The organism is Anaerocolumna aminovalerica (assembly GCF_900115365.1).
GTDB lineage: Bacteria > Bacillota > Clostridia > Lachnospirales > Lachnospiraceae > Anaerocolumna > Anaerocolumna aminovalerica.
On record NZ_FOWD01000032.1, the window covers coordinates 1 to 50,306 of the forward strand.

A 50,306-nucleotide genomic window follows, 5' to 3' on the forward strand; every position below is an offset into this window, starting at 1 on the left:
TAAAAACAGCCGAATCATCGGGTATTACCGAATTTGAGAAATGTGCATCTACATATCGAAATTGGTCAAAAGAGATATTGAATGCGTTTAAATATGGGCTCACAAATGGACCAACAGAAGGATTTAATAACAAAATAAAGGTGCTTAAACGTAACTCTTTTGGAATCAAAAATTTCAGAAGGTTCCGAACCAGAATTTTACATTGTACTAGATAATTTTAAAGAGACTGACACGGAGGTTTATTTCGTGTACCCAAAAACAGATAATTATAAGTAGAATATCAAAAAGGCTCTAATACCAGTTGTAAAGTGGGTTCCAAGGGAACCCACCCCAAAACTTGACAAAGAGCCAAAAGAAAAAACCCTTGAAAATCAAGGGTTTGATGCAAGCGCGAGACGGGATTCGAACCCGCGACCCTCGCCTTGGCAAGGCGATACTCCACCACTGAGCCACTCGCGCATATAAGATTTTGTTGTATGTGTTTTACAAGCACGTGTTATAATATACCATATACAATAGATTTTGTCAATAATAAAAATATAAATTATTTTAGAGAATTTTATCCTGAATAATTGAAGCGATAAGAGATAGAAGAGTAGTAATTCAATCACAACTTCAAACTAAATCTATGGAATATAAAACTCTAAATACTAGAGGATCAAAGTTTGTCTAAAATCAGCTGTCACAGTTTTGTAAACATTATTGTTTAAACCAAATCGTGACAGCCATCATTATTGTTTATATTATAAAAGGTATGCTATCAAAAAGCCTCAAAATATTGAATTATCAAAAAGTTATTCCACAGACCTTTCTTCCACAGACCTGGTCTTTATCCAACTCACTTCTTAACCTTCAAGCTTATATATTCTTTAATACTACACTAACAGGATAATGATCCGATAAATAAATTCCATTATCACAATCCTTCCATATCTCACGTTCACTGCATTCCAAACCGGAAGAAACTACTATATAATCTATCTTTTCAGGGGGTTCCATTCTTCCATAATCATGAAATGTCCCTTCCATCCCCGAAGTAAGATCTCTTAAAAAATCACTTTTTTCAATTAGCTGTATTTCAGGGGAGTCAGGATATCCGTTAAAATCTCCGGTTAATATCATCTCAATTTTTCCATACCCTGCCTGTTCTTTTTGTTCCACTGTTTTTTTCATGTGTTTTAGTATTTGATCCATACCAAGTACCCTTGCTTCACTTCCCTCATGGTCTAAGTGGGTATTTAAGAGATAATATACTTTTTCCGTCTCTAAGTCCTGGAAGAATAATTCAGTAACCGATCTTGGACACATACTTTGCTTTTCGTATCTGGTTCCGGGTACCTCAGGAGTTAAAGACAGCCAAAAAGTATTCATAGATATTAGCTGAAATTTATCTTTCTTAATGGCCACGGTGTTTTGTTCGCCCTTTAAGTCTTTTTCCCTGCCACAGCCCAGAATGTAATAATCCCTTAAATTCTCTTTAAGCCAGCTGGCTACATGGGGTAATACTTCCTGAAAACAGACTATGTCTGCATCTTCTTTATATAATTTCTTTAAAATGATATCTTTTCTATTTTGAAAATTATTATTACCATCTTGATTGTAATCACAACGGATATTAAATGTTACCACCTTCATAGGCTTTTCCTCACTTTTGAAATAAAAATAATTATTTAAACTTATAAAGATATAATCTATCAACTGAATTATCGAATGCTTATTTCTTTAAGTAAATATGAAATTCATTGTTTTTCTCCGCAGCTTTTAAGAAGACATCTTGTGAAATTTCAAATCCGCCATTTCGGTATTGATTTTTAATGTAATTACCAGGAAGTTCTTCGTTGCCTGATTTTATACAAATTGGCTGCTCCATATTATTATCTATATGATAGATAAAGGAGACAGTTTTTCCATAGCAGGTATACTGAAAGGAAACTCCATCTAAATCCTCTGCTATGACAGGATCTATATGTATAAATCTATGTTTAAAACGAATACCCAGTAAGTCGGCGATAATTCTTCGAATATAGATTCCAGGGCCGCTGGAATATAGTCTCCAACCACCTTTTACACATATGTCACCAGTTCTTAATTTATCAAAATTAGCCGCATATTCATAGCGGTCATAAAAACATCCTTCTGAGCTGCTATAGTATACATTACTTTGGCGTGTTAATGCATTTGGTACATACTTAGTAAGCAGGACAGGAGTAATGCGCATCAGTGCATCCCAGGCTTTTTCTGCCAATCCTAAAGTAGCAGAGGCTTCAATATAGCGAATATGCGCATGAACATATTGCAGACTGATTTCTCTGCCCACATTGGCTGCTTGTTCTGCTCTCAAAAAGATTTTGCTGATTCCTCCGTTATAGCTGGCAGGATGATCCATCAGGCGGACACCATCGGGACAAGATAAATGTTGGTGGATAATTTCCATATTGCGGGCTGCCAGCTCAGGTTCTGCCAATTGGGCAATAATACTTCTGGTTAATGGCAGTAAACGGTACTGAATGGATGTTTCTGTATCCCTGGGATGCAGCATATATTTCATATGCTCCTCAGACTCTCTGTAAAGAAAGCCGGCTATGACCCCATCTTTTATCAGATACCGATAGAAAGATTCTTTAATTTCCTTAGCCATGCGGGAAAGGTTCTTTGCAAAAGCTTCATCCCTATGGGAAACAGAATTACTCAACAGTTCCAGTGTTTGCATAGCAAGTGCCTGTGTCCAAGCACTCACCAGGTTTTCTCTTAACTTTATATTGGCAGGCTGTAAAGTGTCGTCCCAATCTCCGCCGGCATAGGAGATAAGAGCTGTACCGGGAAGATAACGATTCTTTATGGCATCTACAGCACGCTTTATATGAAGCAATATGGTTTCAGGCTTATTGGCAGGCAATGCATCCTGTGCAGTGCGGTAATCCACAACTTCTTCCAGAATAGACGAATCCCCGGTAGCCTGTATATAATCACTGATGGCTTTTAAGGGCCAAAATACTACATCACCATGGCAGTCATCCTGATGCATAGGATAAAGATCAAACATAAACCATTGAGGCCATTCAAAATTTTGATCAATCTGATGAGAGAATAAGGTTAATAATATGTTTCGCACAAGTTGATAGTGCTGGGTAGTTAAGAAAAATTCTATAGGGCCCTGGCACACATCACGAGTACCCCAAGCTGCACCACCAGATTGTTCAAGTCCGTGTGGGGAAGCAAAATGGATTAAAGCGTCATGTGCATACCAGTATATAATAGCATTTAATTTCTCTGCTGTAAGGGGGATACCATTTGGAGCACTTAACTTAAAATTGCCTGTTAAGCTGTCATAGTATTTATGATAAGCTTCCTTTTGAGCCGGATAATCATAGCTGTCCAGAAAAGGAATCTCATTTCTGCTATCATAGCCCTGTATTATAATATCAAAATTGGAGCTATCTGGTATCATAACAGACAAAAGAGAGGGATTTATAGTAGTATTCTCTTCAAAGAAGATACTATCATCTGTTATAGTACTATTTTTAGGAATTCTCATACGAAAATGAAGGTCAGGATAAAAAGAATTTGTAATAACATCTGAAGATGGATGAATCTGTATTATATTATCTTCTTTTTCTAACACAATGTCGTTTTCATATTCATTTGGCCCTACAGTAAGTTGGTGAGTAACAATAAAATCATATTTTCTATTATTTACAGATCTGACTTTTAGAACTATCTCCGGTCGGTTATACATGGCAAATGTAGTTATGATTAGAATATCCTCATCCAGCTGATAGTACCAGGTACTTCCTGATACATCCATTTCATAGGCAGCAGGTAATGTAAGCTGTCTGTAGAAATCACCGATTTTGACATAGATTCTTTGCCCGCTGTTTTTTTCTACGTTTAATAGCCCTCTATGGTTGGATAGCAGCTTATTATAAGTCGTGTTGCCCACTACCAGTTGACAGTTAAATAAACCATAGATATAGTTAGTGGAGCTGACCACCCCTTGAGGTACTTTTGTTAAATCAAAGTTTGTCATCAGAATATGTCCATGTGGACGTTCTGTTATCAATTCTTTTGATTGTAAAACCACATGACTATTTGTGGGGGTGAAAAAGGAAAGTAATGAATCACCTTCTTTTTCCTCCAGTATCCTATGAGGGAAATATTTGTTCAACTGTTCCATATTCCATTGTTCAGATGCATAAGGAGTTCCTGTTTTAGTAAGAGAGGGCACTTTAACAGGCTGGAAACTCTGGGGTTCACTGGATGTATAGGCTTTATGTAATTCCTGTAGGTATTCTATTTCTTTAATAGCTTCCGGATGATTGGATTTGCAGATACCGTAAAAGGAAAATTGTTTCGTACCGGATAAGGAAAATGTCTCCGTTTGAAGTGCGGTATGTGACAATTCATATTGTTTGTTTTTACTGGGAAGATTGCTAAGCAATGCTTCTGGAATATTGGTTTTCTTATAAGAAAGGCCAAAAAACTGTGTTCCATCAGTAGAATAAGCTGTGGAACGTATTCCAAGACTTCCTTGCTGCAAATAAGGATAGGTACCTTCCTGTTCCATATTTTGTCTGGAACAAATAACATATCCCCAATCCCCTTCAAAAATACTGTGTCCTAAATATTGTGCCGCATATAGTTCGTTTGTATTTACACTTCCCTTTGAGCCAATTCCGATATCCTGGGAATAGATAATATCAGCTTTGTTACATTCACCCTTTAAAGAGATATCCCAAAACCAGATGCCATATGGGGTTAAGCGAAAAGTAACAGTATAGCTGATCTGTTCCGCAATTCCTTCAAAAACAAGGGAAGAATTACTTGATTTTAAACTACTTTTGGATGCTGATCCAATTAATGGATAAAAATTAAGTGAATCGTCTTTGTATATTCGAAGGTATATATTATTGGTCGAACCATCTAATGTATTACCTCGAAAAGCATTAATCAGAATGGATTCATGAATCCATTCAAAACTGTCTCCTCCGGGTAAAAAAGTAAAATTGCTGTTACCGTTTTTCAAGGCTATAGGAGCAGACAAAGTTTTTAGTATCATATAGTTACCTCCTTCATAAAAATGAGTGGAAACATTTCCAATTACAAAGAAGTATACAAGAACATAAATTATATGTCAAGAAAAATTAGTAATTATGATGCAGAAATGCATCTGACAAAAAATATTAAAAAGAATAGGAGATATCAGTCAATAGCTTGTCTTGGTTAATATGCATAAAAAAAAATAATTTATATAAATATAATTAACATATTGACAAAAAAACATGAATAGATTATTATAAACATATCAAAACTAAAGGAAACGTTTCCAATTGTATTTCATTAATTTTTATTTTCCTAGTTTTGATAATAAAAAGAATGGAGGAACGGAATTGAAAGTAAAGCAGGGTTTCCGTGTATTTGGAAAAGAAATACGTAGGAATTGGGTTATGTTCCTTATGCTTTTACCGGCAATCGTATATTTTATTATATTTTCTTATATCACGATGCCAGGGGCATATGTCGCCTTCGTCAACTACAATCCCACAAAAGGAATTTTTGGAAGTGATTTCGTAGGTTTCAAAAATTTCGAATTTTTAATAAAGAATGGTGATCTTTGGAGAATAACAAAAAATACATTATTATACAATGTGGTGTTTTTAATTTTAAGCCATTCTTTTCAAATTGTATTGGCTATTATGTTATCTGAAATAACCGGTAAATATTTTAAAAAGGTATCTCAATCGGTAATTTTACTCCCACATTTTATTTCTTACGTTGTAGTTGGAGTTTTTGCGTATAACTTTTTTAATTATGATAACGGATTTATAAATTCCATCTTGGTAAATATGGGTATGGAGAGATTTCCTTTTTACACTAATCCTGGGATATGGAAATACATAATTGTCTTCTTTTACATGTGGAAGACTACCGGATATGGAATGATTGTATATTTGGCAGCAATTACAGGTATTAACAGTGAGATTTATGAAGCTGCCTATATAGATGGGGCCAGTCGTTTTCAAAGAATTCGTTACGTAACGGTTCCGCTTCTTAAACAGACCTTTGTTTTATTAGTATTATTTGGTCTGGGAGGCATCTTGAGAGGATCTTTTGATTTGTTTTATAATCTGATCGGTACCAATTCACTCCTTTATCATCAGACGGATATTATTGATACTTATGTTTATCGTAGTTTAATTGGTTCCTTTAACTTTTCATCCAGTGCAGCTGTAGGTCTGTATCAGTCTGTGTTTGGTTTGATTCTGGTTCTGACTATTAATATGATAGTTCGTAAGTTAGAACCGGAAAGTGCATTGTTTTAATAAAAGGAGGCAGAAGATGAAAAAAAGTCATCAAAATGGTAATTCCATCAAAATGAGCAAAGGTAATCGGACTTTGAATATTATTTGCTATGTGGTTGTGGGAATTTTCGCTATAACTTGCCTTTTCCCATTCGCATTAATGATTTCTTCTTCCTTTATGAAAGAAAAAGAAATTGTTGCAGAAGGGTACAAGTTATTCCCTAAAGAGTTAAGTATTGCAGCTTACAGATATTTACTGGATAATCCTACAAAGCTTATTAATGCTTATAAAGTTACTATAACAACTACTGTGGTAGGTACAGTTCTTGGTTTAGTTGCCATGTCTATGGCAGGATATGTACTTAATCGTAAGGATTTTAAATATCGAAATTTCTTTTCCTTTTTTATATACTTCACTACCTTATTTAGTGGCGGTTTAGTACCTACTTATATTTTAAATGTAAGGTATCTTCATTTAAAGGACAGTTTATGGGCAATGATACTTCCGGGGCTGATTAGTGCCTGGTCCATATTCTTAATGAGAAACTTTATGAAGTCTATACCGGATGAATTGTATGAATCCGCCATGATGGACGGTGCAGGTGCTTTCACCATATACAGGAAAGTCTTTATGCCGTTAGCAATTCCTTCATTAGCTACTGTAGGACTATTCCTTGCTTTAGGATACTGGAATCAATGGTATAGTGCCAGCTTATATATTGATACACCATCCAAGTATCCGTTACAGTATTATCTCCAGAAGATGATTAATCAAACAAATATTGAAGCTTTAACAAGTCAGGGGCATTTTATTGATGCTGAAACTTTACCAACCCAGTCGGTGAAGATGGCAACAGCAGTATTAACTACGGGACCGATTATTTTATTATATCCATTTGTACAGAAGTATTTTGTGACCGGACTTACTATGGGTTCCGTAAAAGGGTGAGCAAGCAGCGAAAGTGAATTGCTAATATCCGCATAAACTAGAAATTATAGGCTTTACTTTTGAGAGGAAGGCTTATAAAATAAAAGGAGGAAAAAGTATGAAATTAAAAAAAGTTATGTCTGGTATTTTATGCCTTGTTATGGCCATCACGTTATTAGCGGGATGTGGAAAAAAGGCAAACACCAATGAAACAGGAAATCAGACTGAGAAAACTGAGAACAAGTCTGAGGGGGATGTGGATTTATCCGAGCATGTAACACTAGTTATGTATCTTTATGGTTCAGCAGGGGTGGCTAATGATGATATTTTGGCAGAAATTAATCGTAAGCTGACAGAAGATATTAATACATCCATTGAAGTCAAGTACATTGACTGGGGTGATATCGGTACAAAGTATCCATTAATCTGGGCATCCAATGAAGCTTTTGATATGGCATATGCATCAATTAACACAGCCGTACCATTCTACACATTAGCAAAGCAGGGTTCCTTATATGATATTACAGATATTGTTGATAAGTATACTCCTACATTGAAGGATACAGTTCCTGAATCAAGTTGGGCTGCAACTTCATCAGAAGGTAAAATTTACGGAGTACCTACCCTTGGTTCAGGTTATACCAGTACGGGATTTGTTTACAATAAGGAGAATTGTAAAAAATGGGGAATCAGTGAAGTTACAGATTTAGAATCCATGATTGCATATTGTGATGCTTCCGTAGCTCACGGCATCTATCCTTTCAATGGTAATGCTGATATCTTTAGGGATTTTTATAAAATGCTAATAGAAACTACTGGAAACTGGGTTCCTGCTCCTGGTATATCAACAGAAGAAATGCATTTAGTAACCCGTGATTACAAGAACTATAAAGATATTATTCACCCGGCATTCACTGATGAATTCGCACAGTTTGTAACAATGATGGATGAATGGGAAGCAAAGGGTTATTGGCCTAAGGATATTCTATCCTCTTCAACCGGTGATAAAGAAATGTATAAGAATGGGCAATCTTCTTCTTATATAACACATATGGGAGACTGGACAGGAAACTATACTAATATTCATGGTAAATTACAAGATCAGGATATTGATGCATGGTATTTTGCAGAAGATCATAATAAAATAATGAAAAGTTCACCGGCACAGGATATTACAGTTGTAAATGCTAATTCAAAATATCCGGAAAGATGTGTTATGGCAATTGAAAAATTCTTAACAGATAAATCTTACTACAATTTATGGCAGTCTGGTATTGAAGGACGCCAATACGAAATTGTAGACGGTTATCTTGAAAAACCTGCAAGTTTTGATGAAAGCGTAGATGCAGGAGGTTTTTCAGCATGGGCATTCAGCAACGCTGAATTTAAGATTCCATTAAGAACAGAACATCCAAGCCGTTACGAAAAAATGGAAGAGTGGAGTAAGACATATCTTAGTGATCCTTACACCGGATTCAGCTTTGATCCTTCCAAAGTAAGTACAGAACTTTCAGCTATTTCTAACGTAAACTCAACGCTTGGTATTCAGCTTATGTTAGGTAAAACTGATAATGTAGAAGCTGCAATAGAAGAATACAGAAATCAATTAAAGAGAGCAGGTATTGATGCAGTTATAGAAGAAGTAAATAATCAATTAGCATCCTTTACACAGGTTGTAAAATAGACAATAAAAGAGCTGTTGCACAACAATGATTGGCATTCTGGGTACATATATGAATCAAGAATGCCAGTTTTTGCAGCAGCCTCTTTTAAATAAAATAAATATCATTTAAGATGAAAATTTATCTTGATAAATTATTTATTCTGATAAAGTTTTTGTCGATACTGGAGGTACATGATGGCAAATATCAATATTAAGGATATAGCAAGATTATCGGGTGTAGGTATTGCGACAGTTTCTCGTGTAATAAATCAGACAGGTTCAGTTAGTGATAAAACAAAAAAGAAAGTAATGGATGTAATTAATGAATACAATTACATTCCTAATAACAATGCCCGGAATCTAAAATTGACTCAATCTGAAAATATTGCACTGATTGTCAAGTACATGTCCAATCCATTTTTTATTAAGATGATGGATGTAATCGAAATCGAAATGGCATCCAGAGGATATCCCCTTCTGATTCAAAACGTAGATGAAACATCCGATGAACTTGACACCGCAATCAGTGAATCTATGCACAGTAATTTATGCGGAGTAATTATTATGGGAGGTTCATTCTCCTCTTATACGGAAGCAAAGTTTAAACAGCTTGGAATTCCATGCGTTCTTCTTACAGTAAGTTCTGAAGGAAATGTTGACCCATCCCTTTACTCCAGTGTGATTATTGATGATGAAATAGAAGCCTATAAAGCAACTAAATATTTGATTGAAATGGGACATAAAAATATAGGGTTTTTATATAAGGATGTAGCCGGTTTAGTTACACCGAATATATTACGGTATCAAGGATATAAAAGAGCATTAGAAGAAAGTGGAATACCCGTAGATGATAACTTGATCTCTACCGGAATTCCTGTAAATGGTTCAGGCTTTCGTGCAGGATTCCTGACTATGAAGCAGTTAATGCAAAGAAATCCTTCCATGACTGCTGTTTTTGCCTTTTCCGACGTATTGGCAATTGGAGCTGCAAAGGCCGCATTAGCTGGGGGAAAGAAGATTCCGGATGATATATCCATTATAGGATTCGACGGAATAGAAATGACTGAGTTCTATAATCCGGCTTTGGATACTGTGTACCAGCCTGCAACTGAAATGGCTTTATCTGCAGTATCATTGTTGCACGGAATGATGAACGGAGAGAGATCACAGCACATGGTGTATGACTCTGTAATTTTAAAAAGAGGTTCCGTTAAAAAAATACTTGGATAGAATAACACATTACAGTACTGTGTATGACAGAAAGGAACGTGCAATGGAGCAACACAAATTAAAAGAATTAGTTAAAAACATGAGCCTTACAGAGAAAATAAATCAGCTCTTACAGGTGACCAGCGGATTTTTTATAGATGAAACAGTGCTTACCGGGCCAATCAGGGAAAATGGAATAACGGAGGAAAGTATTTCACAGGCAGGCTCGGTAATCGGTTTATTAGGTGCAAAAAAATATAAAGAAATACAGGATGCTTACATAGAAAAACATCCTCATAAAATTCCACTGTTAATTATGATGGATATTATCAATGGATTCCGAACCATATTCCCTATTCCTTTAGCACAAGGAGCTACCTTTGAGCCGGAATTATCAAAAAAATGCGCAGAGGTAGCAGCCAAGGAATCTGCTGTTTCCGGAGTCCATGTTACTTTTGCACCAATGGTTGATTTAGTCAGGGATGCCAGATGGGGAAGAGTAATGGAATCTACTGGTGAGGATACAAAGTTGAACAGTGACTTTGCAACTGCAATGGTGGAGGGATTTCAAGGAGATAATGTAGGACAGGAATTCAAAATCGCAGCTTGCGTAAAACATTTTGCCGCATACGGTGCTCCCACCGGAGGAAGAGAGTACAACACGGTAGAACTTTCAGAGAATACCCTTAGAGGCTATTATCTTCCGGCTTACGAAGGGGCTATAAAAGCTGGAGTAGAAATGGTAATGACATCATTTAATACGTTAAATGGAATTCCCTCTACCGGCAACAGATGGCTTAATCGAGATATACTGCGGGATGAGATGGGGTTTAATGGAGTACTGATATCTGACTGGGCAGCTATAGAAGAATTGCAATATCATGGATATGCAAAAGATCGAAAAGAAGCAGCAGGAGTGGCTATGAATGCCGGTGTAGATATTGACATGATGACAGGAATATATAGTAAAAACCTTGCCTCTCTTATAGAAGAGGGTACAGTAAAGGAAGAGCTGTTAGATGAGGCGGTTCTTCGGATCCTTAACTTAAAAAATAAATTAGGCTTATTTGAAAATCCATATAAAGATGCAGATGAGATAAAAGAAAAAGAAATTATACTATGTGATGAACATAGACAAGTTTCTTTGGAAGCAGCGGAAAAGTCCTTTGTTCTATTAAAGAATAATGGAATTCTTCCTATAAAAAAGGAAGATAAGGTAGCATTCATTGGCCCCTTTGTTCATGAAAAGGAAATATACGGTACATGGTCAATGCTTGGAAGACCGGAAGATACGGTATCCATAGCAGATGGGGCAGAGAAATATAGAATGGATTATGAGATGACTTTTGCCAAAGGATGTAACATTCTTGGAGAGGAAGATAGAAACTTAATTCCGGAGCACCATTATAAGAAGATTATACAGGAAGACCAGGATAGAATGCTAAAAGAGGCAGTAGAAGCAGCAAAGAATGCAGATAAGGTAATATTAACATTAGGAGAACACCGCTGTATGTCTGGTGAAGCTGCCAGCCGGGCGGAATTAACTTTACCGAAAGCTCAGGAAAAATTGCTCCATGCTATATATGAAGTGAATCCTAATATTGGGGTAATTCTTTTCACTGGCAGACCTTTGGATTTACGGGAAGTATCAGAAAAATCCAAAGCAATATTAAATGTATGGATGCCTGGAACAGAGGGAGGCAATGCTATTCTTAATGTTCTTACCGGAAAGGTTAGCCCCAGCGGAAAGCTGCCTATGAGTTTTCCATACTGTGTAGGTCAGGTACCGGTTCATTATAATGAGTATTTTACCGGCAGGCCTTATAATCCAGGAACCGGAGAAAAAGAATATAAATCTAATTATAGAGATATTCCCAATGCCCCTCTTTATCCCTTTGGATATGGGCTTAGTTATGCAAAGTTTCAATATTCTGACCTTAAGTTAAGTAAGGATATCATGAATGAAGAAGAGACTCTTGAGGCATATGTTACTATAAAAAATGAAGGAGAATATGAGGGAACAGAGACAGTTCAGCTCTATATCAGAGATTGTGCAGGTAGTGTAGTCCGTCCGAGAAAAGAACTGAAAGGTTATCAGAAGGTGGATTTGCAACCTGGTGAAGCGAAAAGAGTAACTTTTCAGATTACGGAAGAAATGTTACGATTCTGTAAGGCGGATTTAACCTTTGGCAGTGAAAAAGGTGAATTCCATGTGTTTGTTGGCACTGACAGCAGTACAGAAGAATATGTTACATTTGAATTAATATAGGGGATATAATTATAGATAAAATAAAACTACTTGCGGCAATAACAGCTTATCAGTAGATGCTTAATATTTCAGAAAAAAACCTATGCTATACTTTTGTAATAGCATAGGTTTTTTGCTGTGTTGTTTCAAATCTAGAAATAGGGAATTGTTTTGGATTTTAATAGCATACAATTTCTTTAATAAAGAATTCCTTGCCGCTTAGTACCTCAATATTTCTGCCATTGCATATTGGACATCTGCCTTCATATTCCAAGAATTTAAATACTTTATTACAGCTTTTGCATAAACCATTGGCAGGCAGAATCTCGATATTCAATTCTGAGCCGTCCAGAATCGTTCCTTCTACAGCGACAGGGTAGAGGGATTTCATATACTTTGGTATCATGGAAGAGAGTTCTCCGATTTGTAATACTAAGGTTACAATGCTTTCAACTTCATTTTCTGCTGCATACCGTTCAACACTTTTCACCACTTCCATAAGAACCCCTATTTCGTGCATATAACTCTCCTCCATTTATATTTTCATGTTTTATTTTAATATGTATATCATTGTAAGAACTAATAAGATGATAAGAGTCCTAAGATTATTATAGGAATATATAAATATATTTTATATACCTCATGGTTAATAAGTTAATCTATTTTATTTATTCCTTAAAAGATTCTTAGCTTTTTTCATAATTATTTTACCTTTTCTCTTCAGGATATGCTTTACAACTATCGGTTTTAGATCCTCAAAAGCCACTCCTTCTCCGTCGTATTTGCGAATCAGTGAAATTGCATCAAACTTACATCTCATGGTACAAGCACCGCATCCAACACATAGGTATTCATCCACCACTGTTGCACCACAGCTTAGACAGCGTTCCGTTTCTTTTTTCACTTGTTCATCTGTAAAGGTTGAACGAGGATCTTTAAATGTACTTTTTGATGAAACACCGGCAATATGGCCGGCACTTTGTCTTGGCTGGCGGTCATAATCACCCAAATTCAGATTCTCTTTATCGAAAGCGTGGTATTCTCGTCTGTCTCGGCCGATAATCATACTTTGACCGGGCTGTACATAGCGGTGTATGGAGATGGCTCCTTGTTTTCCTGCTGCAATTGCATCAATAGCGAATCTGGGACCTGTTAAAACATCTCCTCCTGTAAACACATCCGGTTCTCCGGTTTGATAGGTAAAAGGATCTGCCTTGATGGTTCTGTTGGGGTTAAGTTCTATTCCGGATCCCTCAATCAAGCTTCCCAAATCAATGGATTGACCCACTGATAGTAATACATGGTCAGCCTTAACGGTAATAACATCTGATTCATCATAGATGGGGTTGAATTTACCATTTTCATCATATATGGAAATACATTTCATAAATTCAACACCTGCAGTACGTCCATTCTCTATAAGAATACGCTTTGGTCCTCTGGAATTGTTAATAATAATACCTTCTGCCAAAGCTTCTTCGATTTCTTCTGCCAAAGCCGGCATGTCTTCACGGCTTTCCAGACAGAACATATTAACTTCAGATGCTCCGGTTCTTACAGCAGTTCTTGCAACATCAATTGCAACGTTTCCTCCTCCGATTACCACAGTCTTTCCGTTAACAGTTAAATCATTACCAAGGTTTATATTACGTAAGAATTCAACACCGGTAATTACACCTTCACTGTCTTCACCTTCGATTCCAAGTTTTCTTCCTGCCTGTGCTCCGATTGCAAGATAGAAAGCTTTATATCCCTGTGCTCTTAAGTCTTTTAGGCTGATATCCTTACCCACTTCTACCTGGGTTTTAAACTGGACGCCTAATGCCCGTAATACCTCAATTTCTGAATTTACCACATTTTTTTCCAATCTGAACGAGGGGATGCCTAAAGTCAGCATGCCTCCAAGTACTTTTTGTTTTTCAAATACCGTAACCTGATAACCATCAATTGCCAGGTAGTAAGCGCATGAGAGTCCGGCAGGGCCGGCACCGATTACAGCTATCTTTTTACCATATTCATGTCTTTTCTCTGGAACATAACGGTTTTTCATGTTTAAATCCTGTTCAGCAATGAATTTTTTAATTTCATCAATGGCAATAGGAGAATCAATATCACCTCTGGTACAGGCAGATTCACATTTTCTTGGACAGATACGGCCACAGACTGCAGGAAAGGGATTTTCGTGTTTAATCAATTCCAGAGCTTCGGTATATCTTCCCTGAGAAGCCAGCTTTATATAACCCTGAATGGAAATATGAGCAGGACATTCTGTCTTGCAGGGGCTGGTACCGCTTTCAACAACATTTAATCGGTTGGTACGGTAATCCGGATTCCATTTGTCCGGACCCCATTCCGTATCTCTGGGAGTTTCTGTTTTCTTTACGGGGAGAGGTTTCACTGCACATAGTTTTTGACCAAGCTGAAGAGCGTTAACCGGACAGGTTTCCACACATTCTCCACAGGCAACACATTTTTCCTTATTTACATGGGAAACATAGTTGGAACGCACCATATCTACATTTTTGAACATGGAAGCAGTTCTTAAAGACAGACAGGAGCAGCCACAGCAATTACATATGGCATGGGTTTTACCAGAACCGTCAAGATTGGGAATCTGATGCATTAAGCCATTTTCTTCTGCTCTTTTTATAATTTCAAATGCTTCTTCTTTGGTAATCTGACGTCCTCTTCTGGTACGGATATAGTATTCTGCAGCATGCCCCATCTGAATGCACATATCTTCTTTAAGATGGCCGCAGCCTTCCCCCATAGCTTCCCTTGCTGTACGGCAAGAGCAGTCAGATACCGAGAAGATATGGTTGTCATTCAGATATTTTGATACTTCTTCATAGGTAGCTCTTCTGGTTTCCCCGTCTATTGCCTGTTCTATAGGGATAACTCGCATTAAGCCTACACCAACAGGAAATGCTCCGGTTGTCTTAGGCCCCCGGACTCTTCCATATGCCTCAAAAGCTTCTGCAATCTGTGGGTATTTCTTAACATTCTCCTTGTTGTTAACCATCATTTCCATAATACCCGGTACCCAGGTGTCATACCAGTAGTTATCAACTCCGTTGATTTGATTGACAAAGCAAACACCGGCCTTTGCCAGTTCCCACAGAAGCTTTTCTGTTTTTTTTACCGGTTTGCCGCACAGAGGTGCAAGCTCAGCAGCGGTAGATTTTTTACGTATTTCCATGCATAGGGCAACTTCCGCCATTTCCTCAGTTACTACCGGTTCCAGAATCAAGTACTCCGGGTCTGTTTCTGTAATACCGGATTTAGAACCCATTTTCTTTCTGCTGATATGATTTGCAAGTTCCAATACCTTCCTATTTACCATTGAATACCTCCCTTTCAACTATGTAATATTACTTTCCGTTCCATCTTTTTACTTCCATACTCAGCCAGTCAGCAAATTCTCCAATACCTTCTCCGGTTTTTGCTGAGATTGTTATAATTTTAACATTTGGATTCAAATTTTTTACACGTTCTATACATTTATCTAAGTCAAATTCGAAATACTCCAGTACATCTATTTTGTTGATTAACAGCACATCTGTAATCTGAAACATCAAAGGATATTTCAATGGTTTGTCGTCCCCTTCCGGAACACTGAGAATCATGGCATTCTTAGAGGAACCGGTATCGAATTCTGCAGGGCATACCAGGTTTCCCACATTTTCCAGAATGACAAGATCCATATCTTTTGTATTCAGACCTTCCAATCCTTGCTTTGTCATATCTGCATCAAGGTGGCACATGCCTCCGGTATGAAGCTGGATTACCTTAACTCCGGTATCTGAGATGGTATGAGCATCCACATCAGAATCAATATCTGCCTCCATAACACCTATCTTCATTTCATCTTTCAGCAGGTTAATTGTTTTAACAAGAGTAGTAGTCTTACCTGATCCTGGTGACGACATCAGATTTAACAGGAAAGTATTTTGGTTTTTTAATTCTTCCCTCAGAAGATCCGCTTGCCGATTGTTATCTTCAAAAACACTTTCTTTAATTTCAAGAATTTTAAATGGTTTCATATGTTTCTCCTCTCAAGTATGCTAGTTGTATCTGGTCATACCAGATTATATCCTTTACTACTATTATCTACCTAATATGAAGTAAGTCAATATAGCTGTATTTATTCAGCGTTTTAGATAATATATCATCTTGTATTTAAGCAAATAATACAATATAACTGGGCTGTGGTATCTGGTCAGACCAATATCAGAAAGGAGACGTTACATGGAGTTTACAAAATTATCTGCCCCATCCATAAAAGAATTATTTGTCCGGGAACTGGAAGGAATGATATTATCCGGAAAATTAGCTATAGGTGAGAAACTGCCTCCGGAAAGAGAGATAGCTAATTCCATGCAGATTAGCAGAGGCGTGGTAAATAGCGGTGTCCTGGAATTATCCAGAAAAGGCTTCTTAACCATAAAGCCCCGAGTTGGAACCTTTGTTGCGGATTATCGCCGAAACGGAACAATGGAAACTTTAATATCCATTCTTCATTATAACGGAGGGGTATTACGCTCAAGTGAGATTCGTTCCATTCTGGAAATTCGTCTTGCATTAAGTGAGCTGACATTAAAGCTTTCAATTCCGAAACTTACTCAAAAGGAAATGGAAACCCTGCGCAAATTTACCGATGGAATTGCAAAAGCCTCTACAAACAGAGAAGCCAGTGAGAATGCCTTTTGTTTCCACCATGAGCTGGCTGTATTATCAGGGAACATGTTGACTCCTTTAATCTATTATTCTTTTAAAGATGCTGTTATTATTTTATGGGAAAGATTTTGTAATCTTCATGGACGGGAAAAATTATATCATAATACCCATATTCTTTGTCAGCTAATAGAAAAACGTGATGTGGAAGGTGCTATACAATGGTCGGAGGAGAAAGTGAAGGAGTGTATTATTGGAAAAGACCAGATCTATTATTGAGTAAAGCTTAACTAAGAAATCACTGACAAATGGTGGTAAAGGATTAGCAGGAACAGATACAGCTATTGGGTTAATAATTACGGATCAGTACATTAAAATATGATTGAATAATTGCCTGCCATATAGTATAATTTACAATTGATTGCCTTTATATGAAAATAGTAAAAACTTCATATTTTCATACTATTTGCACTTCTAAATTAGTATACATAAGGAGAAAAAAATGGAAACAAAAACGATAGCAATTGTACTTTTTGCGCTTACTTACTTATCTTTATTGGTATTTCCTAAAATAAGAGCTTATATAGCCTTAGTATCTGCAGCAATCTTTGTGATTTTAGGAATATTGCCTTTAAATCAGGTGTTGGAAACGGTAGACTGGAACGTAATCTTAATGATTGCAGGTACTATGGGGGTTGTAACTTTATTTATTGAATCTAAAATGCCATCCTTATTGGCAGACTTTATTATTGAAAAAACCCCGAATGTAAAATGGGCAATTGTTTCATTAGCGTTATTTGCAGGATTTATATCTGCTTTTGTTGATAATGTTGCAACTGTATTAATGGTTGCTCCGGTAGCTTTAACTATAGCAAAGAAGCTTAAGATATCTCCGGTACCAAGTGTTATAGCCATTGCAATATCCTCTAATCTTCAAGGTGCCGCTACTTTAGTGGGAGATACTACTTCCATTTTACTTGGTGGCCATGCAGACATGAATTTCTTGGATTTCTTTTTCTTTAGAGGAAAACCAGGCTTATTCTGGATTGTTGAAATTGGAGCATTGGTATCTACTTTTGTTTTATTATTTTTATTCAGAAAAGAAAAGCAACCTGTTAAAACAATGGAAAGAACAGTTGTTACAGATTATTTTCCTACGGTGCTATTAGTAGGGATTGTTGTTCTGTTAATTATTGCGTCCTTTATACCAATGGAATATAAACCTGCGACTATTAATGGTTTAATCTGTGTAGGCCTTATGCTAATTGGTGTTATTCGTAAGTTTATTATAGAAAAAGATACAAAAGTATTTGGAGATGTGTTAAAAGAAATTGACTATACAACCATACTTTTATTAGCAGGTTTGTTTATCGTTATTGGTGGTATTAAAGAAGCAGGTGTTATTGAAGACATTAGCGAACTTTTTATAAAAGCAAGTAAAGATAATGTTTTTGTTATATTTACTTTAATTGTATGGGCTTCCGTAATAATTTCAGCCTTTATCGATAATATTCCATATGTTGCAACCATGTTACCGGTAACACAAGGAATTGCAGCGGCATTAAATATCGATCCTTATATTTTATACTTTGGCTTATTGATTGGAGCTACACTTGGCGGTAATATTACCCCTATTGGAGCATCCGCCAACATAACAGGTATTGGTATATTACGAAAAGAAGGTTATGAAGTTAGTGCGAAACAATTTATGAAAATAAGTGTACCGTTTACACTGGCGGCTGTTGCAACAGGATATATTCTCACCTGGTTAATCTGGAAATAGTTTTAACTGATATAATAGATTAAGTAACATCATAAAAAATTATGCATAAGTTAACTTAGATAGATCCCAGGGGGAAATATATGCTAAGTTATGAAATTCAGGTAGAAGAGATAGAAGTAAAAGGTATTCTGTACTATAAGGATACGGTTATGCTTAATTATACGATTCGTTATCCTCAATTTATATCTGACATGTTTCGTTTGTTTATAAAAGATATAAACTTGTATTACCGGATACGCGCATTACTCTTTGAGAAAGAACAAATACAAGAATTATATAATCTGGCAAAAGAACAGTATGAAGATTCCTTAAAGAATAATTTTCCCTTTCATCCCTATGAAGTAGTGATGGAATTTACTATAACATATAACCAAAACTGCTTCCTTAGTTTGTATTCGGAAACCTATCAATACACCGGCGGTGCTCATGGAATGACCACAAGAGTATCGGAAACATGGGATTTGGAACATAGAAGAAAATCAAAGCTAAGTGATTTTATTTCAGTAAGAGATTTACGGGAATTCCTGATCAGGAATATTCTGAATCAAATTGAAGAGGAAATACGAAAAGGAAATAGCTTTGTGTATTTTGAGGATTACAAAAAACTTGTGGAAGAAAACCTGAATATGGATAATTTTTATTTAAGCAATGAGGGATTGGTTATTTATTTTGGATTATATGAAATTGCACCTTATGCAAGCGGAATTCGTACTTTTACCATTCCTTATACAGCAGAGGGTATAATTCCACCTTGCTGTGAGAAATAATTTAAATTTAAAGGGTTATATTTTTAGCTGAATAATACTAACCTCCGAGACTTAGAGAAAAATTGGAAAATGCATATAAGGGCTTTTCCAGTTTTTCAAGACCATATGGAGATTAGCTTAAGTCTAAAAATAATAACCCTTTTTCTTAAATATATTATGTATAATCAGAGTAGAAATTGAAAATGGCATAGTAAAAAGTGAAGGTTCTAATCCTCCCTTACGTTGTTTATGGGTATATTTTTTGGTTGAACTACCTTCGTTGTAATAATAAAGGAATTATCCATATTTGGTATTGTTCGGATAGTTTATTGGTTACGAAAACTGCATGATAACAAGTGGTCATTGACCATTCCTATGGATTGCATGAATGCATAAATTGTAGTAGATCCTACAAACTTAAACCCTTCTTTTTTTAATTGCTTGCTGATTGTTTCTGACAAAGGTGTACTTGCAGGAACATCTTCAATCTTTTCCCATCTATTAATGATAGGTTCATAATCCACGTAGCTCCATAGAAATGCATCCAAGGAACCATACTTTTCACATAATTTAAAGTACATTTTTGCATTATGAACTACAGCGTTTACTTTGAGGCGGTTTTTAATTATACCATCATTCAATAATAAGACTTCTATCTTTTCTTCGTCATAGTTCACTAGTTTTTCAGGAATAAAATCATCAAAAGCCTTACATAACGTATCCATTTTAGTAAGAATGGTAGACCAGCTTAATCCTGCTTGTTTTCCTTCTAAAATGAGCATTTTAAATAACTCGTTGTCATCATGGACAACTTTTCCCCACTGAGTATCATGGTATTGTTTTTCCAGTTCACTCTTATTTGCCCAATCACATCTAATAATCTCCATATAATTTACAACCTCGTATTTAATATTTTTAAGTAGAATTAATGCTTTTACAATTTCTTATATTATACAATAAAATACTCTATCGGAAAAGCAGTTTGTATTCTATACAAAGATTGCATTATCTGAACCTTGAAGGAGAATAAAAGATACCCATATTTACTTAAATACATTCCGGATTAGATAAAAAACCTTTAAACCTGTTGGAAGAATCAGTTGTATTCATTAGGTAGTTCGGTTATAATAATTTTAATAAGAACAACTATGGGATTGTAAGATGATCTTATGATAGAGGAGGATACCGTATGGAAAAATATAAAATAATGGTAAAAGGGATTGTTCAGTATGAGGACAAGTATTTAATAATTAAAAAATGGTATGACGATAGAATTGGGAATCCTTTTCAATGGGAATTTATTGACGGTAAAATTGAGTTTGGTGAAATACCTGATAAAGGGGTAGTTCGTCTTATTTTTGAAAATACAGGATTATCCGTTCAAATTAATAAAATACTATATACATGGTCTTTTATGGTGGGAGATACTTGTAACATTGGCATAAGCTATTTATGTATGTCCGGTTCTGATGTAGTAGTTCTTTCTGAAGATTTAAATGATTACAAGTGGGTTACAAAAAATGAATTCAATAATTACATAGAAAACAAAGCAATTCTGGAGGATATTGAAAGAGCAGAATTATAAAAGTGATTTCTTAAATAATGAAGTATATATTCTGAGCTGATTTTAATGGTAAAATTAGCTCAGAATTTCTGAATAATGCTTTCTGGCTTTTATGATTTAAACAGAAGCTGTGTTTTCGGATAAAAATGAAAGGATGGTTCCATTTTGTCAATTTTAATTAAAAATGGGTATGTTTTAGACCCGTCAACAGGGTTAGAAGGTAAAAGGGATATATTCATAAAGGAAGGTGTCATAAAGGAAGTAGCCGCTGATATCAATGAAGAGGCAGAACGGGTAATTGATGCAGAAGGTATGTATGTAATGCCGGGATTTATTGATTTGCATGTACATTTAAGAGAGCCTGGATATGAGTACAAGGAAACTATAGCAACCGGTGCCATGGCGGCGGCAAGGGGTGGTTTTACTACTATATGCCCTATGCCTAATACTAATCCAACTATTGATAATGACCAAATGATTGAATATTTGCTTTTAAAAGCAAAGAAAGAAGCCGGTGTAAATATTCTTCCAATCGGCGCAATCACAAAAGGCCAGCAGGGACATGAGCTGGCAGATATAGAAAGCATGGCAAAAGCCGGTGCGGTTGCATTAAGTGAAGATGGCAAATCCGTTATGAATACAGCTCTTTACTTGGAGAGTATGAAACAAGCCAAGGCTGCCGGCATACCAATATTTGCCCACTGTGAGGACAAGGATCTGGTTCAGGGTGGAGTTATGAATGAAGGTGCAAAATCCAGGGAATTAAAGTTACCGGGTATTAGTAATGCTGTAGAAGATGTAATTGCCGCAAGAGATATTATTATGGCAAAGGAAACAGGAGTACAATTACATCTGTGTCATTGTTCCACAAAGGATAGTATTACTTTTATTAAACTGGCAAAAGAAGGGGGACTACCGGTTACCGGAGAAGTATGCCCTCATCATTTTACCTTATCCGATGAAGATATACCGGGGGATGACAGCAATTACAAAATGAATCCTCCTTTAAGAAGTAAAGAAGATGTACAAGCATTAAAAGAAGCTTTAAGAGATAATATTATAGATGTAATAGCAACAGATCACGCTCCTCATAGTGAAGCAGAAAAAGAAAAATCAATGGCAGAATCACCTTTTGGTATTGTAGGATTAGAAACGGCTTTTTCATTAACCATGAGGGAACTTGTGAATACGGGATATTTAACTCCAATGGAAATGGTAGAAAAATTAAGTACCAATCCTGCAAAAATATTGGGAATTGATAAAGGAAGTCTGGCAGCAGGTAAAATTGCAGATATCACCATTGCCGATCCCAAAGAAGAATATGCTATTAATGTAAATGAATTTGCTTCAAAAGGAAAAAACTCTCCTTTCCATGATAGAAAAGTAGTTGGAAAAGTAAAAACTACAATTGTTGCAGGTAAGATTGTTTATAAGGAATAAATAGAATATGCAGATTGTAGATTTCATAATGTTTAATTATTGTTAATGATTTATTTTATAAATGTATGTATGGAGGAATTATGATCGATAAGTTAATAAGAAAAATAGAAGAAAATAAAGCACCCATTGTAGTGGGATTAGATCCTATGTTATCCTATATACCGGATCATGTAAAGGAAGCTGCCTATAAAGAAAAAGGAGAAACTTTAGCAGGAGCAGCAGAAGCAATTTGGCAGTTTAATAAGGCTATTGTAGATTCCACTTATGATTTAATACCTGCTGTAAAACCGCAGATTGCTATGTATGAGCAGTTTGGTATTGAAGGTTTAATAGCTTTTAAAAAGACCGTCGATTACTGTAAAGAAAAGGGGCTAGTAGTAATTGGTGATATCAAAAGAGGTGATATTGGCTCCACATCAGCAGCATACGCAATGGGACACTTAGGTAAGGTGCAGGTAGGAAATAATTCCTTTTATGGATTTGATGAGGATTTTGTAACAGTGAATCCATATCTAGGTTCTGATGGTGTTGTGCCATTTATAGATGTATGTAAAGAAGAGAAGAAGGGACTATTCATTCTTGTTAAGACCTCCAATCCTTCCAGCGGAGAATTCCAGGATCAATTGATAGATGGAAAACCTCTATATGAACTAGTTGGAGAGAAAGTAGCACAGTGGGGTGAACTCCATATGGGAAGTGAGTATAGCTATATTGGTGCTGTTGTTGGTGCAACGTATCCAGAAATGGGTAAAATATTAAGAAAAATCATGCCAAAGACCTATATCTTAGTTCCTGGTTATGGTGCCCAGGGCGGTAAAGCAGAAGATTTGGTACACTATTTTAATAAAGATGGGTTAGGCGCAATTGTAAATTCCTCCAGAGGTATTATAGCAGCATATAAACAAGAAGCTTATGCGAAATTTGGTCAAACGGCCTACCCAGACGCTTCCAGACAGGCTGTAATAGATATGCGGGAAGACATTATGAGTGCACTTGTAAATGCAGGAAAATAATCATATAAAAGAAGAGAATGTAAATTATTTTGTAAACCTCCCTTGGATTAATGAAGAATACCTGGGTATAAATTAATTAATTAAGTTATATGTATAATTGCACTCGATAAGAGAAGCTGTCACTGAAAGTTGGCAGCTTCTGTCTCTTGGTAACCTAGTAAAAATGTTCCTGAGTTATCCTACCTTGATTATCCCAATTAAAAAAGCCGTCTCACAACCTAGCTGAAGTTCCCACTTTTGTTATGTAACGACTTTTTTCAATTTCAATCCAATGTATACAGGTCATGTACTTTATAAGTTACGACCTCAGAAACCCTTAAATTATAAGGCTTAATCCATTGTAAATCATTAGATATGTGTCGAATTTTATGCCCTTTTATTTTAAATTACTTTTTTTCAAAATTCAATACTGCACCATCCTGATCTATGGACAATACATTACCATCTTTAGTGAAGACCATTGTCTCGCCACCCTCACTAATGGTTACTTCATCTCCATCTACTTTGAAGGTACCTTCTGAAGTATCGCCGTCTGCTGTAACAGTAACTTTACCATCTGTTTTAAATTCAATAACAAATTCACCCATTCCAATTTCTTCAGCGGATAATTCTATACCTAAAGATTCTGCGCTTGCCAAAACCCATGAAGTATTATCGATATCTGTCTTTTTCTTGCTTCCACAACCAACTAAAAGTAAACTAAATAATAAAACTATAAATAATACAGATAGAACTCTTTTCTTCATCATTTCTCTCCCTTATTTTTAATTATTCGACACTAATTTATTTTATATTAATTACCATATCTTTCTATAGGTATTATTTCTCATATACATTATAACGGTAATATGCATCTCGGTAAAATTCCTGATCTGAAGGTCCAAGTTTTATTTCTTATGTTTTTGAACACGTAATGATAACCAACTTGTCTTTGATACCTATATACAGAATTTTCTCCACCCAGTTAATAAAAATGCTGCTACAGTTTTGTTATTCTTCGTCTTTAAGTTCAGAATCATAAAACTGCAACAGCATTTTATATAATTTATAAAATTTAGCCCATATATAAATGTTAGTTCATATATAAATGTTATTCCATATATAAATTTAATTCATGTCTAATTATAAACTGTGAACGGCCTCTTTTAATTGTTCTAACGCTTTCACTAAAGTCTCACGCTGACAGGCAATATTAATTCTTTGGAATCCGCTGCCCTCAGGGCCGAACATGGTACCGGCATCTAGCCAAAGACGGGCTTTTTGTAAAATCAAGTCTTCCAATTCCTCTTCTGAAAGCTGCAAGGCATTAAAATCTACCCATAACAGATAAGTACCTTCTGGTTCCACAAGTTTTATTTGAGGAATGTTACTTTTAATATAATCTTTTGCATAATTTAAATTCTCTAGAAGATATTGCTTTAGCCCGGAGAGCCATTCTTCACCGTATTCATAAGCTGCCTGACAGGCTATGAGTCCCATGGCATTTAACTGGCTGTAACCGGTTTTTCTGATTTCTTCTTTAAATGAAGCCTTTAATGCCGGATTTCCTATTAAAATATTGGATGCCTGAAGTCCTGCCAGATTAAAAGTTTTACTTGGTGCGGTACAGGTAACGGTTCTGTCAAAAAATTCCGGCTTTATACTTGCAAAGACTGTGTGCACATGACCGGGATAGATAAAGTCAGCATGTATTTCGTCAGAAACCACAAGGACATTATGCTTTACACATATGTCTCCCAGTTTTACTAATTCTTCTTTTCTCCATACCCGTCCAACAGGGTTATGAGGATTACATAGAATAAATAATTTTACATTATGATCAATAATGTTCTTTTCAAAGTCATCATAATCTATGTGATAAGAGCCATTTTCATAAACCAGCGGACTATTTATTAATAAACGGTTATTGGAGGTAATGGATTCTGAGAAGGGATAATAAACAGGTCTTTGAATTAATACAGCATCTCCCTCTTTTGTAAATGCACGAATTGCCATGGCAATAGCAAATACAACACCCGGAGTCTTTACAAGCCAACTTCTTTCAATATTCCAATGATAGTGTGAGGAAAACCATTTTTTTAAAGTATCAAAATAAACTTCCTTTACTTCTGTATAGCCAAAGATACCATGGTTACCTGCTTTCACTAAGGCTTCTGTAACTTCTGGTACCGTTGGGAAATCCATATCTGCCACCCAAAGGGGTAGAACATCATCAGGTTTTCCTCGCTCCGGGGCAAAGTCATACTTTATTGAATTGGTATTCTTACGATCAACTAGTTTATTAAAATCAAATTTCATAACTTTCCTCCTTTGATAATGCCTGAGCTAAATCTGTAATTAAGTCATCTGCATTTTCAAGCCCCACAGATAATCTTAATAATTTTTCATTGATACCTCTCGCCAACCGATCTTCTAAAGGTATATCCGCATGAGTCTGATATATGGGATAGGTAATTAAAGATTCCACACCACCTAAGCTTTCTGCAAATAAAATAAGATTCAGGCGTTCTAATAAATTCCTGGCAGTTTCTTCCGTATCCACTTCAAAAGAAATCATAGAGCCAAATCCTTTTCCTTGCCTTTTTGATACTTCATAATCTTTATGAGTTGGAAGACCAATATAATAAACTTTTTTCACCTTTTCCTGTGTGGTAAGCCAGCCGGCAATCTTCATTGCATTTTCCTGCTGTTTATCCATACGTACGGCTAAAGTTTTAATTCCTCTGATTAATAGCCAACTATCAAATGGAGACAGGCAAGAACCGGTGGTCTTATAGATATATCGAAGTTTTTCAGAAAGTTCTTTACTATTAGTTACTAAGAATCCGGCTAAAGTATCGTTATGACCGCATAGATACTTGGTACCGCTATGTAGTACAATATCTGCACCTAAGTTAAGAGGCTGCTGGTAATAAGGTGTTAGGAATGTGTTATCTACAATTAAGATAAGATTATTTGCTTTTGCTAATTCAGCCATAGCAGCAATATCCGTTACAACCATAGTGGGATTGGTAGGTGTTTCAATATAGATCGCTTTTGTTTCAGGGTTAATATGTTTTTTTACTTCCTCAATATTTGAGGTATCTATTGCACTGAACTTTAAACCATTCTTTTTGTTAATATTTTCAAAAAGGCGGAGAGTACCACCGTATAGATCATCAGAAACAATAATATGATCGCCAATTGAAAATAATTCCATAAGTGCAGTAATGGCTGCCATACCCGTTGGGAATGCCAGGGCATCAATACCATTTTCTAATGCAGCAATGGTCTGTTCTAAATATTCTCTTGTTGGATTTTGTACACGGGAATAATCATAGCCTGTACTTTTCCCCACACCCAGATGAGCAAAGGTTGCAGATTGATAAATTGGAACGCTGACAGCACCGGTATTATGAGTATTATTCTTAGCTCCATGTATACAGAGGGTTGTTATGTCCATTAAATTTGTGTCCTCCTTTTGTTAAAATAGAAGATTTATAGTTATTCATATAGGTATACTATAAATTATAATAAAATTGTTATGAGTATAGCAAAATATAAGAAATCTGTCAACATTGTAATTACAAGTACTTAGGTCAATAGTCATTATAAGTGATTCAATCATACTGGATAAATGTATTAGGTGGGTGATGACTAAATTAATTATTGAGAATAAAATTTCAGAGTGTAGGTCTGTAGATTTGTATAGTAACAGAAAAAGTTGTTAGATTCTAAAAATATAATCTAAAAGGGATGCAAAACATTGTAACTTTGCATCCCTTTCTTTTGCGTTTTATTGAACTTATTTAGGAACAGATACAAGTTGACAGATAGAATAAAAGTAATGTTTAAAAATTAAAATATCCCTTGCAATTATAATAAGAGATATCCTGTACCATACTTCCTAAAGTTTCTATATCATCAGGGTATTCCCCATTCTCTACCCATTTACCAATCATATCACAGAGAATCCGTCTGAAATATTCGTGCCTGGTATAGGAAAGAAAACTTCTGGAGTCTGTAAGCATGCCAATAAAGTTAGATAGAAGTCCTAGGTTTGCAAGGGAGGACATCTGTTCTACCATACCAAGTTTGTGGTCGTTAAACCACCAGGCACTACCCTGTTGAATCTTACCTATTGCTGAAGAATCCTGAAAACAACCAAGAAGGGTACCAATCATAGCATTATCCTTTGGATTCAGAGAATAGATGATTGTTTTAGGCAGCTGGCCGGTAACATTTAAAGCATTTAAGAAGGAAGCCATCTGAGTAGATGAACTATAGGAATTAATACAATCAAATCCTGTATCAGGGCCTAGTCTATGAAACATTAACTCATTATTATTACGTAAGGTACCATAATGTAATTGCATTACCCAGCCTAATCTATGATATTCACGGCCTAAGAATAATAAAATTGCAGTTTTGAATTGTAATTGTTCTTTTTCATTTGGAATTACTCCATCTTTTCTATTTTGAAAAATTGATTCGATTTCTTCCATAGAAGCTGGCTGATACATCACGAAATCAAGTGCGTGATCAGATACTTTACATCCCATGGAATCAAAATAGCCAAGACGGTTACTTAGAGCGTTACAAAGTGAACTGAAACCAGTAATAGGAATATTGCTTACTATTGATAGTTTATCTATGTATTCACTAAAGTCAGGTTTTTCAATATTGATGGCTTTATCAGGACGGAATGCTGGAAGGACTTTTGTTTCAATTGTTTCATCCTCTTTAATTTTTTGATGCCATTCCAGGGAATCAATTGGATCATCCGTAGTACAGATAAGTTCCACATTAGATTGTCTGATAATATTACGAACACTCATAGATGGGGTATTTAACTTATCATTGCATGTATTCCATACCATCTCTGCGGTTTTTTCATTCAGTATTCCATTGTAATCAAAATAGCGCTGTAATTCTAAATGACTCCAATGATAAAGAGGATTTCCAATTGCCTTTTGTAAAGTCTTTGCCCACATCTTGAATTTATCTTTATCGGTCCCATTCCCTGTAATGTATTTTTCATCTACACCATTGGAACGCATCTGGCGCCATTTATAATGGTCACCTCCAAGCCAGACCTGAGTAATATTATCAAATGTTTTATCCTCAGCAATTTCTCTTGGATTGATATGACAGTGGTAATCAATAATAGGCATCTTCGATGCATAATCATGATATAAAACTTTTGATGTTTCGGTAGATAACAAAAAATCTCTATCCATAAATTGTTTCATAATAAACTCCTTATGTCTTTACTAAAATTTGTGGTATTTCTAATAATCAGATCCGTAGAGATGACTGTTCGATTTGGAACAGTATTCCCAGATAAAACTCTCATTAATGTTCCTACTGTTGTAAGACTTAAAGTTTCCACATGGTTATCAACGGAAGTTAGTTCAGGCTCACAACAACTTGCTAAAATAGAATTATTATACCCAATTATACTTAACTCTTCTGGTACAGAAATTCCTTTGGTTTTTGCATATTTTAATGAGCCAACAGCTAAGAGATCTTCAGATGTAACAATTCCATCAAAAACTAATCCATCTTCAGATAACTTTAACAACCGATCTTTTACTTTTTCAATATTATTTGGACAGGATTGGATATAAACTTCATCTATCGTGGACTGTTTGGTGAGAATGGCCTCTTTATATCCCTTCATTTTCTGGATACCACTATAGGATTTCGTAGTGTATAGATACAATATATTTTTACGTCCTTCCTTTAATAGAAGTGAAGTCGCATTGTAAGTAGCCTGCTGGTCGTCGCATAAAGTACAATAAATATTTGGCTTGTTCAGGTAACCATTAATCAACATAACCGGCACTTCTTTAGCAGCTTCCATGATATAGGAATTATCCTTTACATTTGACTCTAAATAACTGGAACCGATTAATATAACCGCATCAATACGTTTTGATAATAAAAGATTCAGATAGTTCTGTTTGTTCTTTAGTTCATACCCAGTACAACAAAGAAAAGAATCATATCCATTTTTTCTTAGTTCCTGTTCAATATAATAAACAGCGTTTGCTAAAAAAGGATCTGAAGAATCAGTACACATGATACCTACCGTATTCATTGTATTTAAACCTAAACCTCTGGCAAAAACATTAGGTGTATACCCTAATTCTTTCATAATGGAAAGTACTTTTTCCTTTGTTTTTTCACTTACGTTTTGATTCCCATTAATTACTCTGGAAACAGTTGCAATGGAAACACCAGCTTTATCTGCTACGTCATAAATATTCATAGATTATCCTCCAAGCCAAGTGAAATCCAGCTCTGATTTTACATGGCGCTAAATTCAGCTGAAAGTATTTTTCTTTCATACTACCTTGAATATGTAATCGCTTACAATTTTAATACATGTTTCTCAACACGGTTTTAAATATTATACTATATATTATTTTATAACGCAATATGATCAAAGAAGTAATTTTGTGAATTCTAATAATAAATTTACATTATTATTGCTAAAATTAGAAATATTGGCTAACAACATTGACATATTATGTGAATGCTAGTATTATAAACAATGTAAACGCTTACAATTTTGTATGTTTTTTTGACAAAGGAGATTGTTATGGAAGTATTAAATAAGGGTATTTAAAAAAGGATAGACCGACCAATTGAAGTTTTTAGTAAACAGTAATGACAAATAAAGAACAGGTTAGAACAATCATAGAAATTAGGAGTTAAGCAAATACCTAATAACCAGCTATTTAATTAAAGGAGGAGGTTTATGTTAACTTTTGGTGTAAGAGCTCATGATATGGATAAAGTCCCTTTTGCAGAACTGATACAGGATATTCATAAGAGAGAGGTAGAGTGTATTCAATTGGCATTAAAAAAGTCAATTACGGAATTTAATGTTTCTAACGAAGCTTTAACTCCTGGATTAGCTGCCTATATGAAAAATATTTTGGACAATAATCATGTAAATATTGCGGTTCTTGGATGTTATCTGAATCTGGCAACTCCGGATAAAATACAACTTGAGAAGAATATAGAAACCTATAAGGCAAATATAAGATTTGCAAAATATTTAGGGTGTGGAATGGTTGGAACTGAGACAGGGGCATTAAATACGAAATATGAATTTTCTCCTGAAAATCATTCAGACAAAGCATTGGAGATATTTATACATAATTTAAGGGATATCGTTACATATGCAGAAAAGCTTGGAGTTATTATTGGAATTGAACCAGTTGTAACACATATTGTTTCTACTGTAGAAAGAGCAAAGGCAGTATTAGATACGATTGATTCACCTAATCTTCAGATTATCTTTGATCCGGTAAATTTAATTTCAGTAGATAATTATAAAGTCCAAGAACAGATGATGGTGGATGCTTTTGACTTAATAGGCCAAGAGATTAGTGTAATTCATATGAAGGATTTCCTCATTGAGGGGAATGAAAAGAAGAAAGCACCCATAGGAAAAGGTATGTTTAAATTAGAAAAATTATTATCTTTATTAAAAGAGCATAAACCATATATACAAATATTAATGGAGGATATAGAGCCTTCTTATATTAATGAAGCCAGAGATTACATTATGGATGTATTTCATAATATAAGGGAAACGAGCTAGATAATATTGATAATAAAGCATTAATGGAGAAAATTATATAATTTTGGGGAGGTTTCTTAATTGGAGATCAATAATAGGATTACAGTATCAAAAGATTGGAAAGGCGATTATAGAACTATAAAAGAAGCGTTAAATGCAATACCTGACAACAATTCTGCACCAGTGAAAATATTTATATACAATGGTATCTATGAAGAAAAACTAGTGATTAATAAACCATATTTAACTATGGAAGGAGAATCGGCAGAAGGAACTATTATTACTTATAGTGATTATGCAAGAATGGTTATGCCTGATGGCGAATTAAGAGGCACCTTTCGAACTGCCACAGTAATGATTGATACTCATAATGTTGCTGTAAAGAATATAACTATTCGTAATGAGGCAGGCCCTGGCTATCTGGTAGGACAAGCGATTGCTTTATATGTGGATGGGGACCGTCTGGAATTTGATGGGTGCCGTATCGTTGGAAACCAGGATACCTTATTTACTGGACCGTTACCTTTGTCACCATTAGTTCATAAGGGCTTTGTGGGTCCGAAAGAACATGCTCCAAGAAATCATGGAAGGCAGTATTTTAAAGATTGTTATATAGAAGGAAATGTTGACTTCATCTTTGGAAGCGCAACCACTTATTTTGAAAATTGTGAAATTTTTACCAAATGTGTAAATAGGATGGAGGAGCATGAAAACCAAACAGGTGTTAAGGGTTATATAACGGCTCCTTCCACCCCTCAGGATAAAGAGTATGGGTATGTTTTTTATGAATGTAATTTTACCAGCGATTGCCCGCCGAAAACAGTATACCTTGGACGGCCATGGAGAAATTACGCTAAGGTAGTTTTAATCAGATGCCACCTTGGAGCACATATTAAAGAAGAAGGTTGGTGTGACTGGAACAAAGAAGATGCCCATGAAACAGTTCTTTTTGGAGAATTTGAGAGTTCCGGTAGTGGGGCAGAGGGTATCCTGACTGGAAGAAGAGTTCCCTGGTCTAAACAGTTAATGAAAGATGAATCATTACTTTATTCTAGAGATATAGTTTATAATCATTCATAAAGTGAGGGAGTTTCTATGAAAACAAATAGTAATAATGCACAGTTCATGTTCCGTATGGTGTTTTCCTATAGTACTGTACTTATTATATTATTAATTATGGGTGTTAATTTATACAATATAAGTATTAATAATGTACGTTCTGATATAAGAAATCAGAATAAACTTATGCTGCAAAATGCAATTCGGAAATTGGATGCTGATCTAACAACGATGGATGCTTTAGCAGGTCAGGTGGCTTCTAATTCAAAATTAGTGACACTTGCTAACAAACCGGATAATAAAGATAAAGATTATTATCTGTTAGCATCATTTGTAAAGGATGATTTGTCAGTATTTATTCATACTGAGAATCTCCTTCCTATTGATAATTATTTTATCTATCTGCAACAATCAGGATATGTATTATCTTATTCCCAGTTTACGGATATGGAAAGTTATTATAATAGTAAGAGAATGTTTATGCCGGAACAGTATGATGACTGGCTGAATAAGATGAATGATTCTGATTATAACCGTAAGTTTATCTCCCTGGGACATTATATGAATAAAACAAATTCCTCTTATCTTTATATGCTTCCACTTAAAAATTATACATTAAGGGATATCCCAGCTGTCATATGCTTTGAAATAGATATAAACAAGCTGACTCGAATCTACAGCGATTTGAATCTTTTTAATTCAGGGTATCTATATGCTACCAATAATGAAGGTGAAGAAGCCTTTGTACTTACTGAAAATGATACAGGTGAGATTTCAGCTGATATTTTAAAGAATTTAACTTATAAGGATGGTCTTTCTGAATATGAACAGGATAACAATGAAATGTTAGTAACTTACAGTGATTCTGAATATAATAAATGGAATTATTATCTGGTTCAGCCCGCAGTTGAAGCCTTATACTCATTAGAACAGTATAGGGATATATTTGTATTTATTATTTGTTTGGCACTATCCATAGGATTTTTGCTAATACTTTTCCTCTCAAAAAGAAATGTAAAACCAATGATTGCTCTCAATAATGAATTAAAGAATACGATTACCAGGCAAAGATCCCTTCAGATGATAGTGGATGAACAAAAACCAATCATACAGCAGTCCTATTTAAGCCGTATTATGCATGGGGGAATCTCTTCTCTAAAAGAGTTGGATTATGCAAGACAATATTTGAGTATATCAACAGATCATCGTAAGTTCTCTATTTTATATATTATCGTTTATGTAAATCAGTATGAATTACAATTGGAAAATTCAGCGATCATCGGGCCAAATACGGAAAACTATGATGAGATTATAAAGTTTGCAATAGGTAAGTATTTTAAAGAAGAGGTACATATTTATCAACCTGCTGAACGTGAATATGTATTACTATTATCCAATGAGGAAGAGGAAGAGGATAAACAGGCCTCCCAAAAAGTTAAAGAGGTATTTAAAGGGTTCCATGAATATCTGATGGATAGTTATTCTATATGGAGTTTTGCAGGATTAGGCAACTGGGATAGTGATCTGATGGTAACATGGAAATCTTATCAACAGGCCAATGAAGTTGTTAATTATGCGACAAAAGATCATATTGTGAAAACCTATGCATGTATTAAACGTGATACGAATGTTTTTTATTATCCTATGGAGTTAGCTGGTCAGCTTACAAACTTTATCACAATTGGAAATGAGAGTCAGGTCCTTGAGATTTTTAAAGTAATCCGTCATGAGAATATGGAAGAACAATCACAATCAGTAAATATGATGAAATGTTTATTCTCCGATATAAAAAATACATTGTTTAAGATTCGATTTACAATTCAGACAGATGAGAAAAATAAGGATGAATTAAAGGCAATTGATGCCATGTTTGAAGAACATATGTCATTAAAGCTTTGTGAAGATATTGCACTTAGTCTCTGCAGGCTATATGGGAATAAGTGTTCAAGAAGCCAACTAATTACAAATATCAAGAAGTATATTTTAGATAATTATAATGATCCATCTCTTTGTTTAAATAAAATTTCAGATGAATTCCTAATCTCAGAAAGTTATTTTTCTTATCTTTTTAAAGAAGAAACGGGGGAAAATTTCTCAACTTATTTAGAGCGTATTCGAATGGAACAGGCAGTTCAGTTAATTAAAGAATCGGATATTAATATAAGTAACCTATACCAGGAGATAGGCTATAATAATTCTAATACATTCCGACGTGCATTTAAAAAGATTTACGGAATATCTCCTAAGACAATGCGAGATGTAACAAATAATTAATATGAGGAGGAATAGAATGAATTACATACCTAGGGTGAAACCGGAAGATGTGGGGGTATCACCGGATTCTATAAAGCGCTTTGTTAAACGATTAGAAGATTTAAAACTACCTATGCATAGTATATTAATTGCAAGACATAGGCAGCTCATTTATGAAGGGTATTATGAACCATATAAAGGGGATTCCTTACATCGGATGTATTCAATTAGTAAGAGTTTTATCTCTGTTGCCATTGGGTTATTGGCAGATGAGAGACGGATTTCATTAGAAGATCCTATTATTAAATACTTTCCTGAAAAATTACCTGGGGACCTTCACCCTTGGATTAGAAAAATGACCATTAAGGATATGTTACGAATGCAAACATGTCACTATAAAACTACTTATAAAGAAGATTTAACGAAGGACTGGGTAGAAAGTTTCTTTATTAAAAAACCTCATCATGAGCCAGGCACTATATTTCGATACGATACTTCATCCAGTCATACTCTAGGTGCTTTGGTTGAAAAACTTACGAAAAAACCTATCCTTGATTATATGAGGGAGAAATTCCTTGAGGAAATCGGCTTTAGTAAAGATGCTTATATGTTAAAAGATCCATTTGGAATATCCATGGGAGGGAGCGGGTTAGTGGCAACTCCTATGGATATCATGAAATTTGCCATGTTAATCATGAACGATGGAAGATTAGGGGAGAGACAACTGGTACCTGCATGGTATATAAAAGAAGCTACTTCCCATAAAACAGATAATAAAGTAGAGGGTGCAATATTTGAGGAAACCTTAGGTTACGGATATCAGTTTTGGTGTATCAGTCATGGTGGCTTTGCCTGTTATGGATTGGGCGGACAACTGGCTATATGCCTTCCCAAACAGGATATTATATGTATTACTACTGCAGATACTACCTGTATAAAAGATGGCAATCAATATATTTATGACAGCTTATATGAAGAAATCCTTCCTTTCTTAATATAGAGATTAAAATTTAAGGATTATATTCTATTCATAAAAATTCTCTTTTTATATCATTTACTTAGAAAATTGTAATAATTGATAAAAAAAGCCTTATTTAAAGCCTGTATACACAAGAAATGCACGCTGCAAAAATATTGTCTCTTGTTTTTGTTGTGAATATCGTGATATATTCGGACTGTGATTTGGAGAAGGTCATGCAAAAACAACAAAAAGTAAAAGGAGGTTTTTATGAGAAAGTTTAGTAAAGTATTAGCTCTTACACTTGTACTTACAATGGTTATGTCATCAGTATTAACCGGGTGTAAAAAAGAAAATGGAACAGAGGAAACACAAACAAAAACACAAACACAAGGCGCTACCCCCCAGGCAGACCAAGAAGCTGAGATTGAAAAACCTAAGAAGATTACGATCATGGTTGATGGTACACTATTTACCAAGGCAAATGGCCGTGATGCATTCGAAGCGAAATGGGAAGAATTATCTGGAATTGATTTAGAAATTATCCAACCTGATCATGATGCTTATTATGATGTAGTTGGACAGACCCTTGCAAGCGGTGATTGGCCAGATGCAATTCTTTTAAGTTCTACTTTTTATTCAGGATATGCGGAAGAAGGAGTTCTATGGGATATGACAGATTTCTGGGAGAATTCTGAATTAAAAGCTTCAGGAAGAATTAATAACGAAGCTATAACAGATAGCTTATATATAGATGGTAAGCTTTACGGACTATCTCCGGCCCGTGGTAACGGTTGTATTACCTATGTAAAGAAAGCATGGCTTGAAAATGTAGGTTTGGATGTTCCAACTACATATGATGAATATATTGCTATGTTAGATGCATTTACGAAAGGTGATCCAGACAACAATGGCATAGATGGAGATACATATGGAGTATCCAGTGCAGGTTTGATCGGTGTAGAAGCACCATATACCAACTATCTGCCGGAATTCTATCAGGATGCCTTTCCCAGTTTTTACAAAAATGCAGATGGACAATGGGTAGATGGGTTTTCAGAAGAAGCAATGGCAGGAGCATTGGGAAGGCTGAGAGATGCTTATGAAAAAGGATATATTGACAAAGAATCTCTCACAAATGGTACAAGTGACTGCCGTAATAAATTCTATGAAGATAAGTTTGGTGTATTCACTTACTGGGCTGGAACATGGGCCACTAATATGAGAACAAATCTTGAAGCAAATGGTTTCGATGGAGAATTAATTCCAATTGAACCAATTAAAGAAGTGGGTGCTTATCTTGAAAGACAAGCACCAGTATGGTGTGTTACTGCTAAAGCTGAAAATCCAGAAGGTGTAGCTAAATATTTTATTGAATCTATGCTTGATGGCGGCGAAATGCAGCAATTATTTACATATGGTGTAGAAGGTACTCACTGGTCTACAAAAGAGGAAGAAGTATGTGGAAAAATATATGAAGAAGGACAATTCCACATGTTAGAAAACTTGGAGACAAAAGGTACTCAGTATACAAAGAACCATATCGATCCTCTTTTATCCATTGGTAATTTCACTGCATTTGAAGATCCAGGTGCAGAGCAGGTAACTGCAGATACAAGAATATCCCAGGAAACCTTTAATAATCATTCCAAAGTAGTACAACTAGTTCCTTCCACAGATGTAATGAGCCAGTACAATGGTGATTTAACAACATTAAAGAGAGAAATTATTGCCAATGTTGTAACTCAGGGTATTTCATTTGAAGATGAAATGAAGAGATATGAAGAAGAAGGCGGAGCAGAATGGTCGAAAGCTATCGTTGATTCTCTGAATGCAAAATAAGATATAATGTAAATGTGGGGAGGGGCAAGGGAATAAGGTATCACTTTTTGCCACTCCCTTTTTGAACTTTTCAAGAGGAAGGGAAAACTGGATAGATGAGCAGAAATAAGAAAGAAAAGACTGTGGTTAGTACAAAACCACTCAGGACTAGAATATATATACATAGATGGTTTTATTTAATGATTCTTCCGGTATTGGTATTTGCCATAATATTTTTCTACCTGCCAATGTTTGGAATCAGGTATGCATTTTTTGAATATAAGGGTATTTTAGAACCAGTATTTGTTGGATTTGAGAATTTTAAAAAAATGTTTTCTATGGCCGGATTTTGGTCGGCTTTTAGAAACACTATGGAGCTAAGTATTATTAAATTAATTGTTAATACAGGTGCAGCAGTAATTATTTCATTATTGTTAAATGAAATTACAGGCTTGAAGTTTAAAAAAGCTGCCCAGACAATTATATATCTTCCCCACTTTATGTCCTGGGTTGTTACTGCATCTGTATTTGCATTAATTTTATCACCAACCCAGGAAGGATTAGTGAATTCCTTTTTAACCAGTCTCGGTTTTGTAGAAAAAGGTGCTGAAATATATTTTTTAGGAAGTAACAGATGGTGGCGTCCAGCTTATTATATCATTAATATATGGAAAGAAACTGGATGGGGTACGATTATATTCATGGCAACATTAGCAGGGATTAATCCGGAACAATATGAAGCAGCGTCCATTGATGGTGCCGGAAGGTGGAATAAGATGCGATTTATTACTTTGCCAGCACTTGCTAATACAATTATTACAGTACTTATATTAAACCTTGCAAAAATAATGAATCTATTTGAATCTGTTTTCGTATTACAAAATGATGCGGTAGTCAGACAATCAGATGTACTTCAGACTTACATATATACTCAGACATTTAATAGTGGGGCTTTGCCAAACTATGGTTACACAACAGCAGTAGGTCTTGTTAAATCTTTAGTAGCTTGTGCCCTTGTTCTGATATGTAATTATGCAAGTAAAAAAGTTAGAGGCCGTGGAATTGTATAGGAGGGCAGGATGATGAAGAGAGAAAAGAAAAAAAAGAAGATTACATTGTTTTCCGTATGTTTGGCAATTGTTTTTTTACTGGTATGTTTTTTAATGATCGTACCACTTTGGAAAGTATTTGTGGACTCATTAGATCTTCATACTGCTTATGGTATGAAAATGTGGCCTAAGAAATTTGGGTTTGACGGATATATTTCCGTATTTACAAATCCAACCTTGTATCAACCTCTGTTAGTATCGGTTATAACAACGATTGCAGGTACATTTATCGGATTGATTTTATCCACTTTTGGTGCCTATGTTTTGATTCAATGGGAGATGCCAGGGAGAACATTTATCGCTAATATGTTGTTATTTACCATGATTTTCAGCGGTGGTATGATTCCTACATACCTGGTTATTAATAACTTACATTTAACCAATACACTATGGTCAGTTATATTAGTTCCAGCATTAAATGTATATAATCTGGTACTAATGCGTAATTTCTTTGAGGGTATTCCTGTGAGTCTATTCGAGTCGGCAACCATTGATGGCTGCACTCCAGTGGGGATATTTTTTAGAATTGTACTTCCGCTATCGAAAGCAGCATTAGCAGCAATTGGTCTTATGTTTGCTGTGAGTTACTGGAATGACTATACAAATTATAAATTATATATTACCAATTCGGATTTATATAATTTTCAGATGAAGTTAAGAAGTGTTATTTTAGGCAGTGATTTACCAATAGCTAATGGTTCAGCTACAGCAAATACAGTTAAAAATGCAGCTACTATGGTAGCAATCATTCCATTTATGATTCTCTATCCATTCTGCCAGAAATATTTTGTAACTGGTGTAAATATTGGAGCGGTGAAAGAATAACGTCTGACTTAAAATATTGGGAATAAACTTGGTAGTTGATTTGTTGACTTGGAGGACAATATGAGTAGAATTTTTTGGGCCGGTGATTCCACAGTAAAGGAGAATGATTTTACCACCTATCCTCAAACAGGGATCGGCCAGGGAATAAGACTTTTTATTAAAAAAGAGATTGAAATTATAAATCATGCTGAAAATGGAAGAAGTACCAAGTCATTTCTGGACGAATTTCGTTTGGCAGCAATATATAATGATATAAAAGAAGATGATTTTTTATTCATTCAATTCGGACATAATGATTCTAAAATAGAAGATCCAAGCAGGTATACGAAAGCTTTTGGTGACTATCAGGAAAATTTAGAGAAGTTTGTTAACGCAGCCAGAAATAAAATGGCTCATCCTGTATTTATTACACCACTTTGCAGAAGGTATTTTGTAGATGAAACTCATCTGGAGGAAAAAATTCATGGAGACTATCCAAAAGCAATGATAGAAACAGGGAAAAAACTTAAGGTACCGGTCATTGATCTATTCTCCATGAGTAGGGAATTCCTGCTGAAAGTGGGAGATGAAGGCAGCAAAAGGTATTTTATGCATTTAGCGCCTGATGAATATTCTAATTACCCTGATGGCCTTACGGATAATACTCATTTAAAATATGAAGGGGCAGTGGCCTTTGGGGGACTTGTTGCAAAGGGACTTAAGGAACTTGGAGATATCTATTGGAATCTATTAATAGAACCAGAGAGATTAGACATTGGGCTAAAGGTTTAGGAGTCTCTTGGCTGAATGTCAAATTATCGAGAAAGCAGAGGAACATTCATGGGAGAAAAATTATTATGGAAAGCGGATTTAGGAGATGGATCTTTTAGAAATCCCATTCTTTTTGCAGATTATTCGGATCCTGATGTGATTCGGGTAGGTGATACATACTATATGACTGCATCCAGTTTTAACTATACACCTGGCCTTCCTTTATTAATTTCAAAAGATTTAGTGAACTGGAAATTAAAGAATTATGCAGTAGAAAATATAAATTATGATACCTATAAAAATCCGGCTCATGCAAAAGGAATATGGGCACCTGCTATCCGCTTTCACCATAATAAATTTTATATTTATTATGGAATGCCAGATGAAGGTATCTTTATGGTAAGTGCAGAGAATCCTTTGGGCAAGTGGAGTGTTCCAATCTGTGTGCTGGAAGGCAAAGGGCTGATAGACCCTTGCCCTTTTTGGGATGAGGATGGGAATGCTTATGTAATTCACGGATATGCCAATAGCCGTATTGGATTTAAAAGTATATTAGGAATATTTCCTATGTCTTACAATGGGGAGAAAGCTATAGGAGAAGATAAATTTATATTTAATGGAACGAAAACACAACCAACCATAGAAGGACCTAAGATCTATAAAAGAGATGGGTATTATTACATCTTCGCTCCAGCTGGCGGAGTTAAAACAGGCTGGCAGACAGTATTGCGATCCGAAAATATCAACGGTCCTTACGATGAAAGGATTGTAATGCATCAAGGTGCTACTTCTATAAATGGTCCCCATCAGGGAGGTTTAGTAGATACACCAAGTAATGAGGAGTGGTTTCTTCATTTTCAGGACAAAGGTGTCTATGGACGAATTGTTCACTTGCAACCTGTCAGGTGGAGAGATGGGTGGCCGGTCATTGGAGAAAGTCCAGAAGAAACAAGCCTGGGAGAGCCGGTTCTAATCCATAAGAAACCGGGTGGAAATCCTGTGTGGGATCCTGCTTATCTAGATGCAAGTGATGATTTCAAGAAGAAAGAACTATCTCTCCAATGGCAATGGCTTGGTAATCACAGACAAGAATTCTATTCTTTATCAGAAAGAATGGGATATTTACGTATGTATAGCCTGAATCCATCCGGTAATGATCCGGTAACCCTTTGGCAATCTTCAAATGTACTGACACAAAAGATTGTATGTCCGTCTTTTAAAGCAGAAATAAAGATGGGGATACAAGGGTTAGGTGAGAAGGAACAGGCAGGAATGGTATTAATGGGTGGCCAGTATGCTTATCTTGCAGTAAGAAAGAAACAGAATAACTTATCTGTAGTTTATGTTGAATCTTTCGGAGAAAAGGATGTCAGGGAAGAGAAAGTGATTATGGAGAGGTTAATCTCTAATGATATATCTGAAATTATTATCAAGCTTATTTTTCATGAGAATAAAGGGGAGCCTGTTGCCGGATTTTGTTTTAGTGTGAATGATGGAACCTATATAGAAACAGGGTATACCTTTGTGCCTTCAAAGCATACCTGGGTAGGCTCCAGATTAGGGCTATTCTCTATTGCCTTAGACAATAAAGAGAAACATGGATATGCAGATTTTGCTTATCTAAAGGTAGATGCATTTGAAGGATGAAAATATTCATAGGATTAGTGCTGATATGTAATTATAAGAATCAATGTTAGATGAAATTATGGAAATATATAAGGCAAGGTAGTTAAAAAGACAAATGAAGATAGAAGGAGAGTCATGATAGAAGACAGAATGAAGATAGAAGAAGCTATATTAAGGGAGAACCTGGATCTATTAAAAGAAATATTAGCAGAAGATCCTTCTACCATTGATTATAGGGATGAATCAGGAGTTTGTATGAGTTTTATTGCTGCAAAAACTGGTAATCTCAGTATTGTAAAGTATATTGTTGAATATTCCAGAGCCAGTATGAACACGGTAGATTCAAAGAATCGAAACATATTACATTATGCTGCAATGTCTGGAAATCCCCAATTAGCCAAATATCTGGTTGAAAAGGTTGGATTATCCCCTGTTACTCCTGATGTAGATTTAATTACTCCCTTTGAGATTGCTCACGAGAAAGGGTATGAAAAATTAGAAAAATATTTTGAACAAATCTGTGGTGCCGGGCTAAGTGAAATGTATAAAAATCCAATCCGTACTGGTTTTTACCCTGATCCTTCTATTGTAAGGGTTGGAGAGGATTATTATATGGTGAATTCCTCTTTTATATATTTTCCTTGTATTCCAATATCCCACTCAAAAGATTTAATACATTGGCATATTATAGGATTTGCAATAACAAATCCTGACTGGTCATATCTGGATCATCTTGAAGGAGGGCGGGGGTATTGGGCACCAGATATCTCTTACTATGAAGGACGGTTCTATATTACGGCCACTTACCGTTTGAATGATAACGGCAGGATCTATCGGAAACAAATGGTGGTATCTTCTGAAAAACCAGAAGGTCCTTATAGTAAACCTGTATTCATTGATGAAGATGGAATAGATCCTTCTATCTTTAATGATGAGGATGGAAAAAGATATATGCTATTAAACCGTGGAGCAAGAATCTTTGAATTAAATAAAGATGCAACCAAACAGATATCAGAAGCAAAGCTTTTATATTATGGAGACCAGAAACGAGCACCGGAAGGTCCTCATCTATTAAAGAAAGACGGATTTTATTATTTATTTTTAGCAGAAGGTGGAACTGGACCAGGCCATAGAATTACAGTAGCACGCTCTGGAACTTTATTTGGCAATTATGAACCATGTCCTTACAATCCTATCATGGCTCAATGGGATGAGAAAGCAGGTATTAGCAGGTGTGGCCATGGTAAGCCGGTACAGACCCAGAATGGAGAATGGTACATGGTCTATCTGTGCGGCCGAATGCTTGGAGATGGATATACGATTCTAGGCAGAGAAACAGCTCTGGATCCAATACAATGGACTTTAGATGGCTGGCCAATTGTGAATGGGCTTAAGGGTCCAAGTACATTGCAGAAGAAACCGAACTTACCGGAATGTATCTGGGAAAATAGGGATTTTGATGATTTTGATGATGATAGCCTTAGTGTAGATTGGGTGTTTCCAAGGCCCCCAGAAAGAAATGGGATACAATTAAAGAATAGTAAGTTATGGATCAGAGGGAGTAAAGCACCTCTTAATTCCATAGAAGCCCGCAATATTGTCTTAAGACGTCAGAAAGATTTCGTATTTACTGCTGAAACAAAAATGCTGGTAGTACCTATGTATCCAGGACAGGACGCGGGACTTATCTGTTACTATGATGAGAATTCATGGGTAAAGTTTGGTGTATTTGCTGCTTCTGATGGCAGCCGGTACATAAAATTAGCGGAACATATTGGGTTAGAGGATTTTCACTCCAGAGAAGCTGTAGTACTAAATTCCAATGAGAGAGAAATATATTTACAGGTTCGAACCAATTATTTACGACGTGAATTTTATTATAGTATGGATGGAGTAAGCTATTCCTGTTTTACAACCCTTAACCCTGTTACTTATTTAAGTGATGAAGGACTTAAGATGGGGAAACGTTTTACTGGAGCGATGGTAGGGATGTATGCTTATGGAGGGGAGAAGGATTTAGAAGTACCTTTTGAGTATTTTAGATATATAAGTGGCAGGCATTGAGTTCGGAGGAAAAAATGGAACAAACCAATAATCATACATTAAGAAAGTTATTTGAGTATTACAAGGGACATTATTATAAATTTATATTATCAGGCATATTCTATGCGATTAAACATAGTCCAACATGGGCGATGCCTATTGTTATCGCTAATATTGTTAATCATGTGACATTTGGAAAGAGTAACGTTATACAATTAGTTCTATTGAATGGGGCTAATATGGCGGGGTTGATCCTCTTAAATGTTCCTATGAATTATCTTCATACCCATTTTCGTAGTTATGCTATAAGATCCGTAGAAGCTAATTTAAGAAATTCTTTAGTACGTAAGTTACAGCAATTATCCATATCCTATCATAAAGATATGGAAGCAGGACGTTTACAATCTAAGATTATACGTGATGTGGAGAATGTTGAAACCTTATCTTCACAGTTGTTTGTAAGTTTATTAAATATACTGATTAATATTGTAGTTGCTCTGGGAATCACAGTGATAAAGAATCGAATTGTATTTGTCTTTTTTCTATTAACCATTCCAGTTGCTGCTTTGACTATTGTTGCATTTCGAAAACGGATAAATAAACAGAATCATAAGTTTCGTAAAGAAATGGAGGAGACTTCTGTTAAGTTCATGGAGATGGTAGAAATGATTCCTATAACCAGGGCTCATTCCCTTGAAAAGGTGGAAGTAGAGAAGATGGAAAACCAGGTCAAACATGTAGCAGAAGAAGGGTATCATTTGGACATTATTCAGGCAAACTTTGGATCAGTAAGCTGGGCCATTTTTCAGATATTTCAGGTAGGGTGCCTGGTTTTTACCGCCTTTCTGGCACTAAAGAAGCAAATTCAGGTTGGTGACATCGTACTCTACCAAAGTTATTTTGCTACGATAGTGAATCAGGTATCCTCATTAATTACCTTAGTGCCTGTCATATCCAAAGGTTTGGAATCTGTATCCAGTATTGGTGAAATTCTTGATGCACATGATATTGAAGATAACAGTGGGAAATTAAAATTAAAAAGTATAGATGGAGTTTATGAATTTCATGATGTTAAATTCTCCTATAATGAAGAGGATAATATTCTTAATGGTATCAACCTTTTGGTAAAACCTGGTGAGACTATTGCACTTGTGGGTGAATCTGGTGCTGGTAAATCTACTATTTTAAACATGGTCATTGGTTTTATCCTTCCAAAGTCAGGAGATATGTTCATTGATGGACATAACATGAAAGAGATAGATCTTAGAACATATCGGAACCATATCGCAGTTGTACCTCAGAATACTATTCTTTTTTCAGGTTCCATCCGGGATAATATTACATACGGCTTAACTTCTTATTCTGAAAAACAATTAACAGAAGTAATAAAAGCAGCTAATCTATCAAGTGTCATTGAAGCATTACCAGATGGTCTTGATACTATGATCGGGGAACATGGAGATAAGCTTTCAGGTGGTCAGCGCCAGCGGATTTCTATTGCAAGAGCGCTTATCCGTAATCCGAAAGTGATTATTCTGGATGAAGCAACTTCAGCTTTGGATAGTTTATCGGAGAAACTAATACAGGATGCATTAAACAATCTAATTAAGAATAAAACAACTTTTATAGTGGCCCATCGGTTATCCACTATTCGCCAGGCTGATAAGATCTGTGTAATTAAAAATGGGGTGTGTGCTGAATGTGGTACTTATGAAGAACTTATGGAACTTAGAGGAGCGTTTTATCAAATGAAATCGATACAGTCTTAATAGTCAATCAATAGTCTAAATTATAAATAAATAAACGAAACTGCTTAAATGAACTTAAATGTATTTATTTGATTATATGCAAAATAGAAACAATTTTATTCTGGAATTAACATTCTTACATCAATGGAAAGGAAGAAACAATGAAATTTTATAGATATACAGATAATTATTTAAAGCATTTCCAGGGAGAAATGAAGAAATGGAATTATGAAGACGGCTGCGTGTTAATGGGGTGTGTTCTCCTATATCAGGCAACTGGAGATGAGAAATATCAGGAATTTGTTCTAAAATATCTTAATGAATACATAACCAATGAGGGTACCATAAAGTATTACGAGGAAGAGAAATATAACATCGACAGTATTAATACAGGAAAAGTATTGTTCCATGCTTATGAGTGGACTGGAAGAGAAAAATATAGAAAGGCAATAGAAGTATTGATGAATCAACTCCGTAAACATCCAAGAACAAAAAGCGGAAACTTCTGGCACAAGATGATTTATCCCAATCAAGTCTGGTTGGATGGACTATATATGGCACAACCATTCTACATGATGTATGAAACCAAATATAATAAGAAGGAGAATTATAGCGATATCATTGAACAATTTAAAAATGTAAGAAAATATCTTTATAATGAAGAAAAAGAACTATATTATCATGCCTATGACCAGTCAAAAGAACTCTTTTGGGCGGATAAAGAAACCGGACAGTCTCCAAACTTCTGGCTTCGTTCTATGGGATGGTACCTTATGGCACTGATTGATGTAATGGATGAGATGGAGGAATCTATCTTTGAACATTACAAAACATTAGAAGATTTATTCCGTGAGGCAATAAAAGGAATCCTAAAATATCAGGATCCAAAAAGTAAATTATTCTATCAGGTAATAGACAGAGCTGATATTAAGGATAATTACCTCGAGACTTCCGGCTCTGCTATGATTGGATATTCTATTCTAAAGGCATGTAGAAAAGGTGTATTATTAAAAGAAAAATATCAGGAAATGGGTGAAGTAATCGTAGATTCTCTGACAGAAAATATGTTGATAGAGGAAGATGGAACATTAAAATTATCTAATATGTGTTCTGTTGCTGGACTAGGTCCTTCTGATAATCCACGTCGTGATGGAAGTGTGGAATATTATCTGTCAGAGCCAATTGTATGTGATGATCAAAAGGGTGTTGGGGCTTATATGATGGCATATGCACAGAAATTAATGATTTTCTGATCTGGAAATAAATTAAGTTACATAATAAAACCTTGAAATTTTTATTTCATACAAATGTATAAAACCCTGGTGTGAAGTTTTACCTACAAGTGAAAGGAAAATGGTTCAATGAAACTTAAGATTATTTATCTAACATCAAGAAATGCTGTATTAGAGATCAATGATGGAGGTATTTTTCATACAAAAGCTCCATATTCACTTAAGCTAAATGGAGAAGATTATGGAACTACCGATAGAATCATTACGGGTATCTATAATTTAAAACCTGATTCAGAGTATATTCTGTCAATCGAGAATAATGATATACAGAACAGTATTACTTTTACCACCTTATCTGAGTCTTATACTCTTAATGTAAAAGATTTTGGTGCAAGGGGGGATGGAAGTAATGATGATACCTGTTGTATTCAGGCTGCCATCATGGCATGTCCTGAGAATGGAAGAGTATATATACCAGAAGGAACTTATCGGATTACAAGTATCTTTTTAAAAAGTAATCTAAGACTGGAGATTGGGAAAGGTGCTGGGCTTAAAGCTTACACATCAACGGAAAACCACCCGATTATGCCTGGTCTAATTCAAAACTACGATGAAACAGAGGAATATAATCTTGGAACCTGGGAGGGAAATCCTCTTACTATGTATTCAGGAATCATTCACGGAATCAATGTAGAGAACGTAGTGATATATGGTCAGGGTATCATTGATGGAAATGCCAATTATGATAATTGGTGGAAAAATCCAAAAGAAAAAGGGATTGCATGGCGTCCACGAACTATATTTTTACAGCAATGTAATAATGTTGTGATTGAGGGAATTACAGTTCAGAATAGTCCAAGTTGGACCGTTCATCCCTATTTTAGTAAAAATTTAAAATTCATAGGAATGTCCATTATAAATCCCAAGGATTCACCAAACACGGATGCCTTAGATGTGGAATCCTGTTGTAATGTGGATATTACAGGGGTGTATTTTAGTGTAGGGGATGATTGTATTGCTATAAAATCCGGTAAGATATATATGGGTGCAAAATATAAAACACCTTCAAAATCGATTACCATTCGTCAGTGCTGCATGAGAGATGGACATGGTTCCGTTACCATTGGCAGTGAAATGGCTGGAGGGGTTCAGGATTTAACTGTGAAAGACTGCATATTCCTTGATACCGACCGTGGTCTTCGGATTAAGACCAGAAGAGGCAGAGGAAAAGATGCCATTATTGACAATGTTGTATTCGACCATATCAAGATGGATGGGGTCATGACACCTTTAGTTGTAAACTGCTTTTATTTCTGTGATCCAGACGGGCATACGGCTTATGTCCGGGACAAAGCTCCAATGCCAGTGGATGAACGTACTCCGGAGATAAAACAGTTGTTCTTTCGTAATCTGGAATGTAAGAACTGCCATGTGGCAGCAGTATATATCTACGGCCTTCCAGAGAAAAAGATTGAAGAAATAATCCTTGAAAATATCTTCTTTGACTATGCTGAGGATACCAAATCCGGAATGCCTGCTATGATGGATGACTTGGAACCGGTGAGTAAGATGGGAGTGTTCATTCATAATGTGGAGAAGCTTACTATGAAGAATGTAGTGGTAAAAGGGCAGGTTGGTGAGGATATAATCTTAAGAAATGTTGATCATATTATATAGGGCTTCATAAAGATAAAAATCCAGTAACTATGGGGTGTAAAGTACTACATTAGTATTATATATCAAATTTCATGAAAAATGCCGTTACATTTTTGTTATTCTTCGCCTCTAAGTTCAGAATGACAAAAAAATTTTGTAACGGCATTTTTCCACTTCTGAAACCTGTAAGGCGTTAAAATCAATAGATGAGTACCTTCCGTTCAATAAATTTTATCTGAGGAATGTATTTTTACCTGCAATTACATGGACGGGATAAATAAAATCAGCAGGTATTTCATCAGATATCACAAGACATTATGTTTTACGCAAATGTCCCAGTTTTAATAAATTCTTCTTTTCTATATACCTGTCCTTTTCTAGCCAGCCATTTTTCTAAAAGGTATATCCCCATGGGTCTGCTACATAGGATAGGATTAACAATTTAACTCCCCCTAAGCTTTCTGCAAATAAAATATTGTTTAGGCATTCTAATAAAGTCCTGTAGTTTCTTCGGTGTCCACTTCAAAAGAAATCATATAGCTAAATCCTGTTCCTTGCCTTTTCGATACTTCATAATCTTTATGAGTTGGAAGACCAATATAATAAACTTATTTCACCTTTTCCTGTGTGGTAAGGCAAAATTTATAAAGTTAATAATAAGTAATATGTAGTAATAAATAACTATTATTTAATAAGAAATTGAAAAAATATCTCTAAAAATGTATAATAAAGTAATGGAAATATATTCAAGTTAAAATTATTAATTCTATTTCTATTTTTTATTGCCCTATATTATTACACTAGGAGAAATAGAAGAATTAAATAACAATAGTAACTTTATCTACAAATTTATTTTCTACAATAACATATACTAATTCAACGTCTTTCTGCATAAATACGATTTTTATGCCATCATATAAATACATAAAATAATCTTAGGAAAAAAGATAAATTGTAGTTTTAAAAAATTACTTATTTTCTTATGCTTTAATATATTCACCTTCGTTTTATAAAAAATGTAGAGGTTAATATAAAATATCTTAATCAAAAAAAGATAAACAATAACAGCTGAACTTTCATCCCTACATATATTATCATGAGTAATAAGGTAATGGAAAATATTTAAATTAGAAATATTAAGTTAAGCAAATAGTTTGGCAAAGTTTTAAGAATAGGAGACAACCATTCTTACAGCTATTGAGGTAAACAACAGGGGATTTGTGCTAAGTACAAATACGCGGACTTTGGAAGGATGTTAACAAGATGAATAAAATAAAAAAAGGAAAAATTAGAACAAGAACAAAAGTTATAATAGGTAATTTTATTTCTATTTTATAAGATAGTATCGCCCTATCTTATTATACCAAGGGAAATACAGGAATTAAATAATAATAGTAACTTTCCCTACAAATTTCTTTCGCCATTAGAAGAGTTTGATGATGAGGGTTTGGAAATAGAAGCAATAGAGTATGGAGCTATGTATGTAGACTTACGAGGAGATTATATTATATTTGAAGGATATCCTGATTTATCTAATTCCTTTAAATTAACTTATCTAAGTATAGATAGTCCTGAGTTTTTATTATTGGAATTCGTGCTGGTGATAATATGACAATTGTGATCGCATTATGAAAGAAAATGGGTATAAACGAAAAAAACATATAGAGATAATTATGAGTATTAAAAGGAAAAATTTGCATATTCCCTTGCAACAAATAGAATAGATAGAGAGGTTGAGTTGTGGAAAAGCTTAAAGCTTTTGTTATATCTACAAGGAGTTTAGATTGGTTTCATAAAGGTTACTACAAATAAAATTAGAAATGGGGATGGGTATGAAACAAAAGAAGAGATATTGAGATAAAGGAGGATATGTTACAATAAAAAATTAATGGATTTGTGCTATTTGCAAAGCCGCGGACTTTAAAAGGGAGCATGTTAACAAGATGAATAAAGTGAAAAAAAGAAAAATCAGAACAAGAACAAAAGTTATAATAGGTGTAATTTTATTTCTATTTTTCAAGATAGTATCGCCCTATCTTATGACACCAAGGGAAATTAAAGAGTTAAATAATAATATGAACTT

38 protein-coding genes and 1 tRNA gene are annotated in these 50,306 nt (G+C 35.1%); 26 read left to right on the top strand and 13 right to left on the bottom strand.

The window, feature by feature from the left end:
• The coding region (locus BM183_RS15335) for a transposase (RefSeq protein WP_139221540.1) at positions 1-215 on the top strand (215 nt) is incomplete at its 5' end.
• 172 nt (positions 216-387) lie between these two features.
• Here BM183_RS15335 and BM183_RS15340 read toward each other — a convergent pair.
• The 3 genes from BM183_RS15340 to BM183_RS15350 form a co-directional block, all read right to left on the bottom strand.
• Positions 388-459 (bottom strand) — tRNA-Gly (locus BM183_RS15340).
• Between the two features lie 399 nt (positions 460-858).
• Positions 859-1,635, bottom strand: a complete 777-nt coding sequence (locus BM183_RS15345; RefSeq protein WP_091687755.1) for an endonuclease/exonuclease/phosphatase family protein — start codon at positions 1,633-1,635, stop codon at positions 859-861.
• Positions 1,636-1,714: 79 nt separating this feature from the next.
• Positions 1,715-5,056, bottom strand: coding sequence for a GH36-type glycosyl hydrolase domain-containing protein (locus BM183_RS15350; RefSeq protein WP_091687756.1), 3,342 nt, complete (start codon positions 5,054-5,056; stop codon positions 1,715-1,717).
• Between the two features lie 331 nt (positions 5,057-5,387).
• Between BM183_RS15350 and BM183_RS15355 the strand changes: the two genes are divergently transcribed.
• From BM183_RS15355 to bglX, 5 genes are all read left to right on the top strand, one after another.
• Positions 5,388-6,320, top strand: a complete 933-nt coding sequence (locus tag BM183_RS15355; protein WP_308742967.1) for an ABC transporter permease — start codon at positions 5,388-5,390, stop codon at positions 6,318-6,320.
• 16 nt (positions 6,321-6,336) lie between these two features.
• Entirely contained in the window at positions 6,337-7,248 is a 912-nt protein-coding gene (locus BM183_RS15360; protein WP_091687757.1) for a carbohydrate ABC transporter permease, read from the top strand.
• A 97-nt stretch (positions 7,249-7,345) separates the two neighbouring features.
• Positions 7,346-8,911, top strand: a complete 1,566-nt coding sequence (locus BM183_RS15365) for an ABC transporter substrate-binding protein (protein WP_091687758.1) — start codon at positions 7,346-7,348, stop codon at positions 8,909-8,911.
• A 174-nt stretch (positions 8,912-9,085) separates the two neighbouring features.
• Positions 9,086-10,120, top strand: coding sequence for a LacI family DNA-binding transcriptional regulator (locus tag BM183_RS15370; RefSeq protein ID WP_091687759.1), 1,035 nt, complete (start codon positions 9,086-9,088; stop codon positions 10,118-10,120).
• Between the two features lie 43 nt (positions 10,121-10,163).
• Positions 10,164-12,368 carry a beta-glucosidase BglX gene (gene bglX, locus BM183_RS15375; protein ID WP_091687785.1) on the top strand — a complete coding sequence of 735 codons (2,205 nt, stop codon included), beginning with the start codon at positions 10,164-10,166 and terminating at the stop codon, positions 12,366-12,368.
• A 157-nt stretch (positions 12,369-12,525) separates the two neighbouring features.
• Here bglX and BM183_RS15380 read toward each other — a convergent pair whose 3' ends face one another.
• The 3 genes from BM183_RS15380 to hypB form a co-directional block, all read right to left on the bottom strand.
• Positions 12,526-12,867 (bottom strand): hydrogenase maturation nickel metallochaperone HypA/HybF, encoded by a 342-nt coding sequence (locus tag BM183_RS15380; RefSeq protein WP_091687760.1) that lies wholly within the window; start codon positions 12,865-12,867, stop codon positions 12,526-12,528.
• Between the two features lie 144 nt (positions 12,868-13,011).
• Positions 13,012-15,690, bottom strand: coding sequence for an FAD-dependent oxidoreductase (locus BM183_RS15385; protein WP_091687761.1), 2,679 nt, complete (start codon positions 15,688-15,690; stop codon positions 13,012-13,014).
• Between the two features lie 28 nt (positions 15,691-15,718).
• On the bottom strand, positions 15,719-16,390 hold the full coding sequence (hypB, locus tag BM183_RS15390) for a hydrogenase nickel incorporation protein HypB (RefSeq protein WP_091687762.1): 672 nt from the start codon (positions 16,388-16,390) through the stop codon (positions 15,719-15,721).
• Between the two features lie 205 nt (positions 16,391-16,595).
• Here hypB and BM183_RS15395 point away from each other — a divergent pair, with 205 nt between their 5' ends.
• The 3 genes from BM183_RS15395 to BM183_RS15405 all read left to right on the top strand — a co-directional run bounded on the left by BM183_RS15395 (position 16,596) and on the right by BM183_RS15405 (position 19,571).
• On the top strand, positions 16,596-17,300 hold the full coding sequence (locus tag BM183_RS15395) for a FadR/GntR family transcriptional regulator (protein WP_091687763.1): 705 nt from the start codon (positions 16,596-16,598) through the stop codon (positions 17,298-17,300).
• A gap of 223 nt (positions 17,301-17,523) precedes the next feature.
• Positions 17,524-18,804 carry an ArsB/NhaD family transporter gene (locus BM183_RS15400; RefSeq protein ID WP_091687764.1) on the top strand — a complete coding sequence of 427 codons (1,281 nt, stop codon included), beginning with the start codon at positions 17,524-17,526 and terminating at the stop codon, positions 18,802-18,804.
• A gap of 80 nt (positions 18,805-18,884) precedes the next feature.
• Positions 18,885-19,571: a DUF3298 and DUF4163 domain-containing protein gene (locus BM183_RS15405; protein ID WP_091687765.1), complete on the top strand. Its 687-nt coding sequence runs from the start codon at positions 18,885-18,887 to the stop codon at positions 19,569-19,571.
• A gap of 305 nt (positions 19,572-19,876) precedes the next feature.
• Here the strand turns inward: BM183_RS15405 and BM183_RS15410 are convergent, their stop codons facing one another.
• Entirely contained in the window at positions 19,877-20,437 is a 561-nt protein-coding gene (locus BM183_RS15410) for a DNA-3-methyladenine glycosylase I (protein ID WP_091687766.1), read from the bottom strand.
• A gap of 302 nt (positions 20,438-20,739) precedes the next feature.
• Here BM183_RS15410 and BM183_RS15415 point away from each other — a divergent pair, with 302 nt between their 5' ends.
• The 3 genes from BM183_RS15415 to pyrF all read left to right on the top strand — a co-directional run bounded on the left by BM183_RS15415 (position 20,740) and on the right by pyrF (position 23,567).
• Positions 20,740-21,135, top strand: coding sequence for an NUDIX domain-containing protein (locus BM183_RS15415; protein WP_091687767.1), 396 nt, complete (start codon positions 20,740-20,742; stop codon positions 21,133-21,135).
• 144 nt (positions 21,136-21,279) lie between these two features.
• The gene (locus tag BM183_RS15420) at positions 21,280-22,554 is read left to right on the top strand and encodes a dihydroorotase (protein WP_091687768.1); all 1,275 of its coding nucleotides are present in this window, start codon (positions 21,280-21,282) and stop codon (positions 22,552-22,554) included.
• Between the two features lie 80 nt (positions 22,555-22,634).
• The gene (gene pyrF, locus BM183_RS15425) at positions 22,635-23,567 is read left to right on the top strand and encodes an orotidine-5'-phosphate decarboxylase (RefSeq protein ID WP_091687769.1); all 933 of its coding nucleotides are present in this window, start codon (positions 22,635-22,637) and stop codon (positions 23,565-23,567) included.
• Between the two features lie 386 nt (positions 23,568-23,953).
• On the opposite strand, the gene BM183_RS15430 is transcribed toward pyrF, so the two are convergent.
• The 5 genes from BM183_RS15430 to BM183_RS15450 form a co-directional block, all read right to left on the bottom strand.
• The gene (locus tag BM183_RS15430) at positions 23,954-24,316 is read right to left on the bottom strand and encodes a hypothetical protein (protein WP_139221541.1); all 363 of its coding nucleotides are present in this window, start codon (positions 24,314-24,316) and stop codon (positions 23,954-23,956) included.
• A 373-nt stretch (positions 24,317-24,689) separates the two neighbouring features.
• Complete coding sequence (locus tag BM183_RS15435) at positions 24,690-25,865, bottom strand: MalY/PatB family protein (protein WP_091687771.1); 1,176 nt, start codon at positions 25,863-25,865, stop codon at positions 24,690-24,692.
• Positions 25,855-27,009 (bottom strand): trans-sulfuration enzyme family protein, encoded by a 1,155-nt coding sequence (locus BM183_RS15440; protein WP_091687772.1) that lies wholly within the window; start codon positions 27,007-27,009, stop codon positions 25,855-25,857. Before BM183_RS15440 ends, BM183_RS15435 begins: the two co-directional genes overlap by 11 nt.
• Before the next feature lie 388 nt (positions 27,010-27,397).
• On the bottom strand, positions 27,398-28,798 hold the full coding sequence (gene uxaC, locus BM183_RS15445) for a glucuronate isomerase (protein WP_091687773.1): 1,401 nt from the start codon (positions 28,796-28,798) through the stop codon (positions 27,398-27,400).
• Positions 28,795-29,820, bottom strand: coding sequence for a LacI family DNA-binding transcriptional regulator (locus tag BM183_RS15450; RefSeq protein ID WP_091687774.1), 1,026 nt, complete (start codon positions 29,818-29,820; stop codon positions 28,795-28,797). The genes uxaC and BM183_RS15450 overlap by 4 nt, the downstream gene beginning before the upstream one ends.
• A 492-nt stretch (positions 29,821-30,312) precedes the next feature.
• Here BM183_RS15450 and BM183_RS15455 point away from each other — a divergent pair, with 492 nt between their 5' ends.
• The 13 genes from BM183_RS15455 (at position 30,313) to BM183_RS15515 (ending at position 48,244) form a co-directional block, all read left to right on the top strand.
• Positions 30,313-31,164 carry a sugar phosphate isomerase/epimerase family protein gene (locus BM183_RS15455; protein ID WP_091687775.1) on the top strand — a complete coding sequence of 284 codons (852 nt, stop codon included), beginning with the start codon at positions 30,313-30,315 and terminating at the stop codon, positions 31,162-31,164.
• Positions 31,165-31,224: 60 nt separating this feature from the next.
• Entirely contained in the window at positions 31,225-32,223 is a 999-nt protein-coding gene (locus BM183_RS15460; protein WP_242961023.1) for a pectinesterase family protein, read from the top strand.
• A 15-nt stretch (positions 32,224-32,238) separates the two neighbouring features.
• The gene (locus tag BM183_RS15465) at positions 32,239-34,476 is read left to right on the top strand and encodes a helix-turn-helix domain-containing protein (RefSeq protein ID WP_091687776.1); all 2,238 of its coding nucleotides are present in this window, start codon (positions 32,239-32,241) and stop codon (positions 34,474-34,476) included.
• Between the two features lie 16 nt (positions 34,477-34,492).
• Positions 34,493-35,455, top strand: coding sequence for a serine hydrolase domain-containing protein (locus BM183_RS15470; protein WP_170848040.1), 963 nt, complete (start codon positions 34,493-34,495; stop codon positions 35,453-35,455).
• A gap of 228 nt (positions 35,456-35,683) precedes the next feature.
• On the top strand, positions 35,684-37,255 hold the full coding sequence (locus BM183_RS15475; RefSeq protein WP_091687778.1) for an extracellular solute-binding protein: 1,572 nt from the start codon (positions 35,684-35,686) through the stop codon (positions 37,253-37,255).
• A 95-nt stretch (positions 37,256-37,350) separates the two neighbouring features.
• Positions 37,351-38,304 (top strand): ABC transporter permease, encoded by a 954-nt coding sequence (locus tag BM183_RS15480; protein ID WP_091687779.1) that lies wholly within the window; start codon positions 37,351-37,353, stop codon positions 38,302-38,304.
• A gap of 9 nt (positions 38,305-38,313) precedes the next feature.
• Positions 38,314-39,168, top strand: a complete 855-nt coding sequence (locus BM183_RS15485) for a carbohydrate ABC transporter permease (RefSeq protein WP_308742953.1) — start codon at positions 38,314-38,316, stop codon at positions 39,166-39,168.
• Positions 39,169-39,228: 60 nt separating this feature from the next.
• Positions 39,229-39,939 carry a rhamnogalacturonan acetylesterase gene (locus tag BM183_RS15490; protein ID WP_091687780.1) on the top strand — a complete coding sequence of 237 codons (711 nt, stop codon included), beginning with the start codon at positions 39,229-39,231 and terminating at the stop codon, positions 39,937-39,939.
• A gap of 15 nt (positions 39,940-39,954) precedes the next feature.
• Positions 39,955-41,565 (top strand): glycoside hydrolase family 43 protein, encoded by a 1,611-nt coding sequence (locus tag BM183_RS15495; protein WP_242961025.1) that lies wholly within the window; start codon positions 39,955-39,957, stop codon positions 41,563-41,565.
• 114 nt (positions 41,566-41,679) lie between these two features.
• Complete coding sequence (locus BM183_RS15500) at positions 41,680-43,608, top strand: family 43 glycosylhydrolase (RefSeq protein WP_242961026.1); 1,929 nt, start codon at positions 41,680-41,682, stop codon at positions 43,606-43,608.
• Positions 43,609-43,622: 14 nt separating this feature from the next.
• Positions 43,623-45,356 carry an ABC transporter ATP-binding protein gene (locus BM183_RS15505; RefSeq protein WP_091687781.1) on the top strand — a complete coding sequence of 578 codons (1,734 nt, stop codon included), beginning with the start codon at positions 43,623-43,625 and terminating at the stop codon, positions 45,354-45,356.
• Positions 45,357-45,496: 140 nt separating this feature from the next.
• Positions 45,497-46,588 (top strand): glycoside hydrolase family 88/105 protein, encoded by a 1,092-nt coding sequence (locus tag BM183_RS15510; RefSeq protein WP_091687782.1) that lies wholly within the window; start codon positions 45,497-45,499, stop codon positions 46,586-46,588.
• A 108-nt stretch (positions 46,589-46,696) separates the two neighbouring features.
• A complete protein-coding gene (locus BM183_RS15515) occupies positions 46,697-48,244 on the top strand; it encodes a glycoside hydrolase family 28 protein (protein ID WP_091687783.1) in 1,548 nt (515 codons plus the stop codon).
• A gap of 467 nt (positions 48,245-48,711) precedes the next feature.
• Here the strand turns inward: BM183_RS15515 and BM183_RS21695 are convergent, their stop codons facing one another.
• On the bottom strand, positions 48,712-48,822 hold the full coding sequence (locus tag BM183_RS21695) for a PLP-dependent transferase (protein WP_276326336.1): 111 nt from the start codon (positions 48,820-48,822) through the stop codon (positions 48,712-48,714).
• An 848-nt stretch (positions 48,823-49,670) separates the two neighbouring features.
• Between BM183_RS21695 and BM183_RS20795 the strand changes: the two genes are divergently transcribed.
• On the top strand, positions 49,671-49,835 hold the full coding sequence (locus tag BM183_RS20795) for a hypothetical protein (protein ID WP_170848041.1): 165 nt from the start codon (positions 49,671-49,673) through the stop codon (positions 49,833-49,835).
• Positions 49,836-50,306: the final 471 nt, after the last annotated feature.

What these genes read in the sequence shown, in the direction of transcription:
- BM183_RS15345 (WP_091687755.1), bottom strand. Translation starts at nt 1,635, where the DNA reads ATGAAGGTGGTAACATTTAATATCCGTTGTGATTACAATCAAGATGGT.
- BM183_RS15350 (WP_091687756.1), bottom strand. Translation starts at nt 5,056, where the DNA reads ATGATACTAAAAACTTTGTCTGCTCCTATAGCCTTGAAAAACGGTAAC.
- BM183_RS15360 (WP_091687757.1), top strand. Translation starts at nt 6,337, where the DNA reads ATGAAAAAAAGTCATCAAAATGGTAATTCCATCAAAATGAGCAAAGGT.
- BM183_RS15365 (WP_091687758.1), top strand. Translation starts at nt 7,346, where the DNA reads ATGAAATTAAAAAAAGTTATGTCTGGTATTTTATGCCTTGTTATGGCC.
- BM183_RS15370 (WP_091687759.1), top strand. Translation starts at nt 9,086, where the DNA reads ATGGCAAATATCAATATTAAGGATATAGCAAGATTATCGGGTGTAGGT.
- bglX (WP_091687785.1), top strand. Translation starts at nt 10,164, where the DNA reads ATGGAGCAACACAAATTAAAAGAATTAGTTAAAAACATGAGCCTTACA.
- BM183_RS15380 (WP_091687760.1), bottom strand. Translation starts at nt 12,867, where the DNA reads ATGCACGAAATAGGGGTTCTTATGGAAGTGGTGAAAAGTGTTGAACGG.
- BM183_RS15385 (WP_091687761.1), bottom strand. Translation starts at nt 15,690, where the DNA reads ATGGTAAATAGGAAGGTATTGGAACTTGCAAATCATATCAGCAGAAAG.
- hypB (WP_091687762.1), bottom strand. Translation starts at nt 16,390, where the DNA reads ATGAAACCATTTAAAATTCTTGAAATTAAAGAAAGTGTTTTTGAAGAT.
- BM183_RS15395 (WP_091687763.1), top strand. Translation starts at nt 16,596, where the DNA reads ATGGAGTTTACAAAATTATCTGCCCCATCCATAAAAGAATTATTTGTC.
- BM183_RS15400 (WP_091687764.1), top strand. Translation starts at nt 17,524, where the DNA reads ATGGAAACAAAAACGATAGCAATTGTACTTTTTGCGCTTACTTACTTA.
- BM183_RS15405 (WP_091687765.1), top strand. Translation starts at nt 18,885, where the DNA reads ATGCTAAGTTATGAAATTCAGGTAGAAGAGATAGAAGTAAAAGGTATT.
- BM183_RS15410 (WP_091687766.1), bottom strand. Translation starts at nt 20,437, where the DNA reads ATGGAGATTATTAGATGTGATTGGGCAAATAAGAGTGAACTGGAAAAA.
- BM183_RS15415 (WP_091687767.1), top strand. Translation starts at nt 20,740, where the DNA reads ATGGAAAAATATAAAATAATGGTAAAAGGGATTGTTCAGTATGAGGAC.
- pyrF (WP_091687769.1), top strand. Translation starts at nt 22,635, where the DNA reads ATGATCGATAAGTTAATAAGAAAAATAGAAGAAAATAAAGCACCCATT.
- BM183_RS15430 (WP_139221541.1), bottom strand. Translation starts at nt 24,316, where the DNA reads ATGATGAAGAAAAGAGTTCTATCTGTATTATTTATAGTTTTATTATTT.
- BM183_RS15435 (WP_091687771.1), bottom strand. Translation starts at nt 25,865, where the DNA reads ATGAAATTTGATTTTAATAAACTAGTTGATCGTAAGAATACCAATTCA.
- BM183_RS15440 (WP_091687772.1), bottom strand. Translation starts at nt 27,009, where the DNA reads ATGGACATAACAACCCTCTGTATACATGGAGCTAAGAATAATACTCAT.
- uxaC (WP_091687773.1), bottom strand. Translation starts at nt 28,798, where the DNA reads ATGAAACAATTTATGGATAGAGATTTTTTGTTATCTACCGAAACATCA.
- BM183_RS15450 (WP_091687774.1), bottom strand. Translation starts at nt 29,820, where the DNA reads ATGAATATTTATGACGTAGCAGATAAAGCTGGTGTTTCCATTGCAACT.
- BM183_RS15455 (WP_091687775.1), top strand. Translation starts at nt 30,313, where the DNA reads ATGTTAACTTTTGGTGTAAGAGCTCATGATATGGATAAAGTCCCTTTT.
- BM183_RS15465 (WP_091687776.1), top strand. Translation starts at nt 32,239, where the DNA reads ATGAAAACAAATAGTAATAATGCACAGTTCATGTTCCGTATGGTGTTT.
- BM183_RS15470 (WP_170848040.1), top strand. Translation starts at nt 34,493, where the DNA reads ATGAATTACATACCTAGGGTGAAACCGGAAGATGTGGGGGTATCACCG.
- BM183_RS15475 (WP_091687778.1), top strand. Translation starts at nt 35,684, where the DNA reads ATGAGAAAGTTTAGTAAAGTATTAGCTCTTACACTTGTACTTACAATG.
- BM183_RS15480 (WP_091687779.1), top strand. Translation starts at nt 37,351, where the DNA reads ATGAGCAGAAATAAGAAAGAAAAGACTGTGGTTAGTACAAAACCACTC.
- BM183_RS15485 (WP_308742953.1), top strand. Translation starts at nt 38,314, where the DNA reads ATGATGAAGAGAGAAAAGAAAAAAAAGAAGATTACATTGTTTTCCGTA.
- BM183_RS15490 (WP_091687780.1), top strand. Translation starts at nt 39,229, where the DNA reads ATGAGTAGAATTTTTTGGGCCGGTGATTCCACAGTAAAGGAGAATGAT.
- BM183_RS15495 (WP_242961025.1), top strand. Translation starts at nt 39,955, where the DNA reads ATGTCAAATTATCGAGAAAGCAGAGGAACATTCATGGGAGAAAAATTA.
- BM183_RS15500 (WP_242961026.1), top strand. Translation starts at nt 41,680, where the DNA reads ATGATAGAAGACAGAATGAAGATAGAAGAAGCTATATTAAGGGAGAAC.
- BM183_RS15505 (WP_091687781.1), top strand. Translation starts at nt 43,623, where the DNA reads ATGGAACAAACCAATAATCATACATTAAGAAAGTTATTTGAGTATTAC.
- BM183_RS15510 (WP_091687782.1), top strand. Translation starts at nt 45,497, where the DNA reads ATGAAATTTTATAGATATACAGATAATTATTTAAAGCATTTCCAGGGA.
- BM183_RS15515 (WP_091687783.1), top strand. Translation starts at nt 46,697, where the DNA reads ATGAAACTTAAGATTATTTATCTAACATCAAGAAATGCTGTATTAGAG.